53 protein-coding genes, 1 pseudogene, 3 riboswitches and 1 other annotated feature (2 of these 58 cut by a window edge) are annotated in these 57671 nt (G+C 35.0%); of the genes and pseudogenes, 15 read left to right on the forward strand and 39 right to left on the reverse strand.

Annotated elements, in window-relative coordinates; genetic code table 11:
• The 3 genes from ACYVEC_RS03530 to ACYVEC_RS03540 form a co-directional block, all read left to right on the forward strand.
• Positions 1–82 carry the 3' end of a pyridoxamine 5'-phosphate oxidase family protein gene (locus ACYVEC_RS03530; protein WP_000550210.1) on the forward strand. The gene continues 335 nt to the left of window position 1, outside the view, so 82 of the gene's 417 nt are visible here — the last part of the coding sequence; the start codon falls outside the window, past its left edge; its stop codon occupies positions 80–82.
• Positions 83–236: 154 nt separating this feature from the next.
• Complete coding sequence (locus ACYVEC_RS03535; protein WP_000817786.1) at positions 237–383, forward strand: BH0509 family protein; 147 nt, start codon at positions 237–239, stop codon at positions 381–383.
• 106 nt (positions 384–489) lie between these two features.
• A complete protein-coding gene (locus ACYVEC_RS03540) occupies positions 490–918 on the forward strand; it encodes an EamA family transporter (protein ID WP_000100306.1) in 429 nt (142 codons plus the stop codon).
• A gap of 8 nt (positions 919–926) precedes the next feature.
• On the opposite strand, the gene ACYVEC_RS03545 is transcribed toward ACYVEC_RS03540, so the two are convergent.
• The gene (locus ACYVEC_RS03545) at positions 927–1523 is read right to left on the reverse strand and encodes a DedA family protein (RefSeq protein ID WP_063221660.1); all 597 of its coding nucleotides are present in this window, start codon (positions 1521–1523) and stop codon (positions 927–929) included.
• Positions 1524–1997: 474 nt separating this feature from the next.
• On the opposite strand from ACYVEC_RS03545, the gene ACYVEC_RS03550 reads away from it, so the two are divergent.
• The gene (locus ACYVEC_RS03550; protein WP_460505645.1) at positions 1998–4760 is read left to right on the forward strand and encodes a tetratricopeptide repeat protein; all 2763 of its coding nucleotides are present in this window, start codon (positions 1998–2000) and stop codon (positions 4758–4760) included.
• A 42-nt stretch (positions 4761–4802) separates the two neighbouring features.
• Here ACYVEC_RS03550 and lepB read toward each other — a convergent pair whose 3' ends face one another.
• A complete protein-coding gene (lepB, locus tag ACYVEC_RS03555; protein ID WP_063221658.1) occupies positions 4803–5339 on the reverse strand; it encodes a signal peptidase I in 537 nt (178 codons plus the stop codon).
• A gap of 193 nt (positions 5340–5532) precedes the next feature.
• On the opposite strand from lepB, the gene ACYVEC_RS03560 reads away from it, so the two are divergent.
• A complete protein-coding gene (locus tag ACYVEC_RS03560) occupies positions 5533–5817 on the forward strand; it encodes a hypothetical protein (RefSeq protein ID WP_000867040.1) in 285 nt (94 codons plus the stop codon).
• A 57-nt stretch (positions 5818–5874) separates the two neighbouring features.
• Here ACYVEC_RS03560 and ACYVEC_RS03565 read toward each other — a convergent pair whose 3' ends face one another.
• Together ACYVEC_RS03565 and ACYVEC_RS03570 are read right to left on the reverse strand one after the other, a co-directional pair.
• A complete protein-coding gene (locus ACYVEC_RS03565; protein ID WP_063221657.1) occupies positions 5875–6555 on the reverse strand; it encodes a lysoplasmalogenase in 681 nt (226 codons plus the stop codon).
• A 122-nt stretch (positions 6556–6677) separates the two neighbouring features.
• Positions 6678–7628, reverse strand: a complete 951-nt coding sequence (locus ACYVEC_RS03570) for a DMT family transporter (RefSeq protein WP_063221656.1) — start codon at positions 7626–7628, stop codon at positions 6678–6680.
• A 270-nt stretch (positions 7629–7898) separates the two neighbouring features.
• On the opposite strand from ACYVEC_RS03570, the gene ACYVEC_RS03575 reads away from it, so the two are divergent.
• On the forward strand, positions 7899–9824 hold the full coding sequence (locus tag ACYVEC_RS03575; protein WP_063221655.1) for a heavy metal translocating P-type ATPase: 1926 nt from the start codon (positions 7899–7901) through the stop codon (positions 9822–9824).
• Between the two features lie 184 nt (positions 9825–10008).
• On the opposite strand, the gene ACYVEC_RS03580 is transcribed toward ACYVEC_RS03575, so the two are convergent.
• From ACYVEC_RS03580 to ACYVEC_RS03590, 3 genes are read right to left on the reverse strand one after another with little or no spacing between them, the layout of a single operon-like run.
• Positions 10009–10869 carry a YihY/virulence factor BrkB family protein gene (locus tag ACYVEC_RS03580; RefSeq protein ID WP_063221654.1) on the reverse strand — a complete coding sequence of 287 codons (861 nt, stop codon included), beginning with the start codon at positions 10867–10869 and terminating at the stop codon, positions 10009–10011.
• Positions 10870–10875: 6 nt separating this feature from the next.
• On the reverse strand, positions 10876–11391 hold the full coding sequence (locus tag ACYVEC_RS03585; RefSeq protein ID WP_063221653.1) for a DUF4075 domain-containing protein: 516 nt from the start codon (positions 11389–11391) through the stop codon (positions 10876–10878).
• A 53-nt stretch (positions 11392–11444) separates the two neighbouring features.
• Entirely contained in the window at positions 11445–11909 is a 465-nt protein-coding gene (locus tag ACYVEC_RS03590) for a low molecular weight protein-tyrosine-phosphatase (RefSeq protein ID WP_060629402.1), read from the reverse strand.
• Positions 11910–12083: 174 nt separating this feature from the next.
• Between ACYVEC_RS03590 and ACYVEC_RS03595 the strand changes: the two genes are divergently transcribed.
• Both ACYVEC_RS03595 and ACYVEC_RS03600 read left to right on the forward strand, forming a co-directional pair.
• Positions 12084–12308: a DUF1128 domain-containing protein gene (locus ACYVEC_RS03595; RefSeq protein WP_000366197.1), complete on the forward strand. Its 225-nt coding sequence runs from the start codon at positions 12084–12086 to the stop codon at positions 12306–12308.
• Between the two features lie 192 nt (positions 12309–12500).
• Positions 12501–15167 (forward strand): cation-translocating P-type ATPase, encoded by a 2667-nt coding sequence (locus tag ACYVEC_RS03600; protein ID WP_063221652.1) that lies wholly within the window; start codon positions 12501–12503, stop codon positions 15165–15167.
• Between the two features lie 60 nt (positions 15168–15227).
• Here the strand turns inward: ACYVEC_RS03600 and ACYVEC_RS03605 are convergent, their stop codons facing one another.
• The 7 genes from ACYVEC_RS03605 to ACYVEC_RS03635 form a co-directional block, all read right to left on the reverse strand.
• Complete coding sequence (locus ACYVEC_RS03605; RefSeq protein ID WP_060629400.1) at positions 15228–16310, reverse strand: toxic anion resistance protein; 1083 nt, start codon at positions 16308–16310, stop codon at positions 15228–15230.
• 18 nt (positions 16311–16328) lie between these two features.
• Entirely contained in the window at positions 16329–17960 is a 1632-nt protein-coding gene (locus tag ACYVEC_RS03610) for a YceG family protein (RefSeq protein WP_063221651.1), read from the reverse strand.
• Positions 17961–18069: 109 nt separating this feature from the next.
• Positions 18070–18861 (reverse strand): TerC family protein, encoded by a 792-nt coding sequence (locus ACYVEC_RS03615; protein ID WP_063221650.1) that lies wholly within the window; start codon positions 18859–18861, stop codon positions 18070–18072.
• 73 nt (positions 18862–18934) lie between these two features.
• On the reverse strand, positions 18935–19513 hold the full coding sequence (locus ACYVEC_RS03620; RefSeq protein WP_063221649.1) for a TerD family protein: 579 nt from the start codon (positions 19511–19513) through the stop codon (positions 18935–18937).
• Between the two features lie 80 nt (positions 19514–19593).
• Positions 19594–20178 (reverse strand): TerD family protein, encoded by a 585-nt coding sequence (locus ACYVEC_RS03625; protein WP_000146724.1) that lies wholly within the window; start codon positions 20176–20178, stop codon positions 19594–19596.
• Positions 20179–20201: 23 nt separating this feature from the next.
• The gene (locus ACYVEC_RS03630) at positions 20202–20798 is read right to left on the reverse strand and encodes a TerD family protein (RefSeq protein WP_001974780.1); all 597 of its coding nucleotides are present in this window, start codon (positions 20796–20798) and stop codon (positions 20202–20204) included.
• A gap of 128 nt (positions 20799–20926) precedes the next feature.
• A complete protein-coding gene (locus tag ACYVEC_RS03635; RefSeq protein WP_063221647.1) occupies positions 20927–21805 on the reverse strand; it encodes an ROK family protein in 879 nt (292 codons plus the stop codon).
• A gap of 357 nt (positions 21806–22162) precedes the next feature.
• Here ACYVEC_RS03635 and ACYVEC_RS03640 point away from each other — a divergent pair, with 357 nt between their 5' ends.
• The gene (locus ACYVEC_RS03640; RefSeq protein WP_460505653.1) at positions 22163–23074 is read left to right on the forward strand and encodes an LPXTG cell wall anchor domain-containing protein; all 912 of its coding nucleotides are present in this window, start codon (positions 22163–22165) and stop codon (positions 23072–23074) included.
• 115 nt (positions 23075–23189) lie between these two features.
• On the opposite strand, the gene proS is transcribed toward ACYVEC_RS03640, so the two are convergent.
• Together proS and ACYVEC_RS03650 are read right to left on the reverse strand one after the other, a co-directional pair.
• A complete protein-coding gene (gene proS / locus ACYVEC_RS03645) occupies positions 23190–24614 on the reverse strand; it encodes a proline--tRNA ligase (RefSeq protein ID WP_460505655.1) in 1425 nt (474 codons plus the stop codon).
• A 47-nt stretch (positions 24615–24661) separates the two neighbouring features.
• Positions 24662–24868: a binding site (T-box leader), on the reverse strand.
• 93 nt (positions 24869–24961) lie between these two features.
• A complete protein-coding gene (locus ACYVEC_RS03650; protein WP_063221644.1) occupies positions 24962–25255 on the reverse strand; it encodes a YesK-like family protein in 294 nt (97 codons plus the stop codon).
• Positions 25256–25411: 156 nt separating this feature from the next.
• Here ACYVEC_RS03650 and ACYVEC_RS03655 point away from each other — a divergent pair, with 156 nt between their 5' ends.
• Both ACYVEC_RS03655 and ACYVEC_RS03660 read left to right on the forward strand, forming a co-directional pair.
• Positions 25412–26725, forward strand: coding sequence for an alkaline phosphatase family protein (locus tag ACYVEC_RS03655; protein ID WP_063221643.1), 1314 nt, complete (start codon positions 25412–25414; stop codon positions 26723–26725).
• Positions 26726–26833: 108 nt separating this feature from the next.
• Complete coding sequence (locus tag ACYVEC_RS03660; protein WP_063221642.1) at positions 26834–28117, forward strand: MFS transporter; 1284 nt, start codon at positions 26834–26836, stop codon at positions 28115–28117.
• A gap of 36 nt (positions 28118–28153) precedes the next feature.
• On the opposite strand, the gene ACYVEC_RS03665 is transcribed toward ACYVEC_RS03660, so the two are convergent.
• The 8 genes from ACYVEC_RS03665 to ACYVEC_RS03700 all read right to left on the reverse strand — a co-directional run bounded on the left by ACYVEC_RS03665 (position 28154) and on the right by ACYVEC_RS03700 (position 32048).
• A complete protein-coding gene (locus ACYVEC_RS03665; RefSeq protein WP_063221641.1) occupies positions 28154–28546 on the reverse strand; it encodes a hypothetical protein in 393 nt (130 codons plus the stop codon).
• Positions 28547–28558: 12 nt separating this feature from the next.
• Complete coding sequence (locus tag ACYVEC_RS03670) at positions 28559–28810, reverse strand: helix-turn-helix transcriptional regulator (protein ID WP_080468319.1); 252 nt, start codon at positions 28808–28810, stop codon at positions 28559–28561.
• 56 nt (positions 28811–28866) lie between these two features.
• Positions 28867–30099, reverse strand: a complete 1233-nt coding sequence (locus tag ACYVEC_RS03675; RefSeq protein ID WP_098555135.1) for an MFS transporter — start codon at positions 30097–30099, stop codon at positions 28867–28869.
• A gap of 66 nt (positions 30100–30165) precedes the next feature.
• Positions 30166–30747, reverse strand: a complete 582-nt coding sequence (locus ACYVEC_RS03680; RefSeq protein ID WP_063221639.1) for a TetR/AcrR family transcriptional regulator — start codon at positions 30745–30747, stop codon at positions 30166–30168.
• An 80-nt stretch (positions 30748–30827) separates the two neighbouring features.
• Complete coding sequence (locus ACYVEC_RS03685; RefSeq protein WP_063221638.1) at positions 30828–30971, reverse strand: hypothetical protein; 144 nt, start codon at positions 30969–30971, stop codon at positions 30828–30830.
• A 127-nt stretch (positions 30972–31098) separates the two neighbouring features.
• Positions 31099–31338 carry a hypothetical protein gene (locus tag ACYVEC_RS03690; protein ID WP_098555136.1) on the reverse strand — a complete coding sequence of 80 codons (240 nt, stop codon included), beginning with the start codon at positions 31336–31338 and terminating at the stop codon, positions 31099–31101.
• Between the two features lie 13 nt (positions 31339–31351).
• Entirely contained in the window at positions 31352–31666 is a 315-nt protein-coding gene (locus ACYVEC_RS03695) for a thioredoxin family protein (protein WP_063221636.1), read from the reverse strand.
• Between the two features lie 10 nt (positions 31667–31676).
• Entirely contained in the window at positions 31677–32048 is a 372-nt protein-coding gene (locus ACYVEC_RS03700; RefSeq protein WP_460505661.1) for a DnaJ family domain-containing protein, read from the reverse strand.
• A gap of 369 nt (positions 32049–32417) precedes the next feature.
• Between ACYVEC_RS03700 and ACYVEC_RS03705 the strand changes: the two genes are divergently transcribed.
• Positions 32418–34442 (forward strand): glycosyl hydrolase family 18 protein, encoded by a 2025-nt coding sequence (locus ACYVEC_RS03705; RefSeq protein WP_460505663.1) that lies wholly within the window; start codon positions 32418–32420, stop codon positions 34440–34442.
• 471 nt (positions 34443–34913) lie between these two features.
• Here ACYVEC_RS03705 and ACYVEC_RS03710 read toward each other — a convergent pair whose 3' ends face one another.
• From ACYVEC_RS03710 to ACYVEC_RS03735, 6 genes are all read right to left on the reverse strand, one after another.
• Positions 34914–36446 (reverse strand): ABC-F family ATP-binding cassette domain-containing protein, encoded by a 1533-nt coding sequence (locus ACYVEC_RS03710; protein ID WP_460505665.1) that lies wholly within the window; start codon positions 36444–36446, stop codon positions 34914–34916.
• Positions 36447–36835: 389 nt separating this feature from the next.
• Positions 36836–37585, reverse strand: a complete 750-nt coding sequence (locus tag ACYVEC_RS03715; RefSeq protein WP_063221632.1) for an ABC transporter ATP-binding protein — start codon at positions 37583–37585, stop codon at positions 36836–36838.
• On the reverse strand, positions 37582–38580 hold the full coding sequence (locus tag ACYVEC_RS03720; RefSeq protein ID WP_063221631.1) for an ABC transporter substrate-binding protein: 999 nt from the start codon (positions 38578–38580) through the stop codon (positions 37582–37584). The genes ACYVEC_RS03715 and ACYVEC_RS03720 overlap by 4 nt, the downstream gene beginning before the upstream one ends.
• Complete coding sequence (locus tag ACYVEC_RS03725; protein WP_001057157.1) at positions 38577–39350, reverse strand: ABC transporter permease; 774 nt, start codon at positions 39348–39350, stop codon at positions 38577–38579. Before ACYVEC_RS03725 ends, ACYVEC_RS03720 begins: the two co-directional genes overlap by 4 nt.
• Positions 39322–39642, reverse strand: a complete 321-nt coding sequence (locus tag ACYVEC_RS03730; RefSeq protein ID WP_000082906.1) for an MTH1187 family thiamine-binding protein — start codon at positions 39640–39642, stop codon at positions 39322–39324. Before ACYVEC_RS03730 ends, ACYVEC_RS03725 begins: the two co-directional genes overlap by 29 nt.
• Before the next feature lie 100 nt (positions 39643–39742).
• Positions 39743–39844, reverse strand: a riboswitch (TPP riboswitch).
• A gap of 61 nt (positions 39845–39905) precedes the next feature.
• A complete protein-coding gene (locus ACYVEC_RS03735) occupies positions 39906–41645 on the reverse strand; it encodes a methyl-accepting chemotaxis protein (RefSeq protein ID WP_063221630.1) in 1740 nt (579 codons plus the stop codon).
• Positions 41646–41785: 140 nt separating this feature from the next.
• Positions 41786–41870: riboswitch (cyclic di-GMP riboswitch) on the reverse strand.
• Between the two features lie 283 nt (positions 41871–42153).
• On the opposite strand from ACYVEC_RS03735, the gene ACYVEC_RS03740 reads away from it, so the two are divergent.
• Entirely contained in the window at positions 42154–43467 is a 1314-nt protein-coding gene (locus tag ACYVEC_RS03740) for an anaerobic C4-dicarboxylate transporter family protein (protein WP_460505669.1), read from the forward strand.
• Positions 43468–43581: 114 nt separating this feature from the next.
• On the opposite strand, the gene thiE is transcribed toward ACYVEC_RS03740, so the two are convergent.
• Both thiE and thiM read right to left on the reverse strand, forming a co-directional pair.
• A complete protein-coding gene (thiE, locus tag ACYVEC_RS03745) occupies positions 43582–44241 on the reverse strand; it encodes a thiamine phosphate synthase (RefSeq protein ID WP_063221628.1) in 660 nt (219 codons plus the stop codon).
• A 13-nt stretch (positions 44242–44254) separates the two neighbouring features.
• Positions 44255–45064, reverse strand: a complete 810-nt coding sequence (thiM, locus tag ACYVEC_RS03750; protein WP_063221627.1) for a hydroxyethylthiazole kinase — start codon at positions 45062–45064, stop codon at positions 44255–44257.
• Between the two features lie 72 nt (positions 45065–45136).
• Positions 45137–45246, reverse strand: a riboswitch (TPP riboswitch).
• 226 nt (positions 45247–45472) lie between these two features.
• On the opposite strand from thiM, the gene topB reads away from it, so the two are divergent.
• Positions 45473–47662, forward strand: a complete 2190-nt coding sequence (gene topB, locus ACYVEC_RS03755) for a DNA topoisomerase III (RefSeq protein WP_460505672.1) — start codon at positions 45473–45475, stop codon at positions 47660–47662.
• A 40-nt stretch (positions 47663–47702) separates the two neighbouring features.
• Here topB and ACYVEC_RS03760 read toward each other — a convergent pair whose 3' ends face one another.
• From ACYVEC_RS03760 to ACYVEC_RS03775, 4 genes are all read right to left on the reverse strand, one after another.
• Entirely contained in the window at positions 47703–50678 is a 2976-nt protein-coding gene (locus ACYVEC_RS03760) for a YhgE/Pip family protein (RefSeq protein ID WP_460505674.1), read from the reverse strand.
• A 306-nt stretch (positions 50679–50984) separates the two neighbouring features.
• Positions 50985–51776, reverse strand: a complete 792-nt coding sequence (locus ACYVEC_RS03765) for an endonuclease/exonuclease/phosphatase family protein (RefSeq protein WP_460505676.1) — start codon at positions 51774–51776, stop codon at positions 50985–50987.
• Between the two features lie 4 nt (positions 51777–51780).
• Positions 51781–53418, reverse strand: a complete 1638-nt coding sequence (locus ACYVEC_RS03770; protein ID WP_098347013.1) for a PTS transporter subunit IIBC — start codon at positions 53416–53418, stop codon at positions 51781–51783.
• Positions 53419–53623: 205 nt separating this feature from the next.
• Positions 53624–55291 carry a glycoside hydrolase family 13 protein gene (locus tag ACYVEC_RS03775; RefSeq protein WP_460505679.1) on the reverse strand — a complete coding sequence of 556 codons (1668 nt, stop codon included), beginning with the start codon at positions 55289–55291 and terminating at the stop codon, positions 53624–53626.
• Positions 55292–55526: 235 nt separating this feature from the next.
• Here ACYVEC_RS03775 and ACYVEC_RS03780 point away from each other — a divergent pair.
• A pseudogene (locus ACYVEC_RS03780) lies at positions 55527–55757 on the forward strand (FAD-binding oxidoreductase); the annotation flags it as partial.
• Between the two features lie 143 nt (positions 55758–55900).
• On the opposite strand, the gene ACYVEC_RS03785 reads toward ACYVEC_RS03780, so the two are convergent.
• From ACYVEC_RS03785 to arcC, 3 genes are all read right to left on the reverse strand, one after another.
• Positions 55901–56584 carry an ABC transporter permease gene (locus tag ACYVEC_RS03785; RefSeq protein WP_098555151.1) on the reverse strand — a complete coding sequence of 228 codons (684 nt, stop codon included), beginning with the start codon at positions 56582–56584 and terminating at the stop codon, positions 55901–55903.
• 157 nt (positions 56585–56741) lie between these two features.
• Positions 56742–57431, reverse strand: a complete 690-nt coding sequence (locus ACYVEC_RS03790) for a Crp/Fnr family transcriptional regulator (protein WP_001081912.1) — start codon at positions 57429–57431, stop codon at positions 56742–56744.
• 200 nt (positions 57432–57631) lie between these two features.
• Positions 57632–57671: the 3' end of a carbamate kinase gene (gene arcC, locus ACYVEC_RS03795; protein WP_098555153.1), read on the reverse strand. Its footprint extends 923 nt past the window's final position; the window shows 40 of its 963 coding nt (coding positions 924–963); its start codon lies off the right edge, out of view; the stop codon is at positions 57632–57634.

Consider the following 57671-nt stretch of genomic DNA (forward strand, 5'->3'; position numbering starts at 1 on the left):
CGTATTAATAAAAATCAATCCTGACACAATTTATTACATCGATGGTGCCGGTACGACGGAGCCCGAGTTTTTACGACTATAAAATAAAACAAGCCCCCTTTAGGTGGGCTTGTTTTGTCGAAAAGTTCTTCTAAAAAAAACAATAAAATAGGTGGAACTTTCCAAAGAATCTGTTATATAATAGCAGTAACTTAAATAAACTGTATTAAAACAGAATGAGAGGAGAAATAAAATTGATGAAAAGAGAAGAACGCAAAAATATGATTGAGTTTATCGAAAAGAAAAAAGGGATTGAGCGTGACGAATTATTGTTTATGACAGACGATGAAGTAGAACATATTTATAATGTAACGTACTTTTTATATGAGGAAATTGCAGAGTAGTATAATAATCCCCACCTTATTAAAAATATAAGGTGGGGATTATTTCGTTATTAATACATGAGAATGGTTTTCATGTATAATAATGTAAGATTGGAGGAATTTTACTATGAGTTCATGGCTCTTATTTGCACTATTATCAGCAATTGCTGCTGCCCTTGTATCTATTTTCGGTAAGATTGGTTTAGATGGAATCGATGCCAATGTTGCTACGACGGTTCGTTCTATTATTATGGCATTATTTATGGTAGGCGTTATTATTATACAAGGTAAATTTCAAAATATTGGCGACGTACTACTAAATAAAAAAGCACTGCTCTTTATCACATTAAGCGGGGTTGCTGGTGCTTCGTCATGGCTATTTTATTTTCTTGCCCTCAAAACAGGGAAAGTTTCACAAGTGGCTCCTGTCGATAAACTAAGCGTCGTATTTTCTATCATTCTCGCTATGATTATACTCGGCGAAAAGTTAAACTTTATGACTGGTATTGGTGTTGTCTTTATTACAGCTGGTGTACTATTTATTGCTTTCAGCTAAAAAAACCGCTACTCGCGGTTTTTCTTTTTCTTTATGTAAAACCATACAATACATGTAACAACTACTGAAATGGATATAATCCATATGCCATAATGATGTAAACTATACTCAACGAAACGCCACTTCTCTCCCAACTTCCAGCCAAGTCCAATAAAAACACTTATCCAAATAAGCGCACCACCGTAAGCGTACAAACAAAAACGCCAAAGCGTTAAATTTGACATCCCAGCAAAATATGCTGTTAAATGACGCACTCCCGGGATAAAGTAACCAATCATTAAAAGAAATGGGCCATATTTTTCAAATAAAATATGTGTTTTTTCAATGTGATGTTCCTTAATTCTAATTTTCGGCCCATATTTTTTTAAAACAGGGAGTCCAAGTTTCAAACCTAATATATAGCTTAATGTAATGCCTAACATTGCACCAGCCATCCCACTTAAAAACGCAGCAGTTCCTGACATAACTCCTTTTGAAACGTTATAACCAACAAAGGTCAATAAAAACTCATCTGGTATCGGTAATCCAACAATCCCACCGGCCAAAGCTATTATAATTCCAAAATACCCATAATGTGCGATTAACTCGCCAATATGTTGTTCCATTCGGAAGACACATCCTATGTACGATCGTTATTCCACATTGTGCCCTTTCTATCTTTCAGACAAACATGGTATACATATTCACTATACATTGTTTTTATAATGAACTCTACTTCTATCCATTCCTTTAGCAGGAAGAAAGTGAACCATTAATCGGTGAGCATTTGTTCATCCTCGCTCATTCTTAGTACACATCAATCGTGCGCCAGACTCCCGCCTCCTTCCCTTATATTCACCGCTTTTCGAAGCGCCAGTCTTACTATCCACAAATAACAGGATTAAAAAATAAAAATTCATATGCTTGTTTTTTTGTTACAATAAAGAAAAGTTACTTTTCGCAACGGTTTAACTCTCAGGAAAAATGATATACCTAGCAAATACATAGTTTGGTCGATATAATGCAACTTCTACCTATTAAAAGAACATGCACCCTTTACATACAACATCATTTTTCTAAATTATACAGGGGGAACGAACATGACCATTGAAAATCAATTTATCCAAAAGGTTTACTATAAAACATTTTTAACAGAAGAAACTTCTACTCCAGTATCGGAAGTACTCGGTGAAGCATATATAAATGAATCTACAAATGAATTCTCCAATATTTCTAATATCCGCTTTGCTCAAGGTGAATTTTATTACCAAAATAAAGACTTTGAAGCAGCGATATTTAAATGGGAGAAAGTAAATAACGAACTTTCACTTTGGGCAACCAAAAATATTGCAGATTCTTATTTTGAACTAGGCTTCTTACCAAAAGCAGAAGAAATTTATCAATCTATCCAAACTGAAGATACAACTCTTACAATGGAAGTTTCCTTACAACTTCTTTCTCTTTACATCGAACAAGATCGTTTAGGTCTCGCCTTTAAGACAATTAGTGAGGCTGTTGCATTTCAACCTGACTATCCAAACATTACTGCAATTGCTCGCTCATTCTATGAAAAACAAGAAGATTGGAATAACGCTATTGAACTTGCCGTTCAAGAAGGAATTCGAACAAAATCATTACACTGGTTCGATACTCTAATCAATTATGTAAATCAAGGATTTACGAAACAAAGTAAACCAGAATATTTCTATGAATCTTTAAAAGCTTTATATGCAATTGATCAAGTCCAATTTAAAGAACTTGTTATTGCTCTTTGGAACAGCTATCAAAATGAAAAATTACATCTACCTTGGATTCAAACAATAAATCATTTATTCTTGCATATTGAGACAGACAACAATGACGATTGGCATGAAATTGTTGAACGCTATCAAGAGACGTACTTTGAATTAATTACTGGTGAGCATTTCATGCATGAAATGCAGGGACTTGTACCCGATCTATTAACAAATTGGTTTAGTTTAACGAAAGCAAAAGATGCCCTATTTGTATCTGCTGCAGTATTAGCGTGGAATGAAGTTTCACCTACAACTTTAGAGTCATTACTCGTAAAAAGTGCGGGAGCCCTACTCTCTAATTCAACAGCTGAAACAAATGTAAATATGGAAACCGTTTCTCATTTATTCGAAACAATTGCTGTATGGGCTGAAAAAAACGATGTGGATTTAAGTCATCAATTTACGTTACTCGTTCATGAACTATGTGATTTAAATGTTACACAATTACTAATAGCGGGAACTAGTGACCATGATAAATCATCATTCATCAATTCAATATTAGGAGAGAACATCTTAACTGAGACTGTAACAACTCCTATTCTATTTAAAGATGATAGCCAAACTGAAATAACAGAATTCACTGCGTTAGATGTACACAAGATACCGAACTTTGATGAATTCCATCAAATAATGGCTACACCTTCGGAGTCAGAACTTGAGAAAAAATGCATAGAAATTAAGTTACCAAGTAGATTTTTAAGAAAAAATAAATTTGCATTTCTTGTTACGCCATCTGTTCAAGGGCAAGTGGATAAAAACAGCCCATATTTTGAATACTTACAAGCAGCAGATAGCCTTATTTACGTATTAAATTCTGCTTCACCATTACATCGGGAAGAGCTTGATACATTATTTTATTTACGTGAACAAGTGCCAAATTTACAAATTCATTTCGTATTACACACAAATAATACGACCAATAATGAAAAGTTAATAAGTAAGATTAAAGTCCATTTCCCAAATGCACAGTTCTTCCCATACTCTCCTTCACAAGAGAGTAGCCAGCAACTTGGGGACGTGACAGAGTCTATTCTTTCTAATCTAGCTGGACGCGATATGGAACAAGAACGTATAGAAAAACTAATATGGTTTACTCAAAAGACAATCGCATACCTTGTAAATGAACGTGTGGAATTAGAAAATACATTAGTGAAATCAGTACGATGGAATAAGCATATCTCAGTGAAACTAAATGGATTTATTAACAATCTTACTGCTCTTGAAAAAGATAAAATTCGTTCTATTACAGAATCTTATCTTTTAACGAAAGAAGAAATTACACGAGATATCCATTCTCAAATTCCCGAATTATTACAGAGCTGTTCTGACCTTGTTCAAGAAGATAGTGATTTCAAATTAGTTCATGAAGAATTAAATACTGCAATGAACGAACGAATTCAAAAACATGTACAGCAAGTGCTTCTTCCTAAATTTACTGGGTTTATTCAAGAGTGGATTGAAACAGCACATAATGAATTTATTCAAGCTCAATCTTATTTAGATGAAATGAGTGAAACGTTTAATAAATTATATAAAGAAGAACGCATGAAACTTCCTTGCGATTTCAAATTATTAGATGATTGGCATCGAGATGTTGTACGCATGACAAATAGAATTACAGTATCGAACATCAATATTTTATTACGCTTTACACCGACACAATTTTTCTTAAAGAGTGCGGGAAAACTATTTGGTAACATGCAAAAAAATCAATCTATGCTCGCAAACAAATATAAACAATATATTGAAACGGAAGATTATACGGAAATTGCTCAAATGATTTCAAAACAATTCTTCCTTCAATTTGAAGTATTTGAAGGCGCATTAGAACGAGATATCATGATGTTCTTTAAAGATCCACTTAGCATATTGAAACAAAATGTAGAAGCAGCTCAACTTGAAATAGAGGAAGACGAACAAACGTTAGCAACGTTAAGAAGCAACCCAGAAACTTATCACGATCCGTTAGCATTCTTTAAACTGCAACTATTGCAGCACAAATTCGTTTTAAGTACGAACAGAAACAATGAAGACGTCTATGAATTTAATGAATCTCCTACGATTTAACATGAAAAACCAAGCAAACTAAAATTTGCTTGGTTTTTTAATTTAATTCATTATTTTCATATGTTCAAATGGATAATAAATTGCTGCTAATTCTCCTAATACATCCGCTTTATCAATAAGTCCTAAACCATTTCTACTATCTCTGCTTATTAAGCGATTATCTCCCATAACAAAAATCTTATTTTTAGGAACTGTAATTGGTCCAAAGTCCTCTGTTAAATTCATAAGTTTTTTTTCAGCTTGTTTTTTATTACTATACAAATACGCTTCCTCTATCACTTCATGATTCACATATAATTGATCATTTCTCACCTCAATGACATCGCCAGGCAAACCAATAACCCTTTTTACATAAAAATTATCCGTCTTCACAACAATAATGTCTTCTCTCTCATAACTTTCAAATTGCTTTGCCAACTTATTAACAATCACCTTATCCCCATCTTGTAGCGTTGGCCTCATAGATGCTCCTTTTACAGTCGTAGGAAAAAACACAAAAATTTTCGCCAAAAATACCACTAAACATGCAATTGCAATTGTTCCAAAGAATTCGCGCCAACGTTTTTTCTTTTGCATCATTCCACCATCTCATCATCTTTTTACTTTTATTATAAGTATTTCAACCGATAAATTTCTATAAAATTCTATAAAATTCTGAATTATATAATCATAATATTACAAACTTCAAAATAATAATATTCAATAATGTATTATTCTGATATACTATAGCTTGCATTTACACTATTTTTATGTACTTAGGAGGATTTTTTCTATGAAAGTTATGCTTAAAAATGAAAATACTGGCCAAATTAAACAAGCAAAAATTGGTTTTAGCTGGACTGTATTTTTCTTTGGTTTCTTCCCTGCTATATTCCGTGGAGATTGGAAATGGTTTTTAATTATTTTAATCGCTAGCATGTTTACATTCGGATTCTCTAACCTAGTATTCTGCTTTATTTACAACAAACTTTACATCAATGATTTATTAGCGCAAGGTTATAAAGCCGCTGATGAATACAGCCTTTCTGCTCTACAACAAAAAAATATAGTAGCATAATAGGAACGAAAAAAAACACTCTCCAAATAGTCTATCCACTATTTAGAGAGTATCTTTTTATAATCCCACATATACAATACACATTTGAGCCGCTACATATGTAAACCAAATCCAAAGTGGTTCATACTTTAATTTGCGCCCTCCAATATCTGTCACGCCTATAATAAAATCAGAAATCACAAATAGTAAACCACCAAAAGCTGGTATCCACCAAATTCCTGTATTCTCGTAGTATAAGGCGAATGCAAAGCAAGCCATTCCTCCAACCCACAATCCGTAAATTAGAGCTCCTATCGTAAACAATTTATCTTGTTTATCATTTCGGATAAAAAAGAACCACCCTATAATGAGAAAGAGTCCGTATACGAGTAAACCAATCCAAAAACCATTCCATGAAATGCCTGTTTGCAAAAATGCTTTTACATAAAAACAATGCGCAAGAGCGAAAGTAATCATCCCTCCAATTAATCTGTGACCAATTGGAATCAAACCTGCCATAAATAAATCTCCTACAGTTGATAACGTCATACCTAGTGCAACCCACGTACTATACTCTACTGATGGATCTTGTAACCATATCCAAATTGCACTTGCTGTTAAAGAAAAACTAAGAATAAGACGCACCGCTAAAGGTAACGGCATATTATTTCTTGTTTTTTTTGTCTGTCCTATTGCGTATATTGCACCAATAAAAAAAAGAATGATTTGTCCAATTAACACCATATAAAGTAGATTCATAACATGTTCTCCTCAATAAATGCTTTTTGTATCTTTTTTCGTTGTACCTAGTCTATTATCCTTTTTCTATATAAAAAAAGAAGAACAGTACTGTTCTTCCATTGTAATCGTTTTCCTATTATCTATGCTACTTGTTTTTCTTGCTCCATTTTCTGCTTAGCTGGTGTCCGATTCACCACAATAATTCCCGCGGCTACACATGCTAAACCGAATAATACAAACGAATGAATTGCTTCTCCTAAAATCATGCTCGATAACAACACACCAAATACAGGTATAAAGAACATATACATTGATACTTTTCCAACCTTGTTGTATTTCATAATTGTATTCCAAATGCAAAATCCTGCTGCGGATAAGAAAGATAAATAGATAAGCATAAGTATTGCATGTACACTAAATGTAAATGGCATGACTCCAACTTGCAGCGCCCCTATACATAATAGCCCGATAGAACCAAATATCATTTGGTATGCCGTCATATAGCCAATATCTAATGTTTTACTACCTTCTTTCGCCAATATGTTTCCATATGAATACAACATTGCTGCACTAAGAAGTAATAAGCTACCGATTCCGAAATGGAATGACAAACTACCATCACTCGGTACATTTACTAAAATGACACCACAGAAGCCGATAGAAACCCCAATTACTTTTCTCATATTAAGAGCATCATCTTTATATAAAAAATGCGCGAGTAAAATTTGAAAGAATGATGATGTTCCTGAAATGATAGCTCCTTCAATACCAGAACTATAGCTCATTCCAATATAAAAACATATATATTGAAGAAATGTTTGAAATAAACCAATCTGTACTAACTGCTTCCCCGTTCCTTTTTTGAAGCTCATATCTTTTCCTAACGCTTTAAAGAAGAATAAGAGCATTACTCCAGATAAAAAGAAACGATAGCCAGCAAATAATATTTGCTCCCCAACTTCTTGTGGCTGAATTCCAAGTTCAGCATAACTTAATTTAATAAAAGGGAATGCGCTCCCCCATAAAAAAGTCGCTACTATCGCAGCAATAAACACGCCAATCGGATGGGTAAAAAATTTCTCTGTATTCACTTGTTGTCTTCCTTTCCGATCTTTTTATGAACAATATTCATATATACCAAAGGAAATGTGAAAACACAAGTTTTCAGTTTATACGCAAACAAAAACATATCATCTAAAGAAAACATATGCTATACTATAGAATAATTATAACATAATAACTATTAAAATCAGATTCAACAGAAATGCTGCTATCCATTATGGATGGCAGCTTTCGTCGTTTTATAGGGCTTTCGATTTTGATTATTTTTCTCAATAAGAATTTGGAAGGAGCGAGTAGTAATGAACTCAGAAGTAAAAACATTACAAGTACAAAAGTCTATTTCTCATCCCTCTTTATGGGATACATTAAAGAAACATTATGAACTTATATTTGCAATCGCATCTGGTATTTTCATTTTAGCTGGTTGGTTATTCACAAAGAACGATGCAATGAATGTAGGCATTACTTGCTATATCCTTGCTTATATAGTTGGTGGATATGCAAAAGCGAAAGAAGGTATTGAAGATACAATTGAAGAGAAAGAGTTAAATGTCGAAATGCTCATGCTCTTTGCTGCTATCGGTGCTGCAATCATTGGCTACTGGGCAGAAGGCGCAATTTTAATCTTTATCTTCGCACTAAGCGGTGCAATGGAATCTTATACATTAAGTAAAAGTCAAAAAGAAATTTCAGCGCTTCTTGATTTACAACCTGAAGAAGCATTACGTATTTCAAATGGAACGGAAGTACGTATTCCTGTTGGACGATTACAAATTAACGACATTATTTTAATTAAGCCAGGTGAACGCGTTCCTGCTGACGGTACAATTCATAACGGTGAAACAAATATCGATGAGGCAGCGATTACTGGAGAACCTATTCCAAATGAAAAAAAACATGGCGATGAAGTATTTGCCGGCACTGTAAATTTACGCGGTGCTATCGAAGTTAAAATTACGAAGCCGAGCGATCAAACATTATTCCAAAAAATTATCCGTCTCGTCCAAAGTGCCCAAAGCGAAAAATCACCATCGCAACTATTCATTGAAAAGTTTGAAGGAACATATGTAAAAGGGGTACTACTCGTTGTTGCGCTTATGATGTTCGTCCCTCATTTCTTACTTGACTGGAGCTGGAATGAAACATTTTATCGTGCAATGATCTTACTTGTAGTCGCATCTCCTTGTGCACTCGTTGCTGCCATTACACCAGCAACTTTATCTGCAATTTCTAACGGAGCAAGAAACGGCATTCTCTTTAAAGGTGGCATACATTTAGAACGCCTCGCTTCAGTAAAAGCCATCGCCTTTGATAAAACAGGGACATTAACACAAGGTAAACCTACCGTAACGGATGTATATGTTCGAGAAAATATAACAGAAAAAGAAGTACTTTCTATTACAGCAGCAATTGAAAGTCACTCTACACATCCTTTAGCTGAATCTATTGTGAAATATGCACAACATACGTATGACATTGCATTAAAAAAACCAGAAAACGTTGAAGATGTAACTGGTTTTGGACTAAAAGGAATATTCGAAAACAAAGCTTATAAAATAGGTAAAGCTGATTTTATTGGTGAAGAAACAAAAGCTTTTCATAATGGTATTTCTGCCTCACTTGAAAAAGAAGGTAAAACTGTCGTTTATATTAGTGATGAAGATGGTATCCTTGGACTTATCGCTTTAAAAGACACGCTTCGCCAAGAAACAATAGCTGCTATTCGCGAATTACAAAGCATTGGTGTCGAAGCAATTATGATTACTGGAGATAATGAAGAAACAGCAAAAGCAATTGCCTCCGAAAGTAATATAAAGGAATATTACGCATCATGCTTACCAGAAACAAAAGTTGAAACAATTAAAAAGCTAAAAGAAAAATACGGGACAGTAGCAATGGTCGGCGATGGTATAAATGATGCTCCTGCACTTGCTACTGCTAGCATTGGTGTCGCAATGGGTGAAGGAACAGACGTTGCTTTAGAAACTGCAGACGTTGTACTTATGAAAAACGAATTATCTCGACTTTCCCAAGCAATCCGTTTATCAAAACGAATGAACCGTATTGTAAAGCAAAACGTAATCTTTTCACTAGCTGTAATTGCAATGCTGATTTGTTCAAACTTCTTGCAATTTTTAGCTCTTCCATTCGGTGTTATTGGGCATGAGGGAAGTACGATTCTTGTCATTTTAAACGGGTTACGTTTATTAAAAGGAAACAAATAAAACGGGTCCCTCATAAAGGACCCGCTTTTTTTAATGGTAGCTATTATGCCCGTTCGCACTACCACTCGTTTTATGCTTTGGATGCGAACTGCTCTTTTGTTTATTGTTATTTTTATTGTTGTGATTCTTTTTATTATTACTCATGAAATATCCCCCCTGTTCCTTATTATTATGGAACAAGAGCTCACTTTTCATTACGGGAATTATTGTCACCCGTCCTATAATGATGGAGTAAACCATTAATTTCGCCGCCAAGTAAAATTACCCATCCAGTTAAATAAAACCATAACATTAAAATAATGATACCACCAAGACCACCATATGTATTGGCGTAATTTGCAAACTTATCTACATAATAAGCAAATGAGTACGATACCACAATCCATCCTATAGTAGCAAATAAAGCCCCTGATACAACTTCTCTTCTCTTTAATTTTCGATCAGGCGCAAACGTATATAAAAAGCTAAATAATGCAAACAAAACAAAGAAACTTGACACTAAACGCGTAATACTCCACGCATAAGAATAAGTATCTGATAAGCCAATTATTTCTGCCCCAATTACTTGTCCAAATACTGGGACAAGTAATGCAAACACAATCATAAAAATGATTGCTAATGTAAACAAAATAGATAAAGCTCTAGTTTTAATAAAAGAGCGAGTTTCTGTTACATCATACGCACGGTTAAAAGCGTTCATAACCGCATTCACTCCATTTGAAGCAAACCATAGCATCGATAGTAAACCAAATGATAATAAACCACCATTTTGCTCATTTACAACTTTATCTACGTTTACTTCAATTAAGTTCATTGCATCTTCCGGTACGTACGGTTCTAATAAATCGAGCACACTTTCTGTTTGAAGGTCAATAAATCCAAGAAGCGTAATTAAGAAAACAAGCCCAGGGAAAATCGCAAGCAAGAAGAAATAAGCGAGCTGTGCTGCCAAGCCCGCTACATCATCGCGCATCGTCCGGTCATACAAATCTTTACCAAACGAATAAGTACGATTTCTTCTCACCTTTTCTAAAATTTTTCTCATATATGTTTAAACGCTTTTCTTCTCTTCTTTATCTTGCTTCAACTCAATGTACGCTTCAGTTTTTTTTTCCTCTACATTAGAGTCTTTCATAAATAGTTCACGCGCTTCTTTCATACCGCCATCTTCAGCAACTACTGGCTCTTCTTCTACTTTCAGCTCATCTACTTTTGGAGATACAGCTTGAATTTCAATCGTTTCTGGCTTCTCTGCTGTCTCAACTTTTTTCTTACTAAAAATTTCTTTCGTTTCTTTTAACGTTTCTACAACAGACGGCGTCAATTTTTTAATTTCCGCTACTTTCGCTTTCACTACGTTTAAATCAGCAAGTTCGCGTCCTTTATCTGTAACAGTTTGCACTTTTTCTTTGATTTTTGCGTTTTCACCAATTTCAATCATCTTTGTTTTTGCTTTTTCTGCTGTATTTTTTACTTTTTCACGGTTTTCTTTCTTTAACATAGATACAGCTACACCTGCAGCTACACCAATCGCAATGTTTCGAGCAATATTATTTTTCTTTGCCATATTCCTTCACCCTTTCATTTCTTATGTTAGAAAGTATTTCTTTCTAAGCTTCCTCATATTCCTTGTTCATTTCGAATGAAAGCTAATAGCTTTACACACCCTTCTGTTACAAGGTCATATACTTCTTGGAAATTCCCTGTATAGTAAGGGTCGGGAACGTCTGTCCAGCCACCGTCTGGAACAAAATCGGACAGCCTACCAATATAGCCTCCAGTTTTACCTAAACTTTTTAAATCTGCTATATTCTTGTTGTCCATGGCAATAATATAATCAAACTTTGTTAAGTCTTCTTTTTCTACTTGCCTTGCTTTAATTCCTTCAAAAGTGACTGCATTTTCTTTTAAAATTTTTTGTGTTCCTTTATGTGGCGGATGACCAATATGCCAATCTCCAGTTCCCGCAGAATCAATGACAATTTTCTCTTCGAGTCCCTCTTTTACGACAAGATCTCGAAAAATCGCTTCTGCCATTGGAGAACGGCAAATGTTCCCAAGACAAACAAACAATACTTGAACCATATTTTTGTTTCTTCCCTTCTTGGTGCATTTCTTAATATATACTTATAGTATAAACAACCAATTATTAAATATAAAGGAAATCCCTACTAATTTAATAGGATTGAAAAGATTCATTAACGAAAATGATAAAAAATGTTAAGATATCCTTATGTTATTTTAAAGGGGGACACTTCGGTGGATTTATCCGTAAAGTCAGAAGAAAACGTTGAATATATGGTCGAAGCTATTAAAGAAAAATTACGTATGGTTAATGCTGGAGCGATGAGAGCTGCTAGCTTTAATGAAGAAATGTACGAAGACTTACGTGACATTTATGAGCATGTTATGAAACGTGAAACATTCAGCATTAGTGAAATGCAAGCTATTACAGAAGAATTAGGTACATTAATTAAAAAGTAAAAAAAGCCTCGCTTATATGAGGCTTTTTTTATTTCTAACAAATTCATGACAACTCTTCTCTTTCCCTCACCCAACTGTAAAATACTGTACAATGGAAGTAGAACCTCACCTTAGATTTTTTCTCCATACATACTACTCACAAATAATAGCAACACTACCATTGCTAACTGTTTTTACTGGAGGTGCTTACTTATGAGCAATTGGTACAGTAAGACGAAAGATCAAATATTAACAGATTTTAAAACACATGAACAAAATGGCTTAACAACCGAAAGCGTAAATGAACGCTTAAAGCAGTTTGGTCCAAATGAATTAACAGCAAAACAAAAGCGCACTTTATGGCAGCGGATTTTTTCTCAAATTAATGATGTCCTCGTATATGTCCTTATTATTGCTGCCCTTATTTCTGCCTTTGTAGGTGAATGGGCTGATGCCAGTATTATTGCGCTCGTCGTAGTTTTAAATGCTGTTATCGGTGTCGTCCAAGAATCGAAAGCAGAACAAGCTTTAGAAGCACTAAAAAAAATGGCAACACCTAAAGCCATCGTAAAACGAAACGGTGAGCTAAAAGAAATTCCATCCGAACAAGTCGTTCCAGGTGATATTGTCATGCTAGATGCGGGACGTTATATCCCATGTGATTTGCGACTTATCGAGACCGCAAATTTAAAGGTTGAAGAATCTGCTCTAACTGGTGAGTCTGTCCCTGTTGATAAAGATGCAATCTACCACCCTTCTATGCAAAGTGATGAGCAAGTACCATTAGGCGATCAAAAAAATATGGCCTTTATGTCTACTCTTGTTACATACGGACGAGGTGTCGGTGTTGCTGTTGAAACTGGAATGAACTCACAAATTGGTAAGATTGCTACCCTGTTACATGAAGCAGACGATGATATGACACCACTTCAAAAAAGCTTAGCACAAGTCGGAAAATATTTAGGATTTGTCGCTGTAGCTATTTGTATCGTTATGTTTCTCATCGGCTTTTTACAGGGACGGGATACGTTAGAAATGTTTATGACTGCTATTAGTTTAGCCGTTGCAGCTATCCCAGAAGGCTTGCCAGCTATCGTTTCCATCGTTCTTGCAATTGGTGTACAACGTATGATTAAACAAAATGTTATCATTCGGAAACTCCCAGCTGTTGAAGCCCTCGGTTCTGTCACAATTATTTGTTCAGATAAAACAGGTACGTTAACGCAAAATAAAATGACCGTTACTCACTTTTATAGTGATAACACATACGATCGCTTAGAAAGTTTAAATGTCAATAATGATGCGCAGCGTCTATTGTTAGAAAATATGGTGCTATGTAATGATGCGTCTTACAATAACGAATCACAAACCGGAGATCCGACTGAAATTGCTCTTCTTGTTGCGGGAAGCTCTTTTAACATTCAAAAAGACGATTTAGAAAATAAACATAAACGTGTTAACGAAGTACCTTTCGATTCAGATCGTAAAATGATGTCAACAGTGCATACATACGATGAAAGCTACTACAGCATGACAAAAGGCGCCATTGATAAACTTTTACCTCACTGTACCCATATTTTTAAAAACGGCAAAATCGAGGTTTTAACTGATTCTGATACAAATCAAATATTAGAAGCTGCCGGGTCAATGTCTCAAGAAGCTTTAAGAGTACTTTCATTCGCATTTAAACAATACAACTCAAGCGATGTGGATACAGAGCATCTTGAAGAAAACCTCATCTTTATTGGTCTTGTCGGTATGATTGATCCACCGCGTATAGAAGTAAAAGATTCAATTACAGAATGTAAAAAAGCCGGGATTCGCACAGTTATGATTACTGGAGACCATAAAGACACCGCCTTTGCCATTGCCAAAGAACTTGGCATTGCTGAAGAAATATCTGAAATTATGATTGGAACTGATTTAGATAACATTTCAGATACAGAATTAGCAAATAAAATTAATCATTTAAATGTCTTTGCTAGAGTCTCTCCAGAACATAAAGTGAAGATTGTAAAAGCTTTACGTGCGAAAGGAAATATCGTTTCTATGACTGGTGATGGTGTCAATGATGCTCCATCTTTAAAGCAAGCAGATGTTGGCGTAGCGATGGGCATTACAGGAACAGATGTTGCAAAAGGAGCAGCGGATGTAGTGTTAACAGATGATAATTTCTCATCTATCGTGAAAGCTGTTGAGGAAGGTAGAAATATTTATCGTAACATAAAAAAATCAATTCTCTTCCTACTCTCTTGTAACTTTGGAGAAATTATCGCTTTATTTTTAGCAATTTTACTTGGCTGGGCGACACCATTACGCCCAATCCATATTTTGTGGGTCAATTTAATTACCGACACACTTCCTGCACTATCACTTGGCGTTGATCCTGAAGATTCAGATGTGATGAAAGAAAAGCCACGCCGTGCGAAAGAAAGCCTATTTAGCAGTAGCGTCCCTTTTCTTATTTTCAATGGCACTCTAATTGGACTTTTAACGCTAGCAGCCTTTATCGTCGGGGCAAAATTCTATACTGGAGATACAAATTTATTCCCTCTTTTCCCAGAACGAATTGATGAAGATGCTCTATTACATGCTCAAACGATGGCATTTGTTGTTCTTAGTTTTTCTCAGCTCGTTCATTCATTTAACTTGCGCTCAAGAACGAAATCGATTTTTTCAATTGGGATCTTTACAAATAAATATTTAGTCTTCTCCCTTCTTATCGGTGTTCTTATGCAAGTTTGTATCATCTCCATCCCGCCCCTTGCAAATATATTCGGTGTGCATGCATTAACGATGCGAGATTGGGGATTTGTTCTTTTATTAAGTATCATTCCACTTGTTGTGAATGAAATCATTAAATTAGTGAAGAAAAACTAAAAGGCAATGAGGACTATTCCTCATTGCCTTTTCATTTATCCCACTGATTAAAGTTTCACTTTATCCTTGTAATTCTTTTTTGATGTTCTCTGTTAATGTAGCCATACGTTTGCGGCTTTCTTCACGCTCACGTTTATTTTGTTCTTCAATTTGTTGTGTTTCTTGCATGCCTCTTGAAATAATGTTCCAAGTTTCCTCAAGTGTTTCCATTTTAATACTAGAAGAACCTGATAATCTCGCTACTTCCACACTTTGCGTTGCGATGTTCTGTGCATTTTTCTTAAGTAATTCATTTGTACGGCGATCCAGTTCAGCCATAGAATCTGCAACAAGCTTTTGACGCTTCGCATTTACCGCCTGAATGATACCATTTTTAAAGATAGGAATCGTTGTAATAAATGCGGTATTGATTTTACCAATTAATTTATTATTACCACGTTGAATCATACGAATTTGTGGTGCTGTAAGTAGTGCAACCATACGCGCTTTTTCTAAATCATCAATACGCTGTTCTAAAATTTCAACAGAGTTTTTAAGTGATTCTAATTCAATACCTGCTATTTGATCATTATTACGTACGCGCTCTTCATACATCGGAACTAACTCTGTATTTAAACGCTCTAATAACATTTCTCCTGCTACTACGTACTTTTCTAAGTCTAAGTAATATTTTAAGTTTTGCTCATATAAACCATCTAACGTACCAATTGATTTTTTCATTTCATCTTGATACTTCGTAATTTCTACATACACTTTATCAATTTCACGGCCCATCGTTTGATACTTACTAAAGATTTGTTCAATCATTTTATCCGCTTTTTTGAACATACGTGAGAAGAAACCACTTTTCTCTTCCGCAAAGTCTTTGCTATCAAACCTATCCATAATTTTGCCAAGTTGTTTTAATAATTCACCTGAATCTTCTATTTTTGATAATGACATTGTATGTAAAATTTGATCAGCAAAACGTGAAATCTCCATAGAAGGTTCTTTTCCAAGTTCAATTAATTCTAACTGATCTTTAATATCTACCGCATTATAAATACGTTGTACATCCGCATCTTGTCTAAGTTGTAAGCGAACATCTTGTGCTGTTTGCTCATTTAATTCTGTTTTCGAATCTAGTACGACTGGGTTATTCATATGGTATTCTCCCTTTCCTTATAAAAATGGACGAAATAGTCCTTTTATTGTTTGTGATAAATTTTTATAGGCTGATGAACCATGAAACTCAAGATCGAAATTAACTTCTTCAAGCCAATGTGAATCAAATGCCCCTGCTTCAATATACGGTTCAATATCGTTTCTTCCCGTTGGATTGAAATGGAATACATCTACTCCAATTTGATTTAAAAATAGTAATAAAACAGCATCAGAACGAGTTAATTCTCCACTCTTCTCATTATTAAATATAACAATTTTCGGTACATCTTGTGAATAATCAAATTTCTCAAGCTGTTCTAAAATATTCGGTGGTATTTGAGAGAGTTGTGCGAAAACATATAGCGCTACATCTTGTTTCGTTTCTTTCGCAATTGGTTTACACATTTCACTTTCACACGTATGGATAATCGCCTCTGCAATCCCATGTTGTAAACCTTCCGGTAAACGCTTATGTGGCCACCAATGGCTATTCATAATTAAATCTGGATGTAATTTTCCACCGCGGTCTAATGCATCTCGATAATGATATTGGAAATTGGCTTTTTGTTCTTTTGTAAACGGGAATGTATTAATTAATAAACTGTTATCAAATGATGTAACAGCCTTTAATCGCTGAAAATATTCTTTATCATTCTTTGAAACACCTGATATTTTCGCAAATAAAGAAGGGATATAAATGTGTTTATTCTCAACAAAGAATGTCGGGCGCACAAATGCCTTTTCTTTCGTAATTAAAAAGAGTTCATCGTATGTCGTTTTTAATGTACGGGCTACAGGTGTATATGAACGGAATTGCCACGGCTTGTATAATAGTGAATTATCGTGGTGAAGTACTTGTTCAATTTCCTTTGAAGCTTGATACGCTACTGTTGCAACACGCTCACGACGGCGATCTGGAAATAGTTCAAGAGAAATCCGGCTTGGATGAGACACAACAAAACTTCTTCCTTCCTCATCAACATTCTCAAATCCATCTTTTCCTTCTGGGTGATAATAAAGCACATCACAACCGAGCATAATAAGAAAGTATAAGAAATATATACGGCTTTCCTGTGCATCACCGTACCAAATAATACGTGGCATTTGTTTCTTATAATTAATCGTAGAGAACCACTTTGCGACGTAATTTTCGCTTAATTTAATCATGTCGATTAAGAAACGACGAAAGCCTTCTGTCTTTAAAGATTGATTATGTTGTTTCTCATATAATTTCAATACTGAAATAAACGTCGTATGTATATAATGCTGTAAATCAGGATTGTCTACTTTCGGTAAAAGTTGTTTCCCAGATAAGTGTGCCACTAACCTATTTACTGTCAAACCATTTGGTGCTTCTTGATGTAATCCGAACACTTCTTGAATATGACGAAGTTTTTCCGAATCGATTACTTTGTTTAAATTTTGTTCGTGTAAAACTTCGATTCCTTTCGCTTCACTATAATCAAATAGGTCATTAAAATATTCATCTACATCATTAGGAACGCCGAGGATTCGACATGCTATATAACTAAATTTCATCTCATTCTCTGTCAGCTCATATTGTGGACGTTTTTCTAAAAGTGTTTCAAATTGCTTTAAATCTGATTCATCTTTTAATGCATATGGTTGAAGTGTAAAACGTGAAAACACAACAGTTCACCTCCAAAAACATTTACGTTTTTTCTAAGTCCTTCTTCTATTATAAACTATTTTTGGTTATAAAAAATGGGCGCTCGCAAAACGAGCAAACCCATTTCAATTATTTATGATTATTTTTAGTAGCCGCAACTTCTTCTTTAGCTTGTCCAGAATTCTTCATGTAGTGAAGTATAAATGTTGCTCCAAATGCTACAACTAAAATAATAAAGAACAGTGTATGACTAATATGAATATTAATTAGAGACAATAGCATTTTCGATGCGATAATTAAGATTAAAATATATGCTGTCGTTTCAAGCTCTGGAATACGCTCTAACAATTTTAAGAATACACCAGCGATACCACGCATCATTAAAATACCAAGCATTCCACCTAATAATAGAATCCAAACTTCATTTGATACACCAAACGCAGCAAGTACGCTATCTACAGAGAACGCGATATCCATTAATTCGACCATCGCAACCGTTCCCCAGAAGACACCGAACATTCTAAAGAGAATACTATTTTGATTCATACCATGAGCTTCTTCTTCTTCACTTGCACCTTTACGCTTATCAATAAAGTATTTCACTGATAACCAAGCAAGGTAAAGTGCACCAAGAAGTTTTACCCACCATAATTTAATTAAGAACATTCCGATTCCAATTGCAATAAATCGGAATACATAAGCTCCAATAAGTCCATAGAATAATGCTTTTTTACGTTTTTCTTCCGGAAGGTGTTTTACCATTACTGCTAATACAAGTGCGTTATCAGCAGATAATAATCCTTCAAGTACAACAAGTGTACCAATTAATCCCCAAGATACTGGATCCTGCAACACTTTAATCCACATGTCCAAGTCGAAAAACTGAGCATACGTATCAAGGATTCCTTGCAAAATACTCATCTTACCTTTATCCCCTATTCTTTGCTAGATTTATAGAAAGGTCAAAAAAAGGAAACGAATATCGTTTCCCTTCTTATGCATCCAAGCCATACGCTCTTACAAGCGCACCTAAACCACCTTGGAATCCACTTCCTACTGCATTAAACTTCCACTGTCCATTATGACGGTATAATTCACAAAAGACAACTGCTGTTTCGATGGAGAAATCTTCCCCTAAATCAAAACGAAGAACTTCTTCGTTTGTTTCTTCATTTGCTAAACGAACGAATGCGTTTCCGACTTGTCCAAAGTTTTGATTACGGCCTTCTCCATCATAAATTGTAACTGTAATAGCAATTCTGTGTACATCTGCTGGAACTTTCTTTAAGTCCACAACAAGTTGTTCATCGTCGCCTTCACCTTCACCTGTGCGGTTATCCCCTGTATGTAGAACAGATCCACAAGGAGACTGTAAATTGTTATAGAAGATAAAATCAGTTTCCTTCGTACATTTTCCGTTCGCATCTAATAAAAAGGCAGATGCATCTAAATCGAAATCTGATCCACCGTCATAAGATTTAATATCCCAACCAAGACCAATTACTGCTTTTGTTAAACCAGGGCTTGTCTTACCTAAATCAATCTTCTGTCCTTTTTGCAATTGAATTACCATTTATATTCACCTCTATATTTTAATCTTAAAAAATATATCCATCAGTAAACATCTGTTTCACCGATGGATATATCAATCTATTACTCTACATCTAAACCGAAATTATTACATAGAGACGCTAATCCACCTTGGAATCCACTTCCGATTGCATTGAACTTCCAGTCACCTGCATGACGGTATAATTCACCTACTACAACAGCTGTTTCAATAGAGAAATCTTCTCCTAAATCGTAACGAATTAATTCTGCATTCTTTTCTTCATCTAAAATACGTACGAAAGAGTTAGAAACTTGTCCGAAGTTTTGGCTACGGCCTTCTCCGTCATAAATTGTAATTGTGAAGCAAATACGTTCGATATGTGCAGGTACATTTTTCAAATCTACTTTAATCGCTTCGTCATCACCTTCACCGTCACCAGTTCGGTTATCTCCTAAATGCTCTACAGCACCATTCGCACCTTTAGGATTATTATAGAAAACGAAATCCTCTGCACCTGAAACTTTACCGTTAGCACCTACTAAGAAAATACTAACATCTAAATCGAAATCGTTTTGTCCGTCATAACGATTCGTATCCCAACCAAGTCCTACAAGAACTTTTGAAAGACCTGGATTCGTTTTTGTTAAGTCTACCTTTTGTCCTTTTTTCAATGAAATTGATGCCATATTCAATTCCTCCTCGGTTTATTTTATTGATAACGTGATACAATCTCACTTAAGTTTTTATCTTGTGTGCCTTCTCCAACAGCTGAAAACTTCCATTCACTTCCGTGGCGATACATTTCACCTGCGATTAGAGTCGTTTTTCCAGCATAATTATCCGATAAATTATAGCGCGCTAATTCTTCGCCAGTTTGCGGGTTTTGAATACGAATATATGCATTACGAATCATCCCGAAATCTTGACGACGATTTACACAGTCATAAATATTTACAACGAATACTAAACGATTAATACGGCTCGGAACTTTATGTAATTCTACGAAAATTGTTTCGTCATCACCAGCGCCTTCACCTGTTAAATTATCTCCTGAATGAATAATACTACCACAAGTAGAAAGCTTGTTTCCGAAGTAAACTAAATCGTTTTTGTTTACAAAACGATCCCCTTCTAACATAACAACAGATGCATCACAATCTACATTTGGTTTACTTCCAAATAATGAAGACAGAAACCCACCTGATTGCCCAATTGGATCCCAGCCTAAGCCAACCTGTAGTTTTGCTACTTTTGGTTGTCCTTTCGTTAAATCGATCTTTTGACCTTTTTCTAAAATAATAGGCATGAAGTTTCTTCCTTTCTACAAAGCATTTTCCAAGGCGGAAAATATTGTATTCTTCCCTTATATTGTAGCATTATTTACCTAGTGATAAAAAGGATAAATTCTCAGTTATATGAAAACATTCATATAATTTACTTATGATGATGTAAGAAGTGGTAAATAGAACCAATCATTCCTGCGCAATTACCGTTTTGCGCAAGCTCAATCTCACAATTACTATAAATCTCTTTGTGTAAATATTTTTCTACCTCTTCTTTTACTTCTTTTAAGAACTTATTTCCTCTATCAGTAATTCCGCCACCTATAACAATCATTTCTGGATTAAAAATATAAGCAAGATTACTAATCCCAATAGCTAAATGTTTTAAAAAAACTTCAACCGCTTGCGTAACTTCCCTATCCCCTTTATCATACAATTCGAAAATCGTTTTTCCATTCCACTCACTTTCACCTTTATATTTTCGTACAAGATGAATTAACCCTGAAATGGAAGCAACCTCTTCAAACGTTTTCCCTTCTATTAACATATTTCCCCATTCACCAGCACTAAATGAATGTCCTCGGTACAATTCTCCATCTATAAAAATCGCTCCCCCAATCCCAGTTCCAAGGGTAAGCATAATAAAGTTTCTTTTATCTCTTCCAATACCGTTCCACTTTTCTCCAAACGCTGCACAATTCACATCATTGTCAATGGATACAGAAACTTTTAATATCGCTTGCAATCTATCAATAATAGGAATTGTACTATAGCCTGGAATATGATCCGCACCTCCCGTCACAATCCCTTTATTAACGTCAACAATTCCCGCAGTACTAATACCAATTCCCGAAATCGTATGTTCACTCATTAATTTTTTTGATAAAAGAATGAGTTTTTGAATGATTTGTTCCCCACCCAAATGAATTTCTGTTGGAACTGTTTTATGCTTTAGTACTGTTCCTGTTTCTGAAACAATTCCATATTTAATTTGTGTACCACCAATATCAAATGCAATATATGCTTTCATCTGCTGTCACTTCCTCTACTGTAATGCATGTAAAATTCTCACTGCTCTACTATTTATAAAGTGAAACTTTAATCAGTGGGGGTTTTGTTCATCCCCCACTGATTATTAGCCCTCACCAATCGGGCTTTTACGGACAGCCCGCCCCCACCTAACTTCTTTGCTTTCGCTAAATTTTCAGGTGGGGATCTTACTGCCCGGCGAATAGCGGGGTAAAGAGTTTACACTAACTCTTTTCTCTCTTTAGAAATACACCACCTTTTTCTATATATAGTTTTTTTTGCATAAAACCCTTTTTCCTATGAAATATTACAAAGGGATGTATTTTAGATGGAATATTAATTTCTTAGGAGGAAAACAATGACGAAAATCTTCATTTTAGCATCAACACTCTCTTTATCTTTTTTTAGTGGTTTAAATATCGGTAATGCAGCAACAGAAAATTTCTCTCCAGCAACAAACGCAATTGTACAAAATAACGATCATTTCGCAGAAGGTAACTTAAAAGATAATAATAAACCACCAGGAAACGGTGGTTCTCAGGACGATAGTGGCTCTGATGGCAACGCTTCTGATGGCAGCGGTTCTGGCGGCAATGGCTCTGGTGGCAGCGGTTCTGGTGGCAATGGTTCTGGCGGCAATGGTTCTGGTGGCAACGGTTCTGGTGGCAACGGTTCTGGTGGCAACGGTTCTGATGGCAGCGGTTCTGGTGGCAGTGGTTCTGGCGGCAACGGTTCTGGTGGCAACGGTTCTGATGGCAGCGGTTCTGGTGGCAGTGGTTCTGGTGGCAATGGCTCTGGTGGCAACGGTTCTGGTGGCAACGGTTCTGATGGCAGCGGTTCTGGCGGCAATGGTTCTGGTGGCAGTGGTTCTGGTGGCAGTGGTTCTGGTGGCAACGGCTCTGGTGGCAACGGTTCTGATGGCAACGGTTCTGATGGCAGTGGTTCTGGTGACAGTGGTTCTGGCGGCAATGGTTCTGATGGCAATGGTTCTGGCGGCAATGGTTCTGGCGGCAATGGTTCTGGCGGCCGTGTTAAAGGCGATAGCAGTTCTCAAGGTGGCAACGGCTCTCAAGGCGGTAACCGTGTTAAAAGCGATAGCAGTTCTCAAGGTGGCAACGGTTCCCAAGGTGGTAATGTAAAAGATAATGCGAAAAAACAAGGCGATAAGTTACCTAATACTGCAACACATTATCCTGCATCTATTTTAATGGGACTTTCAACATTCCTAATTGGTATGCTACTATTTATTCGCCGTAAAAACGCAAAATAAAAACACATCCTCCATCTAAAAAATACATGAAACAAATTGTAAAACTAAAAAGGACTTTGGATTGCATTTTATTATGCAGCCCAAAGTCCTTTTCATCATTTCTATCAAAAGATTATTAATACGCTTTTCCCCAATACACCATTTGCTTAGCTTCTTTACCACAACAAATACATTCGTCAGCTACATGCTCTTGCTCAAAAGGCATACAGCGAGAAGATACTCCAACTTCTTCTTTTAGTTTCTCTTCACAAGCTAATTCTCCGCACCACATTGCTTTAATAAACCCTTCATCAGCTACTTTTTTCATCTCTTCGAAATTCGTCACACTATACGTATTCTCATCGCGAAATACTTTTGCTTTATTAAATAAAGAAATATGAATTTCTTCAAGTAGTGCTGGAATACGTTCTTCTAATTGATCCATTGATATAAATTCTTTTTCTTTCGTATCTCTTCTTACAAGTACAACTTGATTCTTTTCAATATCTTTAGGACCAACTTCTAATCGAATTGGAATGCCCTTCATTTCATACTCATTAAATTTCCAGCCTGGCGTTTTATTGCTAGCATCTATTTTTACTCGTGCAACCTTTTGAATATGTCCTTGTAACTCTGTTGCTTTCGCTATAACTCCTTCTTTATGCTGAGCAATCGGTACAATAACAACTTGCACTGGAGCAACTTTTGGTGGCATTACAAGTCCATTATTATCACTATGAACCATAATCAGTCCACCTATCATTCTTGTTGATACGCCCCAAGATGTTTGGTGTACATATTGCCATTTACCGTTACGATCTAAAAATTTAATATCAAATGCTTCTGAGAAATTCGTTCCAAAGTTATGAGATGTTCCTGTTTGAAGTGCTTTTCCATCATGCATTAAACTTTCAATCGTATAAGTTGCCTTTGCTCCCGCAAACTTTTCTTTGTCTGTTTTTTGTCCTTTAATTACTGGTATCGCTAAGTAGTCTTCACAGAAAGAAGCATATAGATTTAAAATATTTAACGTTTCAGCTTGAGATTCTTCTGCTGTTTCATGAATTGTATGACCCTCTTGCCATAAGAATTCCGTTGTACGAAGGAATGGTCGCGTTGTTTTCTCCCAACGAACTACTGAACACCACTGATTATATAACTTTGGCAAATCATTATAGGATTGCACAATTTTTGAAAAATGCTCACAGAATAAAGTTTCAGATGTAGGGCGTATACAAAGTCTTTCCGCTAATTTTTCATCCCCGCCATGTGTCACCCATGCTACTTCAGGAGCAAATCCTTCTACATGATCCTTCTCTTTTTGCAATAAGCTCTCTGGGATAAACATTGGCATATACACATTTTCATGACCCGTTGCTTTTAACTTCTCATCCATCACTTTTTGCATATTTTCCCACAATGCATAACCATATGGACGTAAAATCATACACCCTTTTACACTTGAATAATCAACAAGTTCTGCTTTTTTTACAATATCTGTGTACCACTGTGCAAAGTCCTCTTCCATCTTCGTAATTGCTTGTACTTGTTCTTTTGCCATAGTCAGTCTTCCTCCTTCTAGAAAATACAAAAAAGCCCGCGTCCCTAAATAGGGACCGAGCTTTGCCGGCGTTACCACCCTGATTCATGCACAAAAATTGCGCATGCTCTCTTTTTGATAACGGGAAATTCCCGCTGCATATGCAGAACTCAAAGGTAGGTTCCATATCGCCCTTTTAAGAATCTTCCAGCCTGACGGATTCTCTCTCTGCTAAAAAGGTTGTACATGTACTAGTCCTTTTTCATCGTTATAACGAAATAAATTTGTTGAATATCATAATATAAATTTCACTTCAAAACAAGAGCGAATTTTCTTATTTTTATATATTCTTTTCATTTTTTACAGTTTTATACGTAGCTTTTTCGCGAGATTTTTAAAAGTTGATGTGCAATCATACCGATAAGTGTGCCCAGTAGGACGAAGAAACCAATAAATCCATATCCCATTCCTTCCCATCCACCAATAACCATCATTGTAATGGGAAAGGATGCTAAGCAAAGAAGTATTAAACTAAGTGCAAATATAATATCAAACTGCTTGTCTGGAAACCGTTTCTTTAGTAAATACGAAATAGCAAATACAAGGATAATCGTAATTCCGCCAATGATGTAAAAGATACCAAATCCATCTAGCCAATCCATAGTATTCCCTCCTCCCATTCATTCCCTTATACTTAATTATATGTTTAATTTTTCTGAAAATAAATATATAAATTTTATTCAAAAAATATATTTTTATTACTAGGTATTAATAGTAATATATAATAATAGGTTTTATATAATTAGGAGGATTACTTTATGGATAAAGCATTAACGAATCGTGTCATTATTTTATCATTCGACTGTTTATCAGCTTTAGATTTTCCTATACTACAAAAATTACCTCATTTCCAATCTCTAATAAAAAATGGCACGGTTGTCGAAAAAGTAGAACCAATTTATCCTTCTGTAACATATCCAAGCCACTCAACAATCGTAACCGGTAATTACCCTAACAAGCACGGTGTTGTTAGCAATACATTCCTTCAACCTGGACGCGAATCACCAGATTGGCATTGGTACCGAAAATCCATTAAAGGAACAACGTTATACGATGAAGCACGTAAAGCAAATTTAACGACAGCTGCCCTTCTATGGCCTGTTACTGGCAAAGCAAATATTGATTACAATTTACCAGAAATCTTTCCAAATAGACCGTGGCAAAATCAAGTTTTAGTTTCCTTATTTAGCGGTAGCCCGCTATATCAATTAGATTTAAATCGTCGTTTCGGCCATATACGAAATGGATTATCACAACCTGAACTCGATGATTTCGTACTTGCCTCTGCTGTGCATACAATCCAGACGAAAAAGCCTAATATTATGTTTGTACATTTCACCGATTTAGACACCCAAAGACACTATTATGGATTTGAATCAAACGAAACAGTAGCTGCCATCCATAGGCACGATGAACGTCTAGGAAAAATTATTCAAGCATTAAAAGATAGTGACCTATACGAAGAAAGTACAATTATCGCCCTTGGTGATCATAGCGCTTTAAGTGAAAACAAATCCATCCAATTAAATGTGCTATTCCACCAAAGAGGACTTATATCTCTAAATAAAAAAGGTAAATTAATAGACTGGAAGGTCTATTGCCAAAGTTGTGACGGCTCTGCCTATGTATATGTGAAGGACAAAAATGATACGGATACAATTCGAGAAGTACAACTACTCCTTGAAGAACTACTTAAACATAAACAAAACGGAATTGAATTTATACTTCACGATGAAGATGCGAAGGAATGCGGTGCAGATGGTAACTGTTTATTTATGTTAGAAGCGCGAGAAGGGTATTATTTCACTGAAAACTATACAGGAGATTTTATAAAAGAAATTACTGAAAAAGATGTTACGCCTAGTAAAAAATATACATTTGGTACGCATGGATACTCTCCAACAAAACCTAACTATGAAACAATTTTTATCGCTGCTGGGAAAGGGATAAAAAGCGGTGTTACCGTCCCGTATATGAGACTTATTGATGAAGGTCCAACTATCGCTAGACTACTCGGTTTACACTTAGGTGAAACAGACGGATCAATTGTAGAGGATTTACTTCAATTGTAAAGAACTGTGTATATATGTAAAAGTTATGTAAAATTCATCACTGTTTCTCTTTTTATAATTTTTATTTTTGTACACTGTTAGTAGAACAAATTTAAGGGGGAACATTATATGAAAAAAATGTCCAGACAAGAAAAAAGCTGGATATTATACGATTGGGCGAACTCGGTATATTCGCTCGTCATTACAACCGCATTATTTCCAATTTACTTTAAAGCAGCTGCAAAAGAAGCTGGATTATCCGGTGCAACTTCAACAGCATATTGGGGATATGCAAACTCATTCGCAACACTTTTAATTTCTATACTTGCTCCTATTCTCGGCACAGTTGCTGATTATAAAGGATTTAAAAAGCGATTTTTCACATTCTTCTTTGGACTCGGCATCGTATTTACAAGTATGCTAGCAGTTGTTCCAACATCTCAGTGGTACTTATTATTAGGATGCTATATGCTCGCATTAGTCGGTTTTGCTGGGGCAAACATTTTTTATGATGCATTTTTAGTAGATGTCACTACTGAAGATAGAATGGACCGAATTTCTACGAGAGGTTTCGCTTTAGGCTATATTGGGAGTACTATTCCTTTTATCGGTTGTATCGCTCTTATTATTCTTGCTCAAAAAGGAACTATCCCTTTATCAGTTGGCATTGCTAGTCAAATTTCATTCGCGATAACTGCTCTTTGGTGGGGACTATTTACAATTCCAATGCTGAAAAACGTAGAACAAACACATTATATTGAACGTCATCCAAGACCAATTACAATGAGCTTCAAACGCCTTGCTGAGACTTTTAAAAATATTAAAGAATATAAAACGGTCTTTATGTTTCTAATCGCTTACTTTTTCTATATTGATGGGGTCGATACAATTATTACTATGTCTACCGCTTACGGAACAGATCTTGGTATTAGTGCAACGAATCTATTAATCATCTTATTTGTCACACAAATTGTAGCTTGTCCATTCGCTTTACTATATGGAAAATTATCAGAAACCTTTACAGGTAAAAAAATGCTATATGTCGGCATTATTATTTATATCATTATCTGCACATATGCTTATTTCTTAAAAACAACACTCGATTTCTGGATTTTAGCAATGTTAGTTGCCACTTCTCAAGGTGGTATTCAAGCGCTTAGTCGTTCCTATTTTGCAAAACTAGTACCTAAAGAATCTGCAAATGAATTCTTCGGATTTTATAATATATTTGGCAAGTTTGCCGCGATTATGGGTCCAGTATTAGTCGGTGTTACAACGCAATTAACTGGAAAAACGAACGCTGGTGTTCTTAGTATTATTGTATTGTTTATTATCGGTGGATTCCTATTAACTAAAGTCCCTGAAAATAATACATCCGTTACACCACCTAATCCGAAAACTAAAACGCTATAAGAAAAAGATCCTCTTCTTGCGAGAAGTGGATCTTTTTTATCGATAACGTCTTACAATTAAAAACTCAACAGCTGGCTTTACAACTATCGCAGCACATAACGCAAACAATAGCGGTATGTTATGAAAATCAATCCATTTATTAAAACCTACCGATGCGAAAAACAAACCAAAAATGAATACAACTAGTACATAATACGTAACATTTGCACTCGTTTTTAATACATGTTTTTCTAAATCTTCGTTTTCCTCAGTTTCCCCTTCAACGCTATATGATGCCAAACTTTTAAATAGATAATGTAACGCGATGCTACAAATAAATAGTGCATACCAATTTACTTGAAGTTCAGTTAACCAATAATAAAGTGCAAACACTAACGTACCTATAGCTACTAATACAGTAACGAAAAAGCTTATTTTCTCTTTCCCCAACAACTACTCCCCCTACTGCTTGTACAAAAATAGTTTATCAACAGTTGTTCCTAATACTTCCGCTAAACGGAATGCTAACGCTAAGCTTGGATCATATTTATTATTCTCAATTGCGTTTATCGTCTGTCTAGAAACCTTACATTTATCAGCTAATGCGCCTTGTGAAATATTATTTTCAGTGCGTAATTCATGGATTTGATTTTTCACACCATTTCTCCTAACCTGTAAAATCGTTTTTACATCATCAGTATATAATTGGCTCATATAGTTGTCAAAAGTTCCCCAAAGAAAAAGGGAGCAATTCTGCTCCCTTACAATAGTTATTTCGAAGCTAACGAATTTGTTAGTTCCTCTTTATTAACGACATCTTCATTCTTTATTTGCATGCGTAGAACTGGCCCTATTGCCAATAATATAAGTGCCATTGCTATACAAAATACAATAACTAGTGAAGTCATTTCCTTTAATCCTCCAGCTAAAGCAGTACCAATTAGCATAGCTCCCATAAACAGCGGTAAAATTGTTCCATTTACTCTTCCAACCATATTTTCTGGTACAAGTTGAATCATAAGCGTACCGACAACGATATTAACACAAGCTAAACAAATACCTGTTCCAAATCTCATGAAACTAGTAATCCAAAATGATGTAGATAGCCCTTCTACTAAAAATGACATCGCTAATATGCTCATACCGAATACAAACATCTTTTTCGGATTCACTTTTGAAGCGAAAACTGCAGCAATAATACCACCAATTAACATACCTATTCCATCAGCTGCAGCTAAATATTGAACTGCTTCCTTTTCCATTCCAAGGCGTTCTATTACAAGAAACACCTCTAATGGATTCGTTAGTCCAACAGCTAAGCCCATAATAGTAAAAGTAATCGTAATCATACGTAAATTTTTCGTATGAAGAACATATTTCCAACCTTCTTTTATATCATTTTTCAATGAATCTCTCACCACTTGCTCTTGTTCAACCCATTTCGGTAAAAAAGAAAGAGCGATAGCAGATAACAAAAATAAAATGATTAAGCTATATAGTGACGTAAATAAACCAAGTTTTGTATACACAAGCGATCCTACCACTGGTCCAAAAATCATAAATAATGACTGTAATGTTTGGTTAAATGCAATCGCATTCGCTACCTGTTCTTCCTTTACGTAGCGCTTAAATATACGCGAGGATGATGGCTGAGAAAACTGGCCTACAATCGCGGAAATGAGTGTTGCAAAAAATATAGCCTGCCAATAATCTAGCTTTAACAACAAGACAATACCTATGATAGATAGTACACTTAACACATCTCCAGCAACCATCGTTCTTTTCGGATTCCAGCGATCAGCTAGTGCACCACCAATAAACGAGAAAATAAAGATAGGTGCATATTCCATAACCGATAACAACGAAACTGAAACTGGATCATTATTCGTTCTCTCCATTATGAAATACAAAAGAGCCATATTTCTGATCCAAATTGCAAATTGTTGTAAAATATCAGATGCCATAACGAGCATAAATGCTCGATTTTTAAATAAAGCGTTCATTTTCATTCCCCTTTCACAAACCGACCGTTCGGTCTAATTTATTTTGTAAGAAAAGCAACTGACTTATTATTCAGCTGCCATTCCTTTTAACAATACATCTATCGCCTTTTTATAAATACGTTTCAGCTCTTTATAATCTAACTCGTAGTAAAGTACTCCAAGCCCTGATAATAATCCATTCACAATATACATAAGATCGCGCGTATTATCTTCACGAAATTCTCCAGACTGTATGCCTGCTTCAATTAATTTCTCAAACATAACGTATGATTCTCTAGTTAAAGCTAACATTTCATCCAAAGTCTCTTTGCTTACAACTTGGCTCATAGAAAATTCTTCTATTGCATTAGAAATAGGTTGCTGTATGTCCTCTACATAATATTCCGCGAGACCATATAGTTTTTCAGTACTCGTACTATACAACTTCTCTTTTTCATTCCATTTCTCAAGCCAATCATACGTATACTGCTTCACTACAAATAAAAATAATTCTTCTTTACTTTTAAAGTGATAATAAATGCTTCCTTTACTCCGCTCTGTAATTTCACAAATATCTTCCATAGATGTAGCTGCATAGCCTTTTTGTGAAAACAGACTTTCTGCTTTATATGCAATTTCTTTTTTGATCTCTTCTGCGCTTCTTCTCATATTTACACCTCTTTAAACCGACCGTTCAGTCTAATAATAACAAATAAAAAACCTCTATCGCAAGAGGCTATATTCTTTATTTAAGAAAACGTACTTTCAAACCAAGTTCGAATCATATGTATTATTCCAAATTTAAATCCTAATTTAACAAGAAATACGCTTCCCGCAGCTATTAAAAATAACGCTACTTTCCCCTTGTTTTTCACTTTCGGCTCCCTCTTCATTTTCATTCCCCTTAGTATATTAAAAATATTTAATCAAACGTTTGTTTAACTGTTTTTATGCATATGTAAGCCAACTAATCAAACGTTTGTTTAAAAAAGAAATACGCCTATATAAGGCGTATTCTCATCAATCACCGCCACCGCCGCCATCGCAGCTACCTCCACTATCTCCACCAGAAGATCCTCCACAATCATGTGAACCGCCATCATTATCCGATCCAGCAAAGAAAAATAATGGTGATGAGCTATTAGACGAATTGTGTATATTATTTTGTTTCGCAAGATTTACCTTCTTTTTGTTTGAACGAACCGCTATTACGATTATTCCAATTACAACAAATAATAGTATGAAAATAATAAATTCCATATAGATCCCTCCCTTAATCTTCGAATAATTGAATGGTTCTCTCTAGATTTTCAAGTGAAATGAAACGCGATTCACGAAGAATCTCTTTTCCATTATGAAATAATAAAATTGTTGGACCTGTAAATACTGCATATCGCCCCGCAACCTCTTGCATGTCTTGCAGTAATATCTCTATTTTCTCCACGTAATCATAATTCTCTAATACGTAATTTACTTTCCTTAACATAACATCACAAACACCACAATTTTCCGTTTTAATAAACAGAAGTACTAATGGTTGTTCTTCAATGTATGTTGCTAATTCTTCTATCGTTTCAAATTTATTCATCTTATCCCTCTTAACGTAGTTTACGAAATACTTTACCTTGATACATACGAAATGCTGAACTGTCTTTAATCTTTCTTTTTTCCATTACCTGCTGAAAGCGTAGTGTTTTTGCTGTTAACTCTTCTTGTAATTTTTTTCTCTCTTCTTCATCATAACAGCAAGCGATTAAATCCTCTATTTTTAATATATCTTTTTGTAGTTCCATTTCTGGGGGAATCATTCCCGCATTTTTTAAAATTTTATAACTCATTCTAAGTTCTGGAGGTACCTTCGAAAGATCTTCTAATTGTAGTGGCTTTCCTTTTCCCGGAATATTATCAAGATCACCATTCCGTATTGCTTGACGAATTTTTTCTTCAGCAATATTCAAAAACACATCCACACTATTCCCTCCTTTACATATTTTTACTATTATTTTACATGATATTTTCTCATCTTGCTACGTCATAAGAAATCGACTTCATACAATTTTTTCTCAATTTTATTTATAAGGCGCTATTTTCTACCTCACAAATATTTCATTTTCATATACAGTTTGTATTCAAGCCTTTTTATATTGAGAAAATCCTTCCGAATCGAATAAAGCGTTTACACTAAATCTTACATTTGTTACGATTTAATCATCCCTAGCTTCTTGTATAGACTTCGTGATGTCTGATCATTTTCATCTAGATGATTTATACATCTAGATTCATTTTGATTTATTGGCGCATGCCTTTAAATATCTTTTATTTTGAAAGGAGAAATGGCTATGAAATCAAAAAAATTCACACTGCTATTACTATCCCTACTACTCTTCTTACCTCTTTTTCTCACAAACTTTATTACTCCAAACTTCGCATTAGCAGATTCACCAAAGCAAGGTCAAAAAATTGTTGGGTATTTTCCTTCATGGGGCATTCACGGACGTAATTATCAAGTTGCAGACATTGATGCATCAAAACTCACTCATCTAAACTATGCATTTGCTGATATTTGCTGGAATGGAAAACATGGAAATCCTTCTACACATCCTGATAATCCAAATAAACAAACGTGGAACTGTAAAGAATCTGGTGTACCACTGCAAAATAAAGAAGTTCCTAATGGTACTCTCGTATTAGGTGAACCATGGGCTGACGTCACAAAATCTTATCCAGGATCAGGGGCAACTTGGGAAGATTGTGATAAATACGCCCGCTGCGGAAATTTCGGAGAACTGAAACAATTAAAAGTTAAGTATCCACACTTAAAAACAATTATTTCCGTTGGTGGCTGGACTTGGTCTAACCGCTTTTCTGATATGGCCGCTGATGAAAAAACAAGAAAAGTATTTGCTGAATCTACAGTCGATTTCCTACGCGAATATGGATTTGACGGTGTTGATTTAGATTGGGAATATCCTGGCGTTGAAACGATTCCTGGTGGTAGTTATCGTCCTGAAGATAAGCAAAACTTCACTCTACTTCTTCAAGATGTTCGAAATGCATTAACTAAAGCTGGTGCAGAAGATGGTAAACAATATTTACTAACAATCGCTTCAGGTGCAAGCCAACGTTATGCTGATCATACAGAGCTAAAGAACATCTCTCAAATACTTGATTGGATTAATATTATGACATATGACTTCCACGGTGGATGGGAACCTACTTCTAACCATAATGCAGCTCTATACAAAGATCCAAATGACCCAGTAGCGGATACGAAATTTTACGTAGATGGTGCTATAGACATTTATACAAATGAAGGTGTTCCAGCGGATAAACTCGTATTAGGTGTACCTTTTTACGGACGTGGATGGAAGAGTTGCGGAAAAGAAAATAACGGACAATACCAACCTTGTAAACCAGGTAGTGATGGAAAGCTAGCCTCTAAAGGTACTTGGGATGATTATTCTACCGGTGACACAGGTGTGTACGATTATGGTGATTTAGCAGCTAATTATGTTAATAAAAATGGGTTTGTTCGCTACTGGAACGATGTAGCGAAAGTACCTTATTTATATAACGCGACTACAGGCTCATTTATTAGCTACGATGACAATGAATCTATGAAATATAAAACAGACTATATAAAAACGAAAGGTTTAAGTGGAGCAATGTTTTGGGAATTAAGTGGGGATTGCCGTACAAGTCCAAAATATAGTTGTAGTGGACCTAAATTACTTGATACGTTAGTAAAAGAATTACTGGGTGGACCTATTACTCAAAAAGATACTGAGCCACCAACAAACGCAAAAAATATTGCTGTTACAAATAAAAATTCAAACTCAGTTCAATTGAACTGGACTGCATCTACTGATAACGTAGGAATTACTGAATATGAAATTACTGCCGGAGAAGAAAAATGGAGTTCAACAACAAATAGCATTACAATTAAAAACTTGAAACCTAATACAGAATACACATTTTCAGTAATTGCCAAAGATGCTGCTGGAAATAAGTCGCAACCTACCGCTATTACAGTTAAAACAGATGATGCTAATACGACACCTCCTGGTGGAAATGGCAATGCTACCTTTTCAGTCACTTCAAATTGGGGAAGTGGTTACAACTTCTCGATTATAATTAAAAATACCGGGACGATCCCTATTAAAAACTGGAAATTAGAATTTGATTATAACGGCAATTTAACGCAAGTTTGGGATTCTAAAATTAGTAGTAAAATAAATAATCATTACGTAATTACGAATGCAGGATGGAATGGTGAAATTCCTCCTGGTGGATCGGTTACAATCGGAGGGGCAGGGACAGGTAATCCCGCCGAACTTGTAAATGCATCCATTAGCGAAAACTAAAGGTAACATCCCTTAATTATTTCACTAAAGTTTGAATTTAGGTTTGAGTGCTCTATCCTAAATTCAAACTTTTAATTTTATGAAAAATCATAAATCAGTATTACAATAACCTATTATAATTATATTTAGTTTCTAATATGAAGTTCGTGTGAAGTTCATCTGAATTTTACATGAATTTCCTTTAAGTTCTATTGTCTTCCTATAGTAATCACATTATCCTTTACATATAGGAATTATTTTCATTCCATTTCAAACTATCTATATATATATAAAAGAAGATAGTCGCCTATTAGGGAAAGGCATCTAGTATTATTATAAATATAAACATAACAAAAGAAAAAGCACGCTTATAAGCGCACCATAAGAGTGCTTCTTCATACAATTCTCATGTAAGAGTTCTCGAAAATCATGTTAATCACAAAGAAAAGGCATTAGCTTATATAAGCTAATGCCTTTTCTTTATTCATACTGTTAAACGTTCCATTCTTCTATATTCCATACTTTTGTTATCCATGCTTCATAGAAAGAAGGCTCATGTGAGACAAGTAAAACTGTTCCTTTATATTGTTGTAACGCTTCCTGCAAGGACTTCTTTGTTTCTATATCCAAATGATTAGTTGGTTCATCTAAAATTAAAACATTGCTTTTCGTTACGATAAGTTCACATAAACGTACTTTCGTTTGTTCTCCGCCGCTTAATAAACGAATAGGTTTTAATACGTGTTCTTCTTTCAATCCACACTTTGCTAATGCTTGGCGCACTTCTTTCTTTGTCATATCTGGTCGTTCTGCCCAAACTTTCTCTAATGGTGTTGTTTCTGAAGCAAACTCCTCCTGTGCAAAATAAGCAGGATTTACTCGTTCTCCAACAGAAATTGAACCACTTAGCGGCTTTATTTGACCTAATAACGTTTTTAACATCGTCGTTTTTCCAATTCCATTATGACCAACAATCGCTATCTTTTCTCCCTTTTTCACTTGTAAATTCAACTCTGGACATAACGGATCACTATATCCTATCCTTAGTTTCTCAGCTTGCAATATACGACTCACTGGCTCCTCATAAACATTGAAATCAAAACGAGTTTGAGTTACATGATTAACCTTTTCAACCCTTTGCATTTTCTCTAACACTTTCTCTCGACTTTTAGCCTGTTTCGCTTTTCGAATTTTATTTTTTTGAATAAATGTTTCTAACTGAGCAATTTCTTTTTGTTGTTTCGTATACGCCGATTGTAATTGTTTCGTTTGCACTTGATAACTTTGCACAAACTTTTCATAATTTCCTGCGTATCGCTTCACTTTCCCTCCTTCTAGATGATAAATAACATTCGTAATACTGTTCAAAAATACTTCGTCATGTGAAATGATTACATAAGCTTTTTCATACAGTCTCAAATATGATTGCAACCATTCTATATGAGCTGTATCTAAATAGTTTGTTGGCTCATCTAGCAATACAACATCAGCTTTTTCTAAAAGGAGCTTCCCAAGTAATAACTTTGTTCGTTGTCCTCCACTTAACTTTGAAACATCCTTTTCCAAACCTACCTCAAACAACCCTAAACCAATTGCTACTTCTTCAATTTCTGTATGAATTTGATAGAAATTAGAACTTTCCAATATAGTTTGTAATTCTCCATACTTTACTAACAGTTTTTCTACTTCTCCTGCTCCATTCATTTCTTCAGCAATTTTTAACATCTCACATTCAATCGCATACAAATCAGAAAATGCACTTTGTAAATATCTTTCAATTGTTATCCCCTCTTGTAAATCCATATGCTGCTGTAAAAAACCTACCTTCACATGCGGAAACCATTCAATGTTCCCATCATCATGTATAAGTTCTCCTGTTAAAATCCTTAACAATGTTGATTTTCCAATTCCATTTTTCCCTACTAACCCAACATGCTCGCCCTTTAATAATCGAAAGCACGTATTATATAAAATGGTTTTCTCACCATACGAATGACTTAAATTTTCTACTGTTAATATACTCATTTTTTTCTCTCCTTTACTTATCATCCATAAGCTAAATAAGAGAGAGCAACAGTATAAAGCCTTATTTAATTGTGCATATAAAAAATGGGTAAGGTGAATACACCTTACCCATTACATATTATCGTAAAAAAGGATTAAGGTTCTTTACCTGCTGTCTTCAATTTAGCTTAATCGTTAAAAATGGGCAGACTTCTCCCACATCAAGCTAAAACCATTTGAAGAACAGTTGATAAAGTCATTTTATCCTTTCACTCCTTTAACATTTGTTATATTAAGAGTATAAACTACTCTGTTATATTCTATTCTCTATTTTTTCTTTTGTTCCTTCTTCTCCTATAAAAAAAAGCCTCTTAACAGCAATTATACTAAAAACTGTTAAAAGACTTTTTCTATTTTTTCATATAAGGAGCTAATACTCTCAAAATTTCTTCCTTATCTTTCTTTAATTCAAGTGATGTTAACATATCCATCGTTCGTGGCCTAGGTAATTTCACTTGTACCTCCCCAACTATTGACGCTGGTCTTTGAGATAAAATAAATACGCGATCCGACAGCAAGATTGCCTCATCTAAGTCATGTGTAACCATAACGATTGTTTGCTTCTCTTGGTGCCAAGAGTTTAAAAGCCAACTGTGTACTTCCATTTTTGTAAAAGCATCTAATTTTCCAAAAGGCTCATCAAGTAGCATAATTGGCTTTTCACATAAATATGTGCGAAGGAAGCTAATTCTTTGACGCATTCCACCTGATAATTCATCTGGATAATGGTCTGCATATTCGTCTAACTCAAACTGCTTTAATGCTTCCATTCCCTCAGTTAACCTTTGTTTTTTCGGCTTTCCTTCAATTTCTAATGGAAGAACGATATTTTGCAAAGCTGATCGCCATGGCAGCAATAAATCCTGTTGCGGCATATAACTTACAGCATCTTGCTCTTGTACTTGCTTATCCTTATACGTTACATTCCCACTTGTTGGATTTTCAACATTTGCAATCATATTTAATAATGTGCTTTTCCCGCAACCACTGGGTCCTACAAAGGAAACGAATTCTCCCTCTCGTATAGAAGCACTAATATTTGCTAATACATTCTTTCCATCGAAAGATTTCACAATATCTTTTATTTGTAATCCACTCATTTTTCACTTGGAAGGAACTCATTTGTAAAGGCATCTTTCACATCAATTTTCTTCTTAATAACTTTGTTATCATATAAGAAATTCATGTAATTCGTCCAAACTTCTTCCTTCTGTACTCCCCATGCTTTTGCATCATCTTGATACTTCGTACTTAACCACTTTTGACTCTCTTGCACTAACTCTTTATTCACATCTGGAACAGCTTTAATTAAAATATCCGCTGCTTCTTTTGGTTCTTTAATTGCAAAATTATACCCTTCTGTCGTTGCATTCATAAACTTTTTCACAAAGTCTTTATCTTGCTTCGTATGTTTTTCACTTGTAATAATAACAGGGCTATAGAAATCGAGCGCTGGATCTAAGTCTTTCACCATAATTGTATTTAACTCTTTTCCTTGACGCTTTGCTTCAATACCATCCCAACCGTAATAAATCCATTCGAAATCAGCATCACGGCCAATTGATTTAAAGAAGTCTGTTTGTCCTAAAATGATTTTTTCGACTTTATTAAAATCAGCCTGATGTTTCTCCATAATTGTCTTCAACGTTGCTTCTTCTGCTGGTCCTCCCCAGCCTCCGTAACGTTTGCCTTCAAAATTTTTCGGTGAAGTCATGTTATCTTTCTTAAGTGACGCAAAAGCTGAAGTGTTATGCTGAATAATCGCCCCTACAGATACAACAGGAATACCTTCCACCCGAGCCAACGTTACATTTTCTTGTGCGCTTATTGCGAAGTCAGCTTTTCCTGAAGCTATCATTTGCTCTGCTGTTACATTGTCACCAGGCTGAATAATTTCTACATCTAAGCCTTGCTTTTTATAATAATCTTTCGCTTGCGCTACATATAAACCAGTATGATTCGTATTCGGGAACCAATCTAATACTACTTTTACTTTTTGATCTTTACTTGCACTTTCTTCTTTCTTCGCCGGATTACATCCAGCCACACCTACTGCTAATAAGGCAGCCAACATAACTTTTAAACCTTTTTTCATTTTCTGCCGTCCTTTCTATATATCCATGGTGCTGTTATTCTTGCCATAAACTCCACGATAAAATACAGACATAATGTCACCATAACAATAATTGCTGCAACACCAAATACCCGGGCAGTTAAAAAGGATTTTGTAGCCCTCGTAAGCATAACTCCTAACCCTTCGCTGGCACCGAGCCACTCTCCAATAATCGCTCCCATGACGCTATATGTAACTGCAATTTTCAAACCGGAGAAAAAGTATGGAAGCACTGCCGGAAACTTTACTTTCTGGTAAACTTGCCATTTCGTTGCCTTCATCGTTTGCAACAACTTCAACATATTTTTATCTACCGTTTGAAAACCTTCTAAAATACTAAGCGCAATCGGGAAGAAACAAACGAGTATTACTACCATTACTTTCGGTAGCATTCCATATCCAAACCAAATAATAAATAACGGTGCAAGTACAACGATTGGAATCGTTTGCGAAATAACAAGCAACGGATTTATTAAAATACGAAATAAAGGGATAACGTCCATAAGAATTGCAATACTTGTCCCAATTAAAATCGCAAAAAATAGTCCAATTATAACCTCTTGTAACGTTTGCATCGTATTCGGTAATAGTAAATCCTTCATTCCAATTAATTCTTGAACAATGGCAGAAGGCTTTGGTAAAATCCAAGGTTCAATTTTAAATAATGAAACAGATCCTTCCCATATTGCAATGAGAAGGATAAGCCAAATTGTTGTAATTATTTTAGATTGCTTCTGGTTTTGCATATTCATCACGGTACTTCCAAACTTTTTCATCTATCGTTACACCAGTGCTTGGACGGTAATGGATTTTAATAGAAGTAATCACTTCTTCAGCTCCAGCATCCACGCAAGCTTGTTGCGCACGTTTAACGACATCAAGAAGTACATCTAATTCTCCTTCCAGCGTTGTTTCCATTGCTCCTACTTCATAACGAACTCCCGATTGTTGTACAACTTCAATTGCTTTATCAACAACAGAATATACATCTTTTGTTTTTGCTTGTGGTACTACTGAAAATGACATTGTAACTTGTTGTGACATAATAATATCCCCCTTCTGAAATTAAATTTTAAAACAAGAAAAGGCTTTCCTACTACGTAGGAAAGCCTTGTATGCAAGTTATTATAGAATAACATATGCTACATCACTTTAAGTAACTCCCTACGCTGGCATTATCCAGATCAGGTTGAGGGTCGATGTTTGCTTACATCCTCTCAGCCAATTGGCTCCCCGGTCCTTAATTCGTTTTCATTGTAGCATGATTTATTTTATTGAACAAACAAAAGCATGTATAATCATTTCAGTTAACTCTTGAATTCTCCAATTAACTCTTGTAACTCCTGTGAAAGCCAGCTTAAAGAACTCGCTAATTCAGCAATATCTTGTACAGACATTTCCTGTTCTTTCATACTCGCTTCAATATTACTACTACTATTCGCATACATATTTGCGATATGTGATAGTTCATTTACAACACGAACAATATTTTCGCTATTTTGCAATATATCACTTGAATTGCTAGAAACAACTCTAACTTGATTTGTAACAGATTGTGCTGATTTTGAAATTTTTTCAAAGAAGGCACCACTACTTCGAACAAGTTTAATTCCAGATTCTACTTCTTTTGAAGCCTTTTGCATTGAAACAACAGCTTCTTCCGTTTCAGCTTGTGTTTCCCCTATTAATTTTGCTATATCTTTTGCTGATGCTTCCGTTTGCTCTGCTAATTTACGCACTTCATCAGCAACAACGGCAAATCCCCTTCTAGTTTCCTCAGCACGTGAGGATTCAATAGAAGCATTTAAAGCTAACGAATTAGTTTGGTTTGAAATACCTGTAATTACAGTTACAATATCATTAATTTCTTTTGATCTTGTTTCCAAAGAATAAATGATAGAAGATACATCCTGTACTGCATTTTGTATTATGTTCATTTGATTAATCGCCTGTTCAATAACACCATTTCCTTTTACTGAATGATGCTCCATACCTTCAGACTCTTCCGTCATTTGTTCTGCAGCATTTGTTATCTCTTCTATCCTATCTTCCATTTCATATACAATACCTAAATACTTTGGTACTGAAGTTTCTTGTGACTGAGTGCCCGCTCTTACCCCAACCATAGAACTTACGATTTCTTGAACTGCCATGCTATTCTCTTTCGTACTCACTGACAATTCTTTTGAAGATGAGGAAACCTGTTCGGCTGTCTGCTTCACTTTATCTACAATTCCTTTAAACTTCTCGATGGTATTATTAAAATACGCATTAATAATACCAATATCATCTGGTCTTTCTTCTAATTTAATACTCAAATCACCTTCACCGACTTTGCGCAACCCTTCACGTAAATCTCGCAATGGAGCAAGTGCGTTACGTACAATTAAGAATTGAATAACAGTTGCAATTAAAACAGAAATACAAATAAACATTAAACCTTGTATAATGAATTTTTCCTTTGTACTAGGAACAATAGAAGCATCTACATCGGCTGCAACAATTGCCACAATATTTCCGTCTCCATCTTTAATTGGCTCTAATATCGTTACCCATGATCCTAATAGATCTTCATATACTACTGTCATGTTTGCTTTTTTCGTGCTCATTACCTTATCGTATGCTTTCATCCAAAGATCTGGTTGTTTATAATATTCGCCCGGTCTTACTTCAACAACATTTGCTAAGTCTGTAGACAAGTCGACGATTAGTAACTCACCTTTTTCATTTTTTTTTGCTCCAACAATATACGTTTGTCCAACACTATTCAATTCTTCCGTTGCTTCATCTAATTTCTCTGTTAACTTCTCTCTCTTTTCTCTTTGTGCCACTGGGTCTTTTGTAACATCTCTCACTATCTCTTCGTCTAATTTATGTAATACCGTATCTCCTGTTTCAAAAGAATGCCTTTCAAATATAGACATCATACTATTTTGAAACATATTAAAACTTAACGCTCCCATAGTACCAACAAGCGTCAAAATAACTAACACAGTTAACAATACATTTTTTTGAAGAAACGACAACTTATGCCAATACTTTTTCATTAACATCACCCTTCTTAATTAACTTAATATAAAGTAAAACTATTAAAATATAAACCTCAATAAATGATAAAGATTCTCATTTGTTTACAAATAAAAAAAAGACCAATGAAAAGAGCATTGGTCAAGACCAACCCTATCCGTCCGGTAACTGGCTAGCATAGCCTTTCGGCCTTAGCTCCTGTAGTTTTGCGTCCTAATGTTTCCATCAGTTTGCCTTTCTCGCTGAACGAGTTGAACGATATGGGAGTTCTATGAGAATTAAATTATTCTCTACAAAAGATTACAACATTAAAATTAAAATGTCTACCTATTTAGAGATACAAATGTAAAATTTTAACGTATTATTTTTTCGAAATAATTTAACAAAGTACGTGAATGTTACATTTCTTGTGTTATATAATAAAAAATGTATATAACACAAGGATTGTTTTGAGTATTTATTTTAATTTTCATTTAAATTAAATTATTCGAATATATCTTAACTAATGAATTTCGGAGGTAGTTTATCATGTTTTGGCTACAATTTCTTACGTTACTACTCTGCATTTTTATTGGCGCACGTCTAGGCGGAGTTGGTCTAGGAGTAATGGGTGGCGTTGGTATGGCAATACTTGTTTTCGTCTTCCACTTACAACCTACAGCTCCTCCTATTGATGTCATGCTTATGATTTTAGCAGTAATTACAGCTGCTGGTGCACTCCAAGCCGCTGGAGGAATGGACTACCTTGTTCATCTGGCCGAGAAAGCATTACGAAAAAATCCAAAACGCATTACATTCTTTGCTCCAATTGTTACTTATTTATTTACACTTTGTGCAGGAACTGGTCACGTTGCTTATTCTGTACTTCCTGTCATCGCAGAAGTCTCTCGCGAATCCGGGATTAGACCGGAACGACCAATGTCAATTGCCGTAATCGCTTCCCAACAAGCAATTACAGCTAGTCCTATATCAGCTGCAACAGTTGCACTTCTAGCAATGTTAGCTGACTATAAAATCACCTTATTAGATATTTTAAAAGTAAGTATCCCTTCTACTTTCATCGCTTGTATGGTAGCTGCATTTGTTGCTAGCAAAATGGGGAAAGAATTAAATGAAGACCCTGAATACTTGAAACGATTAAAAGAAGGAATGATTCCTAAGATTGAAGAGAAAAAAGAATTTGTCGGTGTAAAAGGCGCTAAATTATCAGTTATCCTTTTCCTATTAGGAACTTTCCTTGTCGTACTTCTCGGTTCATTTGAAGCACTTCGTCCAGGATGGATAGTTGATGGGAAGTTAGCCCGTCTTTCCATGCCAAACACAATTGAAATGGTTATGTTAACGATTGCAGCTCTTATTATTATTTTCTGTAAACCAAATGTAGAAAGCATCGTGTCTGGTAACGTCTTTAAAGCGGGTGCAACAGCAGTTGTTGCTATTTTCGGGATTGCTTGGATGGGAGATACTTTCTTTAACGGAAACTTAAATATGATTCAAGGATCAATTCAGCACCTAGTAACAAGTGCACCATGGCTATTTGCCATCGCATTATTCACTCTATCTATTTTACTATATAGCCAAGCAGCAACAGTACGCGCTTTAATGCCTCTTGGATTATCACTCGGTATTCCACCAGCACTACTAATCGCTATGTTCCCTGCAGTAAATGGATACTTCTTCATTCCAAACTATGGAACAATCGTTGCTGCGATTAACTTTGATCGTACTGGTACAACAGGCATTGGTAAATATGTTTTAAATCACAGCTTTATGATTCCCGGCCTAATCGCAACATTCACTTCTATCGGAATTGGAATGCTCTTAATTTCAATTATGTTTTAAAGAAGAAGCACAAACCCACAATTTTAAAGGGTTTGTGCTTTTTTAATCAAACGTTTGTTTAAATATTTTTAACTGTCCATTCTGTTCTTTACTATGTGTGTACAGTTCCCTTTTCTACAAACTTTTATTTACTTCTTCAGCTAATTTCCTCGTACTTTCATAAGCAGATTCCGATAAACTAATAGCTGAAATACATGAAACACCGTCCGCACCCGCTTCTATAACCGAAGCTGTATTTTCAATTGTAATCCCACCAATACCAACAATCGGTATCCTAATTCCTTGTTCTCTAAAATGAGCTAAACCTTTCGTTCCTTGAACTGCTTTCGTATCTTTTTTTGTACTCGTTGGAAAAATCGGACCAACACCTAAATAATCAGCTCCGTTTTCAATTGCCCAGCTCGCTTCTTCAATTGTATGTGTAGATACACCGATAATTTTATCCCCCATTTTTTCACGAACAGTAGTAATTCCTTCATCATCTTGTCCAACATGCACGCCATCTGCATCTAATTCAATGGCTAATTCTACATCATCATTTACAATGAAAGGAACACCATATTCCTTACAAAGCGCCTGCAATTCCTTTGCAAAGCGCACTCTATCTTCTCCGATTAAAGCTCCTTCTCCCTTCTCACGAAACTGAAAAAGTGTCACTCCACCATCTAACGCTTCTTTCAATACAGCTAACGGATCCTTCGTACAGTTATTACTTCCCATAATAAAATACACTTGTAATAACTTAGACATTCTCTTTGCTTCAATGCGCATCATGTTTTTCATCCCCTTACTTTAACTCCTCAATCTTCCCATACTTCTCAATATCACCCGAAGTGGTATTCGCTAACTGATTTAAAAATTCAATTTGGAAACTACCAGGTCCCTTTTCCACCGTCTTAGTAGCTGCCAGTTCCGCAGCTACACCATAAAACGTTAATGCTGCTACTGCTGCCTTTACATAATCCTTTTCTACTGCTACAAATGCTCCTATTACAGAGGTTAGTAAACAACCAGTACCTGTAACTTTCGTTAAAATAGGGTGACCATTTCGAATAAGAATCGTTCGCTCTCTATCTGTAACAACATCTTCTTTTCCAGTAATCACCGCTACTGTATTTAATTCATCCGCTGCCTGCCTTGCAATACTTACGACATTGCCATTTCCAGCACCGGCGTCTACCCCTTTAATTTCCCAGCTCTCATTAATAACATTCGCTATTTCAGCTGCATTTCCGCGAATAATTGCTAACTCGATTTCGGCCGGAATATGTCTCGCAACTTCTGTTCGATACGATGTTGCTCCTGCACCAACTGGATCAAACAGTACTGGTACATTGTTCACATTTGCTGATTTACCCGCAAGTAACATCGCTTCTACTTCTTCAGGACGTAGTGTCCCCATATTTAATACTAACGCTCCAGCAATACTCGCCATTTCTGCCACTTCTTCTTTTGCATACGCCATTACAGGCGATGCTCCTAGCGCTAACAAACCGTTAGCTGTAAAATTTGTGACAACAACATTTGTAATATTATGAACGAGCGGATTAGATTCTCTCACCAAATCCACTACTTTACTAATTTCTTTCATATTCATCCTTTTCATCTCCTAACTATAGTGATGGGAGATACACAAAAAGGCACTTTGCGCGTACGCAAAGTGCCTGAACATGTGCTTTTACACTCTCCCTACGCTGGCATTATCCAACAGGTTCAAATGGTCAATGACGGATTAGTCATACTCTCAGTTTGCATCCACAAACTCCCATGTGTTTATTATTCATCTACTTCAAAGTCTACTCTTATTCTAATAAAATAACAAGTTCTTTACTTTTCTATTTAATATAGAAGCACCCTATAAAACAATAAGCATAATCAAGTGAAACTTTAATCAGTGGGTGTTTTGTTCATTCCACTAAAAACCGCTCAAATATGGAGCGAAACTGAATCTCAAGAAGATGTATGCTATAGTTAACGTATGGAATTTTGAAAGGATGTTTTAAATATGTCAAAAAGCGTTGTAATCGCTGAAAAACCTTCCGTTGCACGAGATATTGCGCGTGTACTTAAGTGCGATAAAAAAGGAAATGGTTATCTTGAAGGTAATAAATATATTGTAACTTGGGCTTTAGGTCATCTTGTTACATTAGCAGATCCAGAAAACTATGATGTGAAATATAAAAAGTGGAATTTAGAAGATTTACCGATGCTACCTGAGCGTTTGAAATTAACGGTTATTAAACAAACAGGAAAACAATTTAATGCTGTAAAAAGTCAGCTTCTTAGAAAAGATGTAAATGAAATTATTGTAGCAACAGACGCTGGGCGTGAAGGAGAATTGGTCGCTCGTTGGATTATTGATAAGGTTCGAGTTAACAAACCAATCAAACGTCTATGGATTTCATCCGTTACTGACAAAGCAATTAAAGATGGTTTTGCAAATTTAAAACCAGGTAAGGCATATGACAATTTATATGCTTCAGCAGTTGCGCGTTCAGAAGCTGACTGGTATATCGGTCTTAATGCGACTCGAGCTTTAACGACTCGCTTTAATGCCCAGCTGAATTGCGGCCGTGTACAAACACCTACTGTCGCTATGATCGCTAATCGTGAAGATGAAATAAAGAACTTCAAAGCTCAAACTTACTACGGCATTGAAGCTCAAACAACAAATCAACTAAAACTAACGTGGCAAGATGCAAATGACAATAGCCGTAGTTTTAATAAAGAAAAAATTGATAGCATCGTAAAAGTTTTAGATAAACAAAATGCCACTGTTATAGAAATTGATAAAAAACAAAAGAAGTCATTCTCTCCTGGTCTTTACGATTTAACTGAATTACAACGTGATGCAAATAAAAAGTTCGGTTACTCTGCGAAAGAAACATTAAACATTATGCAGAAATTGTATGAGCAACATAAAGTGTTAACGTACCCTCGTACAGATTCACGCTATATTTCATCTGATATCGTTGGAACACTTCCAGAACGTCTAAAAGCATGTGGTGTCGGAGAATATCGTCCTTTAGCACATAAAGTATTACAAAAGCCTATCAAGGCTAATAAATCATTTGTTGATGATAGTAAAGTAAGCGATCATCACGCAATTATTCCAACAGAAGGATACGTTAACTTCTCAGCCTTCACAGATAAAGAACGCAAAATTTATGATTTAGTTGTAAAACGTTTCTTAGCTGTTTTATTCCCAGCATTCGAATACGAACAACTAACATTACGCACAAAAGTCGGCAATGAAACGTTCATTGCACGCGGAAAAACTATTCTACATGCCGGTTGGAAAGAAGTATACGAAAATCGCTTTGAAGATGATGATGTGACTGATGACGTAAAAGAGCAACTTTTACCTCGCATTGAAAAAGGCGATACATTAACTGTAAAGTTAATTATGCAAACATCCGGTCAAACGAAAGCACCTGCACGTTTTAACGAGGCGACTTTACTTTCAGCAATGGAAAATCCTACAAAATATATGGATACGCAAAATAAACAACTTGCTGATACGTTAAAATCAACTGGTGGATTAGGTACTGTAGCAACACGAGCTGATATTATCGACAAGCTATTCAATTCGTTCTTAATTGAAAAACGTGGTAAAGATATTCACATTACTTCAAAAGGCCGTCAGTTACTTGATTTAGTGCCAGAAGAGTTAAAATCACCTACACTAACTGGTGAGTGGGAACAAAAGCTAGAGGCAATTGCAAAGGGTAAACTGAAAAAAGAAGTATTCATTTCAGAAATGAAGAACTATACGAAAGAAATTGTTTCTGAAATTAAATCGAGTGATAAAAAATATAAACATGACAACATTTCAACAAAGTCTTGTCCAGACTGTGGTAAACCAATGCTAGAGGTAAACGGCAAAAAAGGAAAAATGCTCGTTTGCCAAGACCGTGAATGTGGTCATCGTAAAAATGTATCTCGTACAACAAACGCTCGTTGTCCTCAGTGTAAGAAAAAATTAGAATTACGTGGTGAAGGTGCTGGACAAATCTTCGCATGTAAATGTGGCTATCGTGAGAAATTATCGACATTCCAAGAGAGACGTAAAAAGGAATCTGGAAACAAAGCTGCTAAGCGCGACGTTCAAAAATATATGAAACAACAGAACAAAGAAGAAGAACCATTAAACAATCCATTTGCAGAAGCATTAAAGAAATTAAAATTTGATTAAACAAAAAGGTTCCTACCTCTATCGGTAGGAACCTTTTATTTTAGTGAATGATTTTACTTCCTTTTGCGTTCTCAACAAACTTTTCACTCGATTTGTTAATTGGTGTTTTCAGTAATAACGCAGCAACAATCATAACTACTACGAAAGCACTTAACACAAGTAAATCTCGCGTTACGATATCCCAAAGCATCCCGCCTACTGTTTCACGAATTGCACTAATTGCGTATGTGAACGGTAAGAATGGATAAATTGCTTGGAAGAACGCTGGTGTCATTTGAATTGGGAATGTTCCCCCCGATCCTGCTACTTGCAGTACAAGTAAAATGATCGCCATCGATTTCCCTACGTTTCCGAAAATAGAAACGAGTGAGTATACGATACAAACGAAGACTCCACCAATAAATAAACTAAATAATACAAACCAGAACTTATCGACTACGTACGTACCGAGTAAGAATATATCTCCCATCGATACGATAAACGCTTGTGAAAGACCTATCGTTAAGAATGTCAATAAACGTCCGAAGTAAATTTCATGGCTCTTATAATTCGCGCCCTCTTCATGTACTTCTACTGTTAATAATGAAACCATTAATAATGCGCCTACCCATAATGCAAGCACCGTATAGAATGGTGACATTGCTGAACCGTAGTTCGGCATCGCAAATAATTTATTCTCTTTTAAATTTACTGGATTCGCAAAGTAATCACTTTGCTTCTCAACATCATTTTTCAATAAACGGATGATGTCTTTTAAATCCTCTTCAGATTCAAAATCACGAATTTTATCTGCTAATTCTTTAATCTTTTTCTCAGTAGCTGGCATTTCAGCTTTAATATCTGCTAATTTCTTTTTACCGTCTACTAAGCCTTTTGATGAATCTTCTAGTAACTTTTTAACATCTGGAAGCTTTTTGTCTGCTTCTTTTAAAATTTGAGATGTGTTTTTAGACATCTCTTTTGTACGAGCAATAGCTGCATTGAAATTTGGAGTGATTTCAGAATCATATTTAGCCAAAATATCGCCTATTTGTGCTGAAACATTTTTAGACACTTCATTAATACTCTCAATGACATCTGCTGCTGGTTTTTGACCTTTATTAATAGCGTCAATTCCTTTATCAGTTAAATCGATTCCTTTTTGAAGACCATCTTTTATTTTATTCACTTTAGAAATCATGTTATTCGTGTTCTTATCACTATTTACATCTGCTAAAACTTTATTTGTACTTTCCAGAACTGGAATCATGTCGTTAAATAAATTCCATGCTGCTTTGAACTGTCCATTTAAATCATTTAAGGCTACTTTTGTAGAGTCTAATCCATTAACACCTGCGTTGCTTAAGTCTTCTCTTGCTTTTCCAAGTTCTGTTTTTAATCTGCTGTAATCACTTACAGCCTTATCGTACTTTTCTCTACCATTGTCTAATGCCTCATTGGTTTGATTTACTAACTCATTCGCTTTTTTTATATCTTGATTTAAATTACCTCTAAGTTGTTGCGCATCTTCTTTTACACCTTCAGCCTTATCTTTCAATTGCTCGGCTGTACTTACTGCTTTTTCAAAATCAGTTACGAATGTTGCATTATAATCTGCTTCTGCTTGATTTACCAAGTTATTTATTGCATCTAATTTTTTATTAGTAGCATCTCTTACATCTTTTTTCACTTCTTGCCCTGTACCAATAATATTGGCAATATCTTTAACGCCACCATTTGCATTTTCGATAGCTGATTTAAGGTTTGTTAATCTTTCTATTCTCTTTTGGAAGAATTCTTTTCCAAAATCAGTTGATGCCGACTCTTTAAATTTAGTAAAGACATCAATTACATATGAAACACTATCCGCACGTCCTTGCAACGTCTCAGAAACATTATTAAGATCTTGTTTCGCTTTTTCCGGATCAAAATTACCATTTTGCAACCCGTTTATAACACCTTGTGCGTAAGTTGTTCCAACACGTATTGAGCTGAAAACATTATTTACAGTTTGATCAATATTTTTAGCAATATTCTTATACCCATCACCATTCACTTGCGGTAACGCTGGAATTTCTGGTATTTGCGGTATTTGTGGAAGAGTTATATTAGGTAACACTGGGAATTTAGCTGGATCTGGAAGTGTCAGATTAAAATCAAATGAAGGATTTTTTAAGTAATCTGTAATTTTCGCTGCAGCATCCAAGCCCTGCTTCGTTACAATTAAATTATTCTTAATAGTTCCCGGAGCACGATTCAATGTTTCATCATTTCTCGCAAAGAATTTATCTAAATTCCCTAACGCTTCTTGCCCATCATTCATAACACTTTCTACAACCGGTAACTCTTTTTGTGCTACCTTCACAACATCCTCTGCTCGAGTCGCATCATCTAACGCCTTATCCATCAATGTATTCATTTCTGGGAACTGCGCTTCTAACTTAAATACAAGATCCTTTACCTTCTCAATACTCGGTAAGTTTGTTTCTAAATCGATTCCAAGATCATTAAAAACTTTAAAAATCTCACCATTTGCTGTTTTAACAAAGTTTTTACTAATTTCTTCTGTAATACCTGATGCACCTTTTGCTGTAATTTTTGGTGCAATTGCATTTACTTTTTCATTTACATAGTAATCCAGTTCTGGTTTCTGTGGATTTTCATCCAGAACAGTTGCAATCTTTTCAGAGAAATCTTTTGGAATTGTAATACTTGCATAATAATCCCCGCGCTCAACTCCGTAAATTGCTTGTTTTTCGTCTACAAATTTCCACCCAAGATTTTTGTTTTTCTTAAGAGAATCTACAATCTCGTCACCAATATTGATGTCTTTTCCTCTTAAATTAGAGCCAGCATCTTGGTTAGAAACTGCAATGGGAACCTCTTTTGTATTTCCGTACGGATCCCAGGAAGCTTTAATGTTAAACCATGCATATAACGATGGTAAAATCATTAATCCTACAACAATAACAATTGCAGCCCAATGTTTAGCTACATTCCGTAAATCTGTCTTATAAATACGCCAAATTTGTTTCATAGAAGTTATCACCTAATTATATATTTTTCCTTCTTTAGAAAATGATACATACATTTTGCAATTATATCACTTTCTACATCGTGGATTAACCAAAAACGAACTATTTTTTCCCATTAACTTTGACTTACTACATTATATAACGAAGTCAGTCAAAGTATGAATACAAAATGACCAAATCGGTTTTACATTCAATAATAACAAATATATAGGAAATGTCATAAAAAATACAAGTATTTTCTCTTGGAAATACTTGTATTGCTAAAAAAAATCCTCACAGTTTTTCATCATCTGTGAGGATTTCTTCTATTATATATCTACTTGTACTTCTACACCGAAATGGTCTGAAATCACCTTTCGGTTTGTACCATTAAAAATAACTTTTGAAGAACGAACTTTTTCACTTCGGTTACACAATATTAGATCGATTCGTAAATTATGTTTATTTTCATCCCAACCAGCAATCTCACCTTGGACAGTCGTTCCTTTATCCTTCTCTATTGCTAGTTCATATGTGTCGTACAAACCTTTTTGCATCATATATTCATAACCTTCGCCTTGCAAACGGGCGTTATTATTAAAATCACCCATTAAGAAGGATAGTTCATTGCTATCTATACGCTCCATCAAACGATTAACTTGACCTTTGAATGATTCTTCTTCATCATTCCACCAACCGAGGTGGCAAGAGTAAAATGTGATGTTCTTACCATTATAAGCAATTGTTGCACTTACAATTTTGCGCGTTTTCCAATACGTTGTATCCTTATTTTCTGAAATAAAGAACGTATCTTCTTTTACAACATTATGTTTCGTTACAATCGCTAATCCTTCTTCATACACATCATAACCAATATGAGAGAAATCCCAAGTAATATTGTAATCTTTTACATGTAACGCTTTTAACTCTTCTAATAGTAAAAGTCCAAAATTATCTTTCTTCTTGTTACCGCATACATTTTTAGCCCCTATCGACTGACTTACTTCTTGCAATGCGATGACATCATACTCTTCTTCTTGAATGACTTTAGCAAGATATTTTATCTTTTCTATTTGATTTTCTTCTTGCCAAGAGTGACAGTTTAAAGTTAGCAATTTCATATTATTACGCACCTAACATATCTTGAATGTCTGACTTTAATACGTCAGCTTTCGGACCATATACTGCTTGTACACCTTTATCTTTTACGATCAGTCCTAAAGCACCATTTTGTTTCCACTGTGCTTCTGGTGCAACAACAGCTAAGTCTTTTACTGTTACACGTAAACGTGTCATACAAGCATCTACGTCAGCAATATTTTCTTTTCCACCTAATAAATCAATAACTTTTGTTGCTAATGAACCATCCTGTACATTTCCTGTTCCTTCTGATGACTCATCTTCATTATCAATATAGTTACCAGCACGTCCTGGTGTTGGTAAGTTGAACTTTTTAATTAAGAAATTGAATAATGTAAAGTTCAGACCGAAGAATACTAATGAAACGATAACGAAATTGATTAAATCTCTAGTTAGTCCTGCATTAACCATCATCGGTGTACGAGTAATTAATTCAATAAATCCAAATGCGTGAACACGTAAGTTAATTAAATCCGCTAATGCGAATGCAAGTCCTGTTGTAATTGCATATACAACATATAATACTGGAGCAATAAACATGAACATGAATTCAATTGGTTCTGTTACACCTGTTAAGAATACTGCTAATGCTGCTGATAAGAACATTGGTTTATATTTTGCACGTTTTTCTTTATCAACATTACGGAACATCGCGAATGCAATACCCATTAACGCTGCTGTTGAACCGATAACTTGTCCTGCTTTGAATCGAGCTGGTACAACGTTATTTAATAAATCGTTATATGCTTTTGTATCTCCATTTGCTAATAAGTTATTTAAATCTGTAATCCATGCAAGCCATAAAGGATCTTGTCCTGCTACAACTTGTCCAATTTTTGAGCCAGTTAACATCGTATATGTTCCACCTAGCTCTGTGTAGTTCATCGGAATCGTTAACATATGGTGTAAACCGAATGGTAATAGTAAACGCTCTAACGTTCCATATACAAATGGTGCAACAACTGGTGCACTATCCTTTGAAGCTGCAATCCAGCGACCAAATTCATTTAACCCACTTTGGATGAATGGCCATAAAAGTGATAATACAATTGCAGTGACTGTAGACCAAACAATTACAACGAATGGTACGAATCGTTTTCCGTTAAAGAATGCTAATGCCTGTGGCAGTTTGTTATAGTTATAGTATTTGTTATATAAAGTAGCTCCTAAGAAACCAGTGATAATCCCTACGAAAACTCCCATGTTTAATGCTGGTGCACCAAGTACAGAAGTAAAGTAATCTTTTACAATTAAATCCCCTGCTAATACTGAAGAAACTTTCGCTTTTGAATCCGCTAACATTTCAGCGTTTACGCCAAATATAGCTCCCGTAATTCTGTTTGTTAAGACGAATGCTAATAGCGCTGCAAATGCACCACCCGCGCGATCTTTCGCCCAAGATCCCCCAATTGCTACTGCGAATAAGATGTGTAGATTTGTAATAATCGCCCAACCGATGTCTTCCATTACGCGAGCGATTGTATGAACTGCGTTAATATCCCCAGCAGACATCCCAATCAACTTACCGATAGAAATCATTAAACCAGCTGCTGGCATTACAGCTACAACAACTAATAATGCTTTCCCGAACTTTTGCCAAAAATCAAAAGACGTAATTTTCATCTGTTCTTCCTCCCCTTTATTTATAACAAAATAATGATTTAAATTATAATTTCTGTTTCCTTTATGAAAACGATTCCTTACGTTACTTTATTTTTATCTTTACGCAACCGTTTTCATAAATCTATTTTAATAAAAGCGTTTTCACTTTGCAATAGAAATTTATTTTTTTTCATAAAAAAAGATGCTCTAAGAGCATCCTTTTTTATTATGAAATGCGATAAACCCTTGTTTCATAAGGCTTTAACGTGATTGTAGTTACTTGTTCATGTTCCGCAACTTCATAGTTATTTAAAAGCAAACGTTTGCGTTCTAGTGCGAATGAATCCTCATTATATACAGCTTCTTCTTTTGAAATATTACTCATTACAACGATTTTTTCATCGTTTAATGTACGAGTATATGCATAAATTTGCGGATCATCTTCTAAAAGCAAATCGTACGTACCATAATTCAGTACATCGTGCTCTTTTTTCAAGGCAATCATTTTTTTATAGAAATTGAAAATAGAGTTCTCTTCACTCTTTTGCTTTTCAACATTAATTTCTTTATAGCTTGGATTCATACCAAACCAAGGTGCACCTGCTGTTGTGAAGCCAGCATTCATCTCATCACTCCACTGCATAGGTGTACGTGAATTATCGCGGCAAGAAGCCCATATAATTTCCATCATATCTTGATGTGATACGCCCTCTGCAATTTTCTCGCGATATAAATTTTTAATTGCTACATCATCGTAATCTTCAATATTTGGGAATTGAACATTTGTCATCCCAATTTCTTGTCCTTGGTAAATGAATGGTGTACCGTGCATAAAGAAATACATTGCCCCTAGAGCTGTTGCACTTTCACGCCAATACTGTTTATCATCTCCCCAAGTTGAAACGATACGTGGCTTATCGTGATTCTCAATATATAAAGCATTCCATCCTTTATTTTCTAGACCTTTTTGCCATTTCGTTAATACTTTTTTCAGTCCTACAACATCAAGATCTTTCTTCTTTTCTGCATCCCATAAGCTTAAATGTTCGAATTGGAATACCATATTGAACTTGCCTTGCTCTTCTCCAACCCAAAGCTCAGCATCTTCAATCTTAACGCCATTCGCTTCACCAACAGTCATAATATCGTACTTAGAAAATGTATTTTCTTTTAACTCTTCTAATAAAGGTTGAATACCATCCACATTCATATGTTTATCAAAAGATGGTACATACTTCAGTTCTTTGGGATTTGGCATATCTTTGAAACCATCTTCTTTTTTAATATGGCTGATTGCATCCACGCGGAAACCATCAATTCCTTTATCAAGCCACCAATTAACTGTATCGTATAACACTTCGCGAACTTCTTTATTCTCCCAGTTTAAATCTGGTTGTTTACGCGAGAATAAGTGTAAATAATATTGTCCTGATACTTCATCATATTCCCATGCCGAACCGTTAAAAATACTTTCCCAGTTGTTTGGTTCCGCACCATCTTTACCATCATGCCAAATATACCAATCACGCTTCGGATTGTCTTTAGATGAACGAGACTCAATAAACCACGGATGTTCATCACTTGTATGATTAATAACTAAATCAATAATAAGCTTCATATCACGCTTATGAACTTCATCTAGTAAAGCATCAAAGTCTTCCATCGTACCAAACTCATCCATGATATCTTGATAATCACTAATGTCATAACCATTATCATCATTAGGTGACTTATACATTGGGCAAATCCAAATTACATCTATACCTAAATCTTTTAAATAATCCAGTTTCGCAATAATACCTTGTAAATCTCCAATACCATCGCCATTTGAATCCATAAAGCTACGTGGATAAATTTGATAAGCAACCGCTTCTTTCCACCATGTCTTATTCATAGTCATTCTCTCCTTTTGCATCCCATCAGAATTTTTATGCAAACGTTTTCGTAACACTATCATAACAAAATATGAATAGTTTGCAACTGTTTTCATTGAACTCTATGTAGTTTCTTTATTCTTATGCTTTATTTATTTCTCACAAAGGCAAATCTCATTCCTCACCTACTCTTGACCACGCACGTTACATACGCTTTTCATACATTAATAAAAAGAACTGCTGATTTTAGAAGGTATCGATAAATTCAAACAAACAAAATTAACAGGTCGTAACATTGTTCTCTCAGACCCTGACTATGACGTATCCCAAATGAATTTAAATTTAAGGATTCCAAAACTCCCTTGTTTTATTGCTTTTTGTCAAAATAAAAATGATATCTGTAACACTTTAAAAGGAGCAAGCGAACGTCACATACCATTTCGGTTAAGAAGCGGACATCATAGTTACGAAAATTTTTCTCTTTTGTATCCCTCCTTTTCATACGTAAAAAGGGTATAAAATAAAAAATCATCCAATATGCCATTGCCTCGTAGCATGTTGGATGATTCAAGTTGATTTTCTATATCGTTTCAAATTATTGCTCCTACTCATAAACTTTTACTTGCTGATTAATTGTATTTCGTATCATTTTCATGCAATGAATGTAATTTAATATTTGGAACTTTATCTTTTTCAATACTGCTATTATAAGCAACAGGAATTTGAAATTCGAATTGCTTTGTCTCGTGTTTTTGTAAATAGACTGGTTTCGGTACTGGATAACTTTTTGAATTCTCGTTTGCATTATCATATAAAACAACTTTTAATGCTTGTGAATGATTACGATAATTTTTTAAAGTAACGATGCACTTTCGTTCGATATGCTCTCCATTTTTCTCCATTCTACACTGGTTATCATCTTTTTTATATTCTATTGCTTCTACCCCTGTTTTTCCTGCGTAGTACCATGTTTTATTCAATGTCTGGAGGATGTTATTTAAAATAAACGGCATCATTAAAATCAAAATACTAATGCCTACTACTTTTATCTTATTCATTTTTCTAAATGTATTAGATTCCTTTTTCCCTAGCCATTTTACAAATAATATAAATGCGATTACATGTAGTACGAAAGAAACAATCAATATATTTGAAACTTTATAATTCATATAAATATACGTATGTATCGGAACCTTATAGAGATTAAATAGCTTTTCCCCTATTAATTCATTATCATTTGGAATCTTTAATAATAACAAAACCCCTATACTGTAAAAAATAGCTACTAATCGATCATACTCAATTCGGACCATTCTTTCTCCCCTTCCCTTTGCTTTTTTATTATCGATTTTAGCTATTATTACTATACTATACAATCTTTTTATAGAGGATAACGTAAAAAAGTTCCTTATAAATATATAAAGAACCTTATTAATATACAATATGAATTAAAAAATCAATCTGCAATTTTCACATAGAGATTTCCTCAAAATATGTTGGATTATGTATTGTAATTTTTTTATCTAGAATTGTAACAATACTATCATTTTTTAATTGTTTTAATACGCTACTAACCGTCTCTCGAGACGTACCAGATATTTTCGATATTTCAATTGTTGTAAGTGGGCAAGAAATTACAATCGTTTCGCCACTCTGTTCTCCTAAATCCTGCATTAAATAATTTAATGTTTGAATGACCCGATCTTGTGCATTAGGAATTGTAATATTCTGTACTCGATTTTCGTTTAGCTTTAATATCGATGATAATTGCTGAACAACATACATTAATTGTGTCCTACTAGATTTCACCATATCTTCGAAAATTACTGTCGGAATATAATAGACCTCTACATCTGTCATCGCTTCTGCCGTATAGTTATATCCTCTGTCTGTAAACATACCACCATAAGGAAAAATAGAATACCTCTTTACATAGTCATCATATAATAAATTCCCACTTTGATTTACCCGCTCTAACTTTACAAATCCATCTAACATGAAGTAAATTCTTTCTCTTGAATCCCCTTCTAAAAATAAAAATTGACCCTTTTTATAAGTTCGCCAATAGACAAACTCCGTCAAACCTTTCAATTTCTTTTCTGTTAAATGAGCAAATAATTCAAACTGCTTTAAATCTTTAACTACGTTCCGTCTATTCATAAAATTCCCTCTCTCTTGCTGTATGTTGGATCGAAAAATCAAGAAAGCGTATTCAAGTTGAATTTTATCATAATTAACTTATATATTTGGATTTTATCATGAAAACTTTATGAACAATGCGTACAAAAAATATTAATAAATAAAAAGAATGAAGTTACTAACTTCATTCTTTTTTACTAATAAGTAGCGTACATAATTATTTAAACATACATGCATACATTCTGTTTTGAAATAATAGTA

Source organism: Bacillus sp. MN7755 (assembly GCF_054771475.1).

What these genes read in the sequence shown, in the direction of transcription:
- ACYVEC_RS03535 (WP_000817786.1), top strand. Translation starts at nt 237, where the DNA reads ATGAAAAGAGAAGAACGCAAAAATATGATTGAGTTTATCGAAAAGAAA.
- ACYVEC_RS03540 (WP_000100306.1), top strand. Translation starts at nt 490, where the DNA reads ATGAGTTCATGGCTCTTATTTGCACTATTATCAGCAATTGCTGCTGCC.
- ACYVEC_RS03545 (WP_063221660.1), bottom strand. Translation starts at nt 1,523, where the DNA reads ATGGAACAACATATTGGCGAGTTAATCGCACATTATGGGTATTTTGGA.
- ACYVEC_RS03550 (WP_460505645.1), top strand. Translation starts at nt 1,998, where the DNA reads ATGACCATTGAAAATCAATTTATCCAAAAGGTTTACTATAAAACATTT.
- lepB (WP_063221658.1), bottom strand. Translation starts at nt 5,339, where the DNA reads ATGATGCAAAAGAAAAAACGTTGGCGCGAATTCTTTGGAACAATTGCA.
- ACYVEC_RS03560 (WP_000867040.1), top strand. Translation starts at nt 5,533, where the DNA reads ATGAAAGTTATGCTTAAAAATGAAAATACTGGCCAAATTAAACAAGCA.
- ACYVEC_RS03565 (WP_063221657.1), bottom strand. Translation starts at nt 6,555, where the DNA reads ATGAATCTACTTTATATGGTGTTAATTGGACAAATCATTCTTTTTTTT.
- ACYVEC_RS03575 (WP_063221655.1), top strand. Translation starts at nt 7,899, where the DNA reads ATGAACTCAGAAGTAAAAACATTACAAGTACAAAAGTCTATTTCTCAT.
- ACYVEC_RS03580 (WP_063221654.1), bottom strand. Translation starts at nt 10,869, where the DNA reads ATGAGAAAAATTTTAGAAAAGGTGAGAAGAAATCGTACTTATTCGTTT.
- ACYVEC_RS03585 (WP_063221653.1), bottom strand. Translation starts at nt 11,391, where the DNA reads ATGGCAAAGAAAAATAATATTGCTCGAAACATTGCGATTGGTGTAGCT.
- ACYVEC_RS03590 (WP_060629402.1), bottom strand. Translation starts at nt 11,909, where the DNA reads ATGGTTCAAGTATTGTTTGTTTGTCTTGGGAACATTTGCCGTTCTCCA.
- ACYVEC_RS03600 (WP_063221652.1), top strand. Translation starts at nt 12,501, where the DNA reads ATGAGCAATTGGTACAGTAAGACGAAAGATCAAATATTAACAGATTTT.
- ACYVEC_RS03605 (WP_060629400.1), bottom strand. Translation starts at nt 16,310, where the DNA reads ATGAATAACCCAGTCGTACTAGATTCGAAAACAGAATTAAATGAGCAA.
- ACYVEC_RS03615 (WP_063221650.1), bottom strand. Translation starts at nt 18,861, where the DNA reads ATGAGTATTTTGCAAGGAATCCTTGATACGTATGCTCAGTTTTTCGAC.
- ACYVEC_RS03620 (WP_063221649.1), bottom strand. Translation starts at nt 19,513, where the DNA reads ATGGTAATTCAATTGCAAAAAGGACAGAAGATTGATTTAGGTAAGACA.
- ACYVEC_RS03625 (WP_000146724.1), bottom strand. Translation starts at nt 20,178, where the DNA reads ATGGCATCAATTTCATTGAAAAAAGGACAAAAGGTAGACTTAACAAAA.
- ACYVEC_RS03630 (WP_001974780.1), bottom strand. Translation starts at nt 20,798, where the DNA reads ATGCCTATTATTTTAGAAAAAGGTCAAAAGATCGATTTAACGAAAGGA.
- ACYVEC_RS03635 (WP_063221647.1), bottom strand. Translation starts at nt 21,805, where the DNA reads ATGAAAGCATATATTGCATTTGATATTGGTGGTACACAAATTAAATAT.
- ACYVEC_RS03640 (WP_460505653.1), top strand. Translation starts at nt 22,163, where the DNA reads ATGACGAAAATCTTCATTTTAGCATCAACACTCTCTTTATCTTTTTTT.
- proS (WP_460505655.1), bottom strand. Translation starts at nt 24,614, where the DNA reads ATGGCAAAAGAACAAGTACAAGCAATTACGAAGATGGAAGAGGACTTT.
- ACYVEC_RS03650 (WP_063221644.1), bottom strand. Translation starts at nt 25,255, where the DNA reads ATGGATTGGCTAGATGGATTTGGTATCTTTTACATCATTGGCGGAATT.
- ACYVEC_RS03655 (WP_063221643.1), top strand. Translation starts at nt 25,412, where the DNA reads ATGGATAAAGCATTAACGAATCGTGTCATTATTTTATCATTCGACTGT.
- ACYVEC_RS03660 (WP_063221642.1), top strand. Translation starts at nt 26,834, where the DNA reads ATGAAAAAAATGTCCAGACAAGAAAAAAGCTGGATATTATACGATTGG.
- ACYVEC_RS03670 (WP_080468319.1), bottom strand. Translation starts at nt 28,810, where the DNA reads ATGAGCCAATTATATACTGATGATGTAAAAACGATTTTACAGGTTAGG.
- ACYVEC_RS03675 (WP_098555135.1), bottom strand. Translation starts at nt 30,099, where the DNA reads ATGAACGCTTTATTTAAAAATCGAGCATTTATGCTCGTTATGGCATCT.
- ACYVEC_RS03680 (WP_063221639.1), bottom strand. Translation starts at nt 30,747, where the DNA reads ATGAGAAGAAGCGCAGAAGAGATCAAAAAAGAAATTGCATATAAAGCA.
- ACYVEC_RS03685 (WP_063221638.1), bottom strand. Translation starts at nt 30,971, where the DNA reads ATGAAGAGGGAGCCGAAAGTGAAAAACAAGGGGAAAGTAGCGTTATTT.
- ACYVEC_RS03690 (WP_098555136.1), bottom strand. Translation starts at nt 31,338, where the DNA reads ATGGAATTTATTATTTTCATACTATTATTTGTTGTAATTGGAATAATC.
- ACYVEC_RS03695 (WP_063221636.1), bottom strand. Translation starts at nt 31,666, where the DNA reads ATGAATAAATTTGAAACGATAGAAGAATTAGCAACATACATTGAAGAA.
- ACYVEC_RS03705 (WP_460505663.1), top strand. Translation starts at nt 32,418, where the DNA reads ATGAAATCAAAAAAATTCACACTGCTATTACTATCCCTACTACTCTTC.
- ACYVEC_RS03710 (WP_460505665.1), bottom strand. Translation starts at nt 36,446, where the DNA reads ATGAGTATATTAACAGTAGAAAATTTAAGTCATTCGTATGGTGAGAAA.
- ACYVEC_RS03715 (WP_063221632.1), bottom strand. Translation starts at nt 37,585, where the DNA reads ATGAGTGGATTACAAATAAAAGATATTGTGAAATCTTTCGATGGAAAG.
- ACYVEC_RS03720 (WP_063221631.1), bottom strand. Translation starts at nt 38,580, where the DNA reads ATGAAAAAAGGTTTAAAAGTTATGTTGGCTGCCTTATTAGCAGTAGGT.
- ACYVEC_RS03725 (WP_001057157.1), bottom strand. Translation starts at nt 39,350, where the DNA reads ATGAATATGCAAAACCAGAAGCAATCTAAAATAATTACAACAATTTGG.
- ACYVEC_RS03730 (WP_000082906.1), bottom strand. Translation starts at nt 39,642, where the DNA reads ATGTCACAACAAGTTACAATGTCATTTTCAGTAGTACCACAAGCAAAA.
- ACYVEC_RS03735 (WP_063221630.1), bottom strand. Translation starts at nt 41,645, where the DNA reads ATGAAAAAGTATTGGCATAAGTTGTCGTTTCTTCAAAAAAATGTATTG.
- ACYVEC_RS03740 (WP_460505669.1), top strand. Translation starts at nt 42,154, where the DNA reads ATGTTTTGGCTACAATTTCTTACGTTACTACTCTGCATTTTTATTGGC.
- thiE (WP_063221628.1), bottom strand. Translation starts at nt 44,241, where the DNA reads ATGATGCGCATTGAAGCAAAGAGAATGTCTAAGTTATTACAAGTGTAT.
- thiM (WP_063221627.1), bottom strand. Translation starts at nt 45,064, where the DNA reads ATGAATATGAAAGAAATTAGTAAAGTAGTGGATTTGGTGAGAGAATCT.
- topB (WP_460505672.1), top strand. Translation starts at nt 45,473, where the DNA reads ATGTCAAAAAGCGTTGTAATCGCTGAAAAACCTTCCGTTGCACGAGAT.
- ACYVEC_RS03760 (WP_460505674.1), bottom strand. Translation starts at nt 50,678, where the DNA reads ATGAAACAAATTTGGCGTATTTATAAGACAGATTTACGGAATGTAGCT.
- ACYVEC_RS03765 (WP_460505676.1), bottom strand. Translation starts at nt 51,776, where the DNA reads ATGAAATTGCTAACTTTAAACTGTCACTCTTGGCAAGAAGAAAATCAA.
- ACYVEC_RS03770 (WP_098347013.1), bottom strand. Translation starts at nt 53,418, where the DNA reads ATGAAAATTACGTCTTTTGATTTTTGGCAAAAGTTCGGGAAAGCATTA.
- ACYVEC_RS03775 (WP_460505679.1), bottom strand. Translation starts at nt 55,291, where the DNA reads ATGAATAAGACATGGTGGAAAGAAGCGGTTGCTTATCAAATTTATCCA.
- ACYVEC_RS03785 (WP_098555151.1), bottom strand. Translation starts at nt 56,584, where the DNA reads ATGGTCCGAATTGAGTATGATCGATTAGTAGCTATTTTTTACAGTATA.
- ACYVEC_RS03790 (WP_001081912.1), bottom strand. Translation starts at nt 57,431, where the DNA reads ATGAATAGACGGAACGTAGTTAAAGATTTAAAGCAGTTTGAATTATTT.